58 protein-coding genes (2 of these 58 only partly in view) are annotated in these 55499 nt (G+C 64.5%); 20 read left to right on the forward strand and 38 right to left on the reverse strand.

Going from position 1 to position 55499, the window contains the following annotated elements; translation table 11 throughout:
* The 5 genes from JKG68_RS06190 to mnmE all read right to left on the reverse strand — a co-directional run.
* Window positions 1–546, reverse strand: partial view of a ParB/RepB/Spo0J family partition protein gene (locus JKG68_RS06190; protein WP_202057011.1) — the 5' portion only. It extends 336 nt beyond the left edge of the window; 546 of the gene's 882 nt are visible here — the first part of the coding sequence; the start codon lies at window positions 544–546; the stop codon falls past the left edge of the window.
* 18 nt (window positions 547–564) lie between these two features.
* Entirely contained in the window at window positions 565–1404 is an 840-nt protein-coding gene (locus JKG68_RS06195; protein WP_202057013.1) for a ParA family protein, read from the reverse strand.
* Entirely contained in the window at window positions 1401–2027 is a 627-nt protein-coding gene (gene rsmG / locus JKG68_RS06200) for a 16S rRNA (guanine(527)-N(7))-methyltransferase RsmG (protein ID WP_202057015.1), read from the reverse strand. The genes JKG68_RS06195 and rsmG overlap by 4 nt, the downstream gene beginning before the upstream one ends.
* On the reverse strand, window positions 2027–3910 hold the full coding sequence (gene mnmG / locus JKG68_RS06205) for a tRNA uridine-5-carboxymethylaminomethyl(34) synthesis enzyme MnmG (protein ID WP_202057017.1): 1884 nt from the start codon (window positions 3908–3910) through the stop codon (window positions 2027–2029). Before mnmG ends, rsmG begins: the two co-directional genes overlap by 1 nt.
* Before the next feature lie 200 nt (window positions 3911–4110).
* Window positions 4111–5421, reverse strand: coding sequence for a tRNA uridine-5-carboxymethylaminomethyl(34) synthesis GTPase MnmE (gene mnmE, locus JKG68_RS06210; RefSeq protein ID WP_202057018.1), 1311 nt, complete (start codon window positions 5419–5421; stop codon window positions 4111–4113).
* A gap of 132 nt (window positions 5422–5553) precedes the next feature.
* Here mnmE and JKG68_RS06215 point away from each other — a divergent pair, with 132 nt between their 5' ends.
* Entirely contained in the window at window positions 5554–7560 is a 2007-nt protein-coding gene (locus tag JKG68_RS06215; RefSeq protein ID WP_202057019.1) for a thioredoxin domain-containing protein, read from the forward strand.
* Window positions 7561–7663: 103 nt separating this feature from the next.
* Window positions 7664–8725, forward strand: a complete 1062-nt coding sequence (locus JKG68_RS06220; protein WP_202057020.1) for an NAD-dependent epimerase/dehydratase family protein — start codon at window positions 7664–7666, stop codon at window positions 8723–8725.
* Between the two features lie 24 nt (window positions 8726–8749).
* Here JKG68_RS06220 and JKG68_RS06225 read toward each other — a convergent pair whose 3' ends face one another.
* A complete protein-coding gene (locus JKG68_RS06225) occupies window positions 8750–9259 on the reverse strand; it encodes an Lrp/AsnC family transcriptional regulator (RefSeq protein ID WP_202057021.1) in 510 nt (169 codons plus the stop codon).
* 418 nt (window positions 9260–9677) lie between these two features.
* Here JKG68_RS06225 and JKG68_RS06230 point away from each other — a divergent pair, with 418 nt between their 5' ends.
* Window positions 9678–10328 (forward strand): DMT family transporter, encoded by a 651-nt coding sequence (locus tag JKG68_RS06230; RefSeq protein WP_202057023.1) that lies wholly within the window; start codon window positions 9678–9680, stop codon window positions 10326–10328.
* A 295-nt stretch (window positions 10329–10623) separates the two neighbouring features.
* Here the strand turns inward: JKG68_RS06230 and rho are convergent, their stop codons facing one another.
* The 3 genes from rho to hemE form a co-directional block, all read right to left on the reverse strand.
* Complete coding sequence (gene rho / locus JKG68_RS06235; protein ID WP_202057025.1) at window positions 10624–11889, reverse strand: transcription termination factor Rho; 1266 nt, start codon at window positions 11887–11889, stop codon at window positions 10624–10626.
* 452 nt (window positions 11890–12341) lie between these two features.
* The gene (hemJ, locus tag JKG68_RS06240; protein ID WP_202057027.1) at window positions 12342–12767 is read right to left on the reverse strand and encodes a protoporphyrinogen oxidase HemJ; all 426 of its coding nucleotides are present in this window, start codon (window positions 12765–12767) and stop codon (window positions 12342–12344) included.
* A 4-nt stretch (window positions 12768–12771) separates the two neighbouring features.
* Window positions 12772–13809 carry a uroporphyrinogen decarboxylase gene (gene hemE, locus JKG68_RS06245; protein WP_202057034.1) on the reverse strand — a complete coding sequence of 346 codons (1038 nt, stop codon included), beginning with the start codon at window positions 13807–13809 and terminating at the stop codon, window positions 12772–12774.
* A gap of 490 nt (window positions 13810–14299) precedes the next feature.
* On the opposite strand from hemE, the gene JKG68_RS06250 reads away from it, so the two are divergent.
* The 5 genes from JKG68_RS06250 to dnaQ all read left to right on the forward strand — a co-directional run bounded on the left by JKG68_RS06250 (window position 14300) and on the right by dnaQ (window position 18095).
* Complete coding sequence (locus tag JKG68_RS06250; protein WP_202057036.1) at window positions 14300–15130, forward strand: pyruvate, water dikinase regulatory protein; 831 nt, start codon at window positions 14300–14302, stop codon at window positions 15128–15130.
* 4 nt (window positions 15131–15134) lie between these two features.
* On the forward strand, window positions 15135–15752 hold the full coding sequence (locus tag JKG68_RS06255; RefSeq protein WP_202057040.1) for a Maf family protein: 618 nt from the start codon (window positions 15135–15137) through the stop codon (window positions 15750–15752).
* 148 nt (window positions 15753–15900) lie between these two features.
* Window positions 15901–16749: a shikimate dehydrogenase gene (locus JKG68_RS06260; RefSeq protein WP_202057042.1), complete on the forward strand. Its 849-nt coding sequence runs from the start codon at window positions 15901–15903 to the stop codon at window positions 16747–16749.
* The gene (gene coaE / locus JKG68_RS06265) at window positions 16746–17351 is read left to right on the forward strand and encodes a dephospho-CoA kinase (protein ID WP_202057044.1); all 606 of its coding nucleotides are present in this window, start codon (window positions 16746–16748) and stop codon (window positions 17349–17351) included. Before JKG68_RS06260 ends, coaE begins: the two co-directional genes overlap by 4 nt.
* Before the next feature lie 18 nt (window positions 17352–17369).
* Window positions 17370–18095: a DNA polymerase III subunit epsilon gene (dnaQ, locus tag JKG68_RS06270; protein WP_202057046.1), complete on the forward strand. Its 726-nt coding sequence runs from the start codon at window positions 17370–17372 to the stop codon at window positions 18093–18095.
* 83 nt (window positions 18096–18178) lie between these two features.
* On the opposite strand, the gene secB is transcribed toward dnaQ, so the two are convergent.
* Window positions 18179–18655: a protein-export chaperone SecB gene (gene secB / locus JKG68_RS06275; RefSeq protein ID WP_202057048.1), complete on the reverse strand. Its 477-nt coding sequence runs from the start codon at window positions 18653–18655 to the stop codon at window positions 18179–18181.
* Between the two features lie 261 nt (window positions 18656–18916).
* Between secB and JKG68_RS06280 the strand changes: the two genes are divergently transcribed.
* From JKG68_RS06280 to JKG68_RS06300, 5 genes are all read left to right on the forward strand, one after another.
* Window positions 18917–19639, forward strand: a complete 723-nt coding sequence (locus JKG68_RS06280) for a Tim44/TimA family putative adaptor protein (protein WP_202057177.1) — start codon at window positions 18917–18919, stop codon at window positions 19637–19639.
* A gap of 50 nt (window positions 19640–19689) precedes the next feature.
* Window positions 19690–20805, forward strand: coding sequence for a murein transglycosylase A (gene mltA / locus JKG68_RS06285; protein WP_312890738.1), 1116 nt, complete (start codon window positions 19690–19692; stop codon window positions 20803–20805).
* Window positions 20802–21368: a Smr/MutS family protein gene (locus JKG68_RS06290; RefSeq protein WP_202057056.1), complete on the forward strand. Its 567-nt coding sequence runs from the start codon at window positions 20802–20804 to the stop codon at window positions 21366–21368. The genes mltA and JKG68_RS06290 overlap by 4 nt, the downstream gene beginning before the upstream one ends.
* 4 nt (window positions 21369–21372) lie before the next feature.
* Window positions 21373–21792: a helix-turn-helix domain-containing protein gene (locus tag JKG68_RS06295; protein WP_202057057.1), complete on the forward strand. Its 420-nt coding sequence runs from the start codon at window positions 21373–21375 to the stop codon at window positions 21790–21792.
* A 61-nt stretch (window positions 21793–21853) separates the two neighbouring features.
* Window positions 21854–22855: an adenosine kinase gene (locus tag JKG68_RS06300; protein ID WP_202057059.1), complete on the forward strand. Its 1002-nt coding sequence runs from the start codon at window positions 21854–21856 to the stop codon at window positions 22853–22855.
* 153 nt (window positions 22856–23008) lie between these two features.
* On the opposite strand, the gene JKG68_RS06305 is transcribed toward JKG68_RS06300, so the two are convergent.
* The 11 genes from JKG68_RS06305 to hisB all read right to left on the reverse strand — a co-directional run bounded on the left by JKG68_RS06305 (window position 23009) and on the right by hisB (window position 30096).
* A complete protein-coding gene (locus JKG68_RS06305) occupies window positions 23009–23551 on the reverse strand; it encodes a DUF202 domain-containing protein (RefSeq protein ID WP_202057061.1) in 543 nt (180 codons plus the stop codon).
* Window positions 23552–23604: 53 nt separating this feature from the next.
* Entirely contained in the window at window positions 23605–23952 is a 348-nt protein-coding gene (locus JKG68_RS06310; protein ID WP_202057063.1) for a hypothetical protein, read from the reverse strand.
* Between the two features lie 7 nt (window positions 23953–23959).
* Window positions 23960–24937, reverse strand: a complete 978-nt coding sequence (gene coaA / locus JKG68_RS06315) for a type I pantothenate kinase (protein ID WP_202057064.1) — start codon at window positions 24935–24937, stop codon at window positions 23960–23962.
* A 19-nt stretch (window positions 24938–24956) separates the two neighbouring features.
* The gene (locus JKG68_RS06320; RefSeq protein WP_202057066.1) at window positions 24957–25277 is read right to left on the reverse strand and encodes a phosphoribosyl-ATP diphosphatase; all 321 of its coding nucleotides are present in this window, start codon (window positions 25275–25277) and stop codon (window positions 24957–24959) included.
* An 8-nt stretch (window positions 25278–25285) separates the two neighbouring features.
* Window positions 25286–26035, reverse strand: coding sequence for a type I methionyl aminopeptidase (gene map, locus JKG68_RS06325; protein WP_202057068.1), 750 nt, complete (start codon window positions 26033–26035; stop codon window positions 25286–25288).
* Window positions 26036–26106: 71 nt separating this feature from the next.
* Complete coding sequence (locus JKG68_RS06330; RefSeq protein WP_202057070.1) at window positions 26107–26763, reverse strand: aspartate/glutamate racemase family protein; 657 nt, start codon at window positions 26761–26763, stop codon at window positions 26107–26109.
* 12 nt (window positions 26764–26775) lie between these two features.
* Window positions 26776–27564: an imidazole glycerol phosphate synthase subunit HisF gene (gene hisF / locus JKG68_RS06335; protein WP_202057072.1), complete on the reverse strand. Its 789-nt coding sequence runs from the start codon at window positions 27562–27564 to the stop codon at window positions 26776–26778.
* The gene (gene hisA / locus JKG68_RS06340) at window positions 27564–28316 is read right to left on the reverse strand and encodes a 1-(5-phosphoribosyl)-5-[(5-phosphoribosylamino)methylideneamino]imidazole-4-carboxamide isomerase (protein ID WP_202057073.1); all 753 of its coding nucleotides are present in this window, start codon (window positions 28314–28316) and stop codon (window positions 27564–27566) included. The genes hisF and hisA overlap by 1 nt, the downstream gene beginning before the upstream one ends.
* Entirely contained in the window at window positions 28304–28954 is a 651-nt protein-coding gene (gene hisH / locus JKG68_RS06345; RefSeq protein ID WP_202057074.1) for an imidazole glycerol phosphate synthase subunit HisH, read from the reverse strand. Before hisH ends, hisA begins: the two co-directional genes overlap by 13 nt.
* Window positions 28951–29439, reverse strand: a complete 489-nt coding sequence (locus JKG68_RS06350; RefSeq protein WP_202057075.1) for a DUF2628 domain-containing protein — start codon at window positions 29437–29439, stop codon at window positions 28951–28953. The genes hisH and JKG68_RS06350 overlap by 4 nt, the downstream gene beginning before the upstream one ends.
* Window positions 29440–29508: 69 nt before the next feature.
* Window positions 29509–30096 (reverse strand): imidazoleglycerol-phosphate dehydratase HisB, encoded by a 588-nt coding sequence (gene hisB, locus JKG68_RS06355; protein WP_202057180.1) that lies wholly within the window; start codon window positions 30094–30096, stop codon window positions 29509–29511.
* Between the two features lie 178 nt (window positions 30097–30274).
* Here hisB and hslV point away from each other — a divergent pair, with 178 nt between their 5' ends.
* From hslV to JKG68_RS06380, 5 genes are all read left to right on the forward strand, one after another.
* On the forward strand, window positions 30275–30802 hold the full coding sequence (gene hslV / locus JKG68_RS06360) for an ATP-dependent protease subunit HslV (protein ID WP_202057183.1): 528 nt from the start codon (window positions 30275–30277) through the stop codon (window positions 30800–30802).
* A complete protein-coding gene (locus JKG68_RS06365) occupies window positions 30799–31857 on the forward strand; it encodes a hypothetical protein (RefSeq protein WP_202057076.1) in 1059 nt (352 codons plus the stop codon). The genes hslV and JKG68_RS06365 overlap by 4 nt, the downstream gene beginning before the upstream one ends.
* Entirely contained in the window at window positions 31854–33167 is a 1314-nt protein-coding gene (gene hslU, locus JKG68_RS06370) for an ATP-dependent protease ATPase subunit HslU (RefSeq protein ID WP_202057078.1), read from the forward strand. Before JKG68_RS06365 ends, hslU begins: the two co-directional genes overlap by 4 nt.
* A 128-nt stretch (window positions 33168–33295) precedes the next feature.
* Window positions 33296–34066, forward strand: a complete 771-nt coding sequence (locus JKG68_RS06375) for an endonuclease III domain-containing protein (RefSeq protein WP_202057079.1) — start codon at window positions 33296–33298, stop codon at window positions 34064–34066.
* Between the two features lie 72 nt (window positions 34067–34138).
* The gene (locus JKG68_RS06380) at window positions 34139–34588 is read left to right on the forward strand and encodes a BA14K family protein (protein ID WP_246515135.1); all 450 of its coding nucleotides are present in this window, start codon (window positions 34139–34141) and stop codon (window positions 34586–34588) included.
* A 56-nt stretch (window positions 34589–34644) separates the two neighbouring features.
* On the opposite strand, the gene JKG68_RS06385 is transcribed toward JKG68_RS06380, so the two are convergent.
* Together JKG68_RS06385 and JKG68_RS06390 are read right to left on the reverse strand one after the other, a co-directional pair.
* Window positions 34645–34995: a RidA family protein gene (locus tag JKG68_RS06385; RefSeq protein WP_202057194.1), complete on the reverse strand. Its 351-nt coding sequence runs from the start codon at window positions 34993–34995 to the stop codon at window positions 34645–34647.
* A gap of 118 nt (window positions 34996–35113) precedes the next feature.
* Window positions 35114–35728, reverse strand: coding sequence for a pyridoxamine 5'-phosphate oxidase family protein (locus tag JKG68_RS06390; RefSeq protein WP_202057080.1), 615 nt, complete (start codon window positions 35726–35728; stop codon window positions 35114–35116).
* A 232-nt stretch (window positions 35729–35960) separates the two neighbouring features.
* Here JKG68_RS06390 and JKG68_RS06395 point away from each other — a divergent pair, with 232 nt between their 5' ends.
* Window positions 35961–37553: an adenylate/guanylate cyclase domain-containing protein gene (locus tag JKG68_RS06395; protein WP_246515153.1), complete on the forward strand. Its 1593-nt coding sequence runs from the start codon at window positions 35961–35963 to the stop codon at window positions 37551–37553.
* Between the two features lie 370 nt (window positions 37554–37923).
* Here the strand turns inward: JKG68_RS06395 and pnp are convergent, their stop codons facing one another.
* Complete coding sequence (gene pnp, locus JKG68_RS06400) at window positions 37924–40098, reverse strand: polyribonucleotide nucleotidyltransferase (RefSeq protein ID WP_202057082.1); 2175 nt, start codon at window positions 40096–40098, stop codon at window positions 37924–37926.
* 314 nt (window positions 40099–40412) lie between these two features.
* Window positions 40413–40682, reverse strand: a complete 270-nt coding sequence (gene rpsO, locus JKG68_RS06405) for a 30S ribosomal protein S15 (RefSeq protein WP_202057085.1) — start codon at window positions 40680–40682, stop codon at window positions 40413–40415.
* 295 nt (window positions 40683–40977) lie between these two features.
* Here rpsO and JKG68_RS06410 point away from each other — a divergent pair, with 295 nt between their 5' ends.
* Window positions 40978–41523 (forward strand): ferritin-like domain-containing protein, encoded by a 546-nt coding sequence (locus tag JKG68_RS06410; RefSeq protein ID WP_202057087.1) that lies wholly within the window; start codon window positions 40978–40980, stop codon window positions 41521–41523.
* Window positions 41524–41573: 50 nt separating this feature from the next.
* Here JKG68_RS06410 and truB read toward each other — a convergent pair whose 3' ends face one another.
* From truB to JKG68_RS06475, 13 genes are all read right to left on the reverse strand, one after another.
* Window positions 41574–42494: a tRNA pseudouridine(55) synthase TruB gene (gene truB, locus JKG68_RS06415; RefSeq protein ID WP_202057090.1), complete on the reverse strand. Its 921-nt coding sequence runs from the start codon at window positions 42492–42494 to the stop codon at window positions 41574–41576.
* The gene (rbfA, locus tag JKG68_RS06420) at window positions 42491–42928 is read right to left on the reverse strand and encodes a 30S ribosome-binding factor RbfA (protein WP_202057093.1); all 438 of its coding nucleotides are present in this window, start codon (window positions 42926–42928) and stop codon (window positions 42491–42493) included. Before rbfA ends, truB begins: the two co-directional genes overlap by 4 nt.
* A gap of 109 nt (window positions 42929–43037) precedes the next feature.
* Complete coding sequence (gene infB, locus JKG68_RS06425) at window positions 43038–45953, reverse strand: translation initiation factor IF-2 (RefSeq protein ID WP_202057095.1); 2916 nt, start codon at window positions 45951–45953, stop codon at window positions 43038–43040.
* A complete protein-coding gene (locus JKG68_RS06430; RefSeq protein WP_202057098.1) occupies window positions 45950–46621 on the reverse strand; it encodes an RNA-binding protein in 672 nt (223 codons plus the stop codon). The genes infB and JKG68_RS06430 overlap by 4 nt, the downstream gene beginning before the upstream one ends.
* Before the next feature lie 29 nt (window positions 46622–46650).
* Window positions 46651–48270 (reverse strand): transcription termination factor NusA, encoded by a 1620-nt coding sequence (gene nusA, locus JKG68_RS06435; RefSeq protein ID WP_202057100.1) that lies wholly within the window; start codon window positions 48268–48270, stop codon window positions 46651–46653.
* 12 nt (window positions 48271–48282) lie between these two features.
* On the reverse strand, window positions 48283–48906 hold the full coding sequence (gene rimP, locus JKG68_RS06440) for a ribosome maturation factor RimP (RefSeq protein ID WP_202057102.1): 624 nt from the start codon (window positions 48904–48906) through the stop codon (window positions 48283–48285).
* A gap of 169 nt (window positions 48907–49075) precedes the next feature.
* Window positions 49076–49759, reverse strand: coding sequence for a tRNA (guanine(46)-N(7))-methyltransferase TrmB (gene trmB / locus JKG68_RS06445; protein ID WP_202057103.1), 684 nt, complete (start codon window positions 49757–49759; stop codon window positions 49076–49078).
* A 63-nt stretch (window positions 49760–49822) separates the two neighbouring features.
* Window positions 49823–51001 (reverse strand): methionine adenosyltransferase, encoded by a 1179-nt coding sequence (gene metK, locus JKG68_RS06450; protein WP_202057104.1) that lies wholly within the window; start codon window positions 50999–51001, stop codon window positions 49823–49825.
* Window positions 51002–51105: 104 nt separating this feature from the next.
* The gene (locus JKG68_RS06455; protein ID WP_202057106.1) at window positions 51106–51519 is read right to left on the reverse strand and encodes a helix-turn-helix domain-containing protein; all 414 of its coding nucleotides are present in this window, start codon (window positions 51517–51519) and stop codon (window positions 51106–51108) included.
* Between the two features lie 50 nt (window positions 51520–51569).
* Window positions 51570–53177, reverse strand: coding sequence for an apolipoprotein N-acyltransferase (gene lnt / locus JKG68_RS06460; RefSeq protein ID WP_202057107.1), 1608 nt, complete (start codon window positions 53175–53177; stop codon window positions 51570–51572).
* On the reverse strand, window positions 53174–54205 hold the full coding sequence (locus JKG68_RS06465; RefSeq protein WP_202057108.1) for a hemolysin family protein: 1032 nt from the start codon (window positions 54203–54205) through the stop codon (window positions 53174–53176). The genes lnt and JKG68_RS06465 overlap by 4 nt, the downstream gene beginning before the upstream one ends.
* A 19-nt stretch (window positions 54206–54224) precedes the next feature.
* Window positions 54225–54683, reverse strand: a complete 459-nt coding sequence (gene ybeY, locus JKG68_RS06470) for an rRNA maturation RNase YbeY (RefSeq protein WP_202057200.1) — start codon at window positions 54681–54683, stop codon at window positions 54225–54227.
* Window positions 54684–54697: 14 nt separating this feature from the next.
* Window positions 54698–55499: the 3' portion of a PhoH family protein gene (locus JKG68_RS06475; RefSeq protein ID WP_202057109.1), read on the reverse strand. Its footprint extends 296 nt past the window's final position; only the last 802 of its 1098 coding nucleotides appear in the window; its start codon lies beyond the right edge, outside the window; the stop codon is at window positions 54698–54700.

Raw genomic sequence — 55499 nt, forward strand, 5'->3', positions numbered from 1 at the left:
GAGCTTGCGAACATCGGTGGGCAAATCGGCGAGGCGCAGCATGTTGGCGATATGGCTGCGGCTCTTGCCGATGATCTTCGAGAGGTTCTCCTGCGTATAGGAGAACTCGGCCATCAGGCGGGAATAGCCTTCCGACTCCTCGATGGGATTGAGGTCGGCGCGCTGGACGTTCTCCAGGATGGCATATTCGAGCGAGGTCTTGTCATCGATGCTGACGATAACGACCGGGACCCGGTGCAGACCGGCCTTCTGGGCCGCGCGCCAGCGACGCTCGCCGGCCACGATCTCGAACTCGTCCGTGCTGTTCGAGATCGGCCGAACCACGATAGGCTGGATGATGCCGCGATCCTTGATCGACTGCGTCAATTCCTGCAGGTCGGCATCGTCGAATACCTTGCGGGGGTTGCGCGGGTTTGGGCGCAGGAACTCCACCGGCACGGAGCGTGGCGTGGAGCCCTTGCGCTCAAGGGTGCCGATCTCGTCTCCCACTTCGCCGATCAGCGCGGCCAATCCGCGGCCCAGGCGCGACTTACCTTCTTCTGCCATGGTGTCTCTCAAAAGGTTTTATGCGGCACGCAGGGCGCGTTCGCGCTGGATAACTTCGGATGCGAGGCGCAGATAGGCTTGGGAGCCGGCGCATTTCAAATCGTAAAGCAGAACCGGCTTGCCATGGGATGGCGCTTCCGACACCCGGACGTTGCGCGGAATCATGGTCTCGTAAACTTTGCTGCCCATGAACTGGCGCACATCGGCCACCACCTGGCCCGACAGGTTGTTACGCGGGTCGAACATGGTGAGCACGACCCCGTGGATGGTGAGCTGGGGATTCAGGGCGGAACGCACCTGCTCGACGGTCTTGAGCAACTGACTGAGACCCTCCAAGGCAAAAAATTCGCACTGCAATGGCACCAACACTGCGTCAGCGGCGGTCAAGGCATTGATGGTCAAAAGGTTGAGCGAAGGCGGGCAATCGATCAAAATATAGGTAAAGGGTTCGCTTACTTCCGAGGCTGAAAGGCCCCGAATGGCCGACTGCAGGCGATGCACCCGGTTACGCTCGTTTGCGATCTCCAACTCGACGCCGAGAAGGTCCAGGGTCGAGGGCGCCACCGACAGACCAGGCACGACCGTCTCTGTAATGCTCTCGGCCAGTGACGCCTCACCACTGAGCACATGATAGGTCGAGATTTGCCGGCTCTTGCGATCGATGCCCAAGCCGGTCGACGCATTGCCTTGCGGATCGAGGTCGATGATCAGCACCTTCTCGCCGATGGCGGCGAGCGCCGTTCCCAGATTGATGGCCGTCGTCGTCTTGCCGACACCACCCTTCTGGTTGGCGAGCACGAGAACGCGCGGCTGGAGTCCCCGCGTCCCTGCTTCGGATCCGTTGCGGTCGGTCATCATGAATGGCTCTCGATGGAGGTTATGCGAAGAATCCTGGCCTGGGAATCGGTCAGAGAGGGCAGGACATCCGTGTCGAATGTCCACCTTTTCCGGGCCTCGGTCAATTCAATCTCGGCGTCACGTCCTTTGGGAAACAGGCCGATTGTCCCCGCTTTCAACAAAGGCTCGGTCCATTCCAGGAGCATGGTGAGCGAGGCGAGAGCCCGCGCCGAGACCACATCCGCCTTGCCGATAAAGCTTGGAATGACGGTCTCGAGCCGGGCCTCATGCACTGTGGCACCAGCATCGGTCAGGCGTGAAACATGCCGGAGGAAGGAGCATTTGCGCGAATTGCTCTCGACGAGGTGCACCTTGAGCCCCCTCTCCGCCCCCGCGATGGCGAGCACGAGACCGGGAAATCCGGCACCTGAACCGAGATCTACCCAAGTCTGGGCCTCAGGCGCGAGGCTTAAAAGCTGCAAGGAGTCGACGATGTGTCGCTCCCAGATCTGGTCGAGGGTTGCCGGCCCCACAAGATTCTTGATCGCCTGCCAACGTCGGAGCTCGCGCTCTAGCAGCTCAAGTCTCTCGATTGTTTCACGTGAAACATTCTGTGCGGGTAGGCTGCCAAGAAACGGCTTCATCACTGCACCTGGACCGTAACTCGCGCAGCCTTGCCTGGAGACTTTCGGGCATGAGCCGCCAGCAGAGTGAGAGCGGCAGGCGTAATACCCTCGATCCGCGCCGCCTGTCCGAGGGTCTTTGGGCGCACCAAATCCAGCTTCGCCTTGATCTCGTTCGACAACCCGGGCAGACCTTGGAAGTCGATGGTATCCTCCAGAACAACGCTCTCGTCGCGGCGATAGGCGGCGATGTCGGCCTGCTGACGGTCCAGGTAGACCGCATAGGTAGCATCCGTTTCCAGCCGCTCCTTGACCTGTAGGGACGCGGCGGAGAACTCCGGCCAGAACCGGCAGAGATCATTCCAGCCGATACTCGGATACGACAGAAGCTGGTAACCCGTACGGCGAATACCATCCTGGTTCAGCTCCAGTCCATGACGAGCAGCCTCCTGGGGCGTCAGGGAGAGGGTGTGCAGGCGCTGCCTGATCTCATGGATTTCAGCCTGCGAGGCCTTGAAGTGAGCCTCGCGAACCGCTCCTACGCAGCCGATCTCCAGGCCTTTTCCGGTCAGACGCTCATCGACGTTATCGATACGCAGGCTGAGCCGGTATTCGGAGCGTGAGGTGAACATCCGGTAGGGCTCGCTCACCCCACGGGTGATCAGGTCATCGATCAGCACGCCGATATAAGACTCCGCCCGGTCGAAAACAATCGCGTCCTGCCCTGCCGCCCGGCGCGCCGCATTGAGACCGGCCACAAGCCCCTGGGCTCCAGCCTCCTCATAGCCGGTAGTGCCATTGATCTGGCCTGCCAAGAACAGCCCCTGCACGGCCTTCGTCTCAAGCCCGGCTGTCAGGTTACGCGGGTCGACATAATCGTACTCGATGGCATAGGCCGGCTGCAGCATACGCGCTCGCTCAAGGCCCGGAATATGGGTGAGAAAGGCGAGCTGAATATCCTCCGGCAGAGAGGTCGAGATGCCATTGGGGTAGACAGTGGTGTCGTCGAGACCTTCCGGCTCCAGGAAAATCTGGTGCCCGTCCCGGTCGCCGAAGCGCACGACCTTGTCCTCGATGGAGGGGCAATAGCGCGGCCCCTGCCCTTGGATCTCGCCAGAATACATGGCTGAACGGTGCAGATTATCGCGGATCAGCTCGTGCACCTTGGCCGTGGTACGGGTGACGCCACACTCGATCTGGGGCGTGGTGATGCGGTCTGTCAGAAGCGAGAACGGCACCGGCTCATCATCCGCAGCCTGCTTGTCCACCGATGCCCAATCGATGGTGCGCCCATCAAGCCGTGGCGGTGTGCCGGTCTTCAGGCGTCCAAGGATGAAGCCGAGACGAGCAAACGTCTTCGGTAGACCCAAGGAGGGACGCTCGCCCATGCGGCCAGCCGGGATCTTTTTCTCGCCGATATGGATCAGGCCGGACAGGAAGGTTCCGGTGGTGATGACCACCGCTCCGCTGGTGAGAACCTGCCCGTCCGCGAGCAGAAGGCCGGCCACGCGGCCATCCCGGACGATCAGGTCATCGGCCTCGCCTTCAACGATGGTCAGGTTTTCCGTATGCGATAGTTCCGCCTGCATGGCGCGGGCGTAGAGCTTACGGTCGGCCTGGGTCCGCGGGCCACGCACCGCAGGGCCTTTGCGGCGGTTGAGGAGGCGAAACTGGATGCCGGCCCGGTCGGCCATGCGGCCCATTACACCGTCGAGGGCATCGATCTCACGCACCAGATGGCCTTTGCCCAGGCCACCGATAGCCGGATTGCAGGACATGGCGCCAATAGTCGATAGCTTGTGCGTGACGAGGGCCGTGCGCGCACCCAGGCGCGCGGAAGCGGCAGCGGCTTCCGCCCCCGCATGGCCACCGCCGACAACGATCACGTCAAACAGCTGAGTCATGAATTTCTCCGTGCCAGGGGTCTAGGCCCTCGCGAGGCAGAGGTCAAAAGGGCAAAATGTTTCACGTGAAACATTTTGACTGAGTCCCGCCTGTGCATCTCCGTGCACAGGTCATACAAAGCCGAATTGGCTTCCATAACCGAATCCCAATCAGCCCATGGAGGGAGGCGCACGGACGCACCTCAGGGCCCTTCCTGAGTTCACTTTCCGATGCAGAAGCTGGAGAACAGACGGTCGAGCACATCCTCCACATCGACCCTGCCGGTGATCTCACCTATAGCGCGCGCTGCAAGCCGCGCCTCCTCGGCGGCCAGTTCCAGCGGCCCACGGCCAGCCAGCATCGCATGCGCGCGCTCAAGGGAGCTCTGCGCCCTCTCAAGAGCGCGTCGATGGCGTTCCCGGGTCACGATGGCATCCCCCTGCCCCATGAGCGTGCCGGCTTCCACCTCCAAACGCCCGATCAGCTCCCGCAGCCCCTCTCCGGACGCGGCCGAGATCATCAGATCGCAATCGCGCCGGTTCTGGTTCAAATCGGCTTTGGTTCCGATCCGCAAAACGCGGCGGGCCGAGGGCGCCTGCGTCTCTTCGCCCTCCGGCGGAACGAGCCACAGGACGAGGTCGGCATCTTGAGCGCGGGCGCGGGCGCGGGAGACACCCTCCTGCTCGATCAGGTCACCGCTCTCCCTCAAGCCGGCCGTATCCACGATGATCACAGGCAAGCCGCCAAGATCGCAATGAACCTCGATCAGGTCGCGGGTCGTGCCCGCTACCGGCGACACGATGGCCACATCCCGCTGGGCCAAGGCGTTCAAGAGGGTCGATTTGCCCGCATTGGGGGGTCCTGCCAGCACAACGGTCAGGCCCTCGCGCAACCGCTCGCCGCTGCGATTAGCCAAAGCCTTCCGGATCTCTTCATGGACGCTTGCGATCGCCTTCAGGATGTCGGCTTCCAGACCCTCCGGCACATCGCCCTCGTCCGAGAAGTCGAGGCTTGCCTCCAGAAGGGCCAAAACCTGGAGAATGCGCTCGCGCCATCCCTCGCTTGCATCTCCCAGCCTGCCTCCAAGCTGCAACATGGCCTGACGGCGCTGGGCCTCGGTTTCCGCATCGATGATGTCGGCTAAGCCTTCGACTTGGCTCAGGTCCATGCGTCCATTGAGGAAGGCGCGGCGGGTGAACTCGCCTGCTTCTGCCGGGCGGCAGTTCTCCAGGGAGCCGAGCACGCGGAGCACGGCCGCCCGGGTCGCCAGGCCGCCGTGGATGTGGAGTTCCGCCTGATCCTCGCCCGTAAAGCTTTGAGGTCCCGGCATCCAGAGGACGAGAGCCTGATCGAGGGGGTCCCCCGTTGCCGGCTCCCTTAGTGTGCGCACGACCGCACGGCGCGGGTCGGGCACCTTTCCCGCCATCATCTCCAGGATGGAGCGGCTCTCCGTGCCGCTGATCCGGATCAGGCACACGGCGGACCGACCTTGACCGGAGGCGATGGCAAAGATGGTGTCGTCCGAACGCATGAGCCTGAACCTCTCGGGGCAAAGGAGATTTAACCTTGATGAAGCGTTGAACCGCATGTGCAGCAAGGATCGTTTCAGATCCGAATCGATCGATCCAGCAGACGCACAGCCCGGAGCCTTGGAGCAGGACCAATGAATCGTCTCAAGGACGCCAGTTCCCCTTACCTCCTGCAGCACAGGGACAACCCTGTCCATTGGTGGGAATGGGGACCCGAGGCGCTGGCCGAGGCCCAGCGGCTCGACAAGCCCATCCTGATCTCCATCGGGTATGCGGCCTGCCACTGGTGCCACGTGATGGCACATGAGAGCTTCGAGGACCCTGCCGTTGCCGAGGTCATGAACGAGCTCTTCGTCAATATCAAGGTGGATCGGGAGGAGCGCCCGGATGTGGACCACGTCTATATGAGCGCCTTGCACCTTCTCGGCGAGCCCGGTGGATGGCCGTTGACCATGTTCCTGACCCCTGAAGGGGCGCCGTTCTGGGGCGGCACCTATTTCCCGAAGGAGCCGCGGTTCGGCCGGCCGGGCTTCGCCCAGGTCCTGCGGGAGATCTCACGCCTTTACCGCACCGAGCCGGAGCGGATCCTCAAGAACCGGGACGCCATCAAGCACAACCTGTCCCAAACCACCTCCGGCGATGGCGGCGGCCTGGATCTGGCGGATCTCGACCGCATGGCGTTGCGGCTGACGGAGCTGTTCGACACTGAGAATGGCGGCCTGGAAGGAGCGCCGAAATTCCCCAACCCGCCGATCCTCGAATACCTCCTGCGCTATGCAAGGCGCACCAGCAATGCCGAGGCTCGGCAGCGTTTTCTCTTCACCCTGGAGCGCATGGCGCTGGGCGGCATCCACGATCATCTCGGCGGAGGCTTTGCCCGCTACTCCGTCGACGAGCGCTGGCTCGTGCCGCATTTCGAGAAGATGCTCTACGACAATGCCCAGCTCCTGGAGCTTTATGCCCTGGGCTTTGCGGAAACCGGCAGGGCGATCTTTCACGATGCGGCTGACGGGAGCGTCGCCTGGCTCGAACGGGAAATGACCACAGCCGAGGGCGCCTTCGCGTCCAGCCTCGATGCGGATTCGGAAAGTGAGGAAGGCCGCTTCTATGTGTGGCGCTTGAGCGAGATCCAGGAGGTTCTGGGCCAGGACGACGCCGGGTTCTTCGCACGTGTCTACGACATCTCTGAGGAGGGGAACTGGGAGGGGACGAACATCCCGAACCGTCTCCTCACCGGCGAGGCCCCTCCCCCTGTGGAGGAGCGGCTGTCCCGCATGAGAGCCAAGCTCCTGGAGCGCCGCGCCGGGCGGGTACGACCCGGCCTCGACGACAAGGTTCTGGCGGACTGGAACGGGCTCATGATCTCAGCCCTCGTGCGGGCCTCCACGCTCCTCGACCGGTCGGAGTGGATCCGCGTGGCGCAGCGAGCTTATAGTTTCATTCGCGAGGCCATGGGCCGCGACGGTCGTCTCGGCCATTCCTGGCGCGGGGGCGCGCTGATCTTTCCAGGCTTCGCCCTCGATCATGCAGCCATGATGCGGGCGGCCCTGGCGCTTTACGAGGCAACCTCCGAGCCCTCTTGTCTGCAGGATGCCCGGGCTTGGCGCGATGTTCTGCTCGAGGAGTTCATGGTGACGGAAACCGGCTGCCTTGCCATGACGGCGAAGGGAGCCGATCCGCTGGTTGTCCGGCCGCAGCCGACCCATGACGAAGCCGTGCCCAATGCCAACGGCGTCTTCGCCGAGGCGCTCGTGCGGCTGGCGCAGATCACGGAAGCAGAGGAGGACCTCCAGCAGGCCTCCGGTATCTTGAGCAGGCTCGTGGGCGTCGCCCGGTCGTCGCCGCTGAGCCATACATCGATCCTTAATGCGCTCGATCTCCACCTGCGGGGCCTGAGCATCCTGGTCACGGGAAACAATGCGGAGACCTTGTTCGAGGTCGCTCTGAAAACCCCTTATCCCGACCGCAGCGTGCGGCGCTTAATCGAGGGAGAAACTCTGGACGACAACCACCCTGCAAAGGCCCTCGCCTCCCCGGTGGAAAGCCCGCAGGCGCTCATCTGCGCCGATCAGCGCTGCTCGCTGCCAGTCACGGATGCGGAGGGATTGAAGGCGCGGGTGCGGGAGATGCTGGCGGGCTGAAACGACGAGCATCCGCCATTGTCATCTTTGAACGCAATCACGTAGCATCAACGGACGATTCCGAAGGCTGGGTTTCGAGCCCGGTCCTGGCACAGGGGACTGCATGACACGTCACGCCTTCATCATCGGGGGAACGGGCCAGATCGGACGCTCCACCGCCGAGAATCTGCTGCGGCACGGCTGGAAGGTCACGGTTTCACACCGGGGGCACCGGCCGCCCCCGACGGAGCTAATGGAGCAGGGCCTGAAGATTGTCACCCTGGACCGGGACGAATCCGGCAGCCTCCAGGCCGCCCTGGGTTCGGGCGTCGACGCCCTGATCGACACAGTGGCCTATGACGAAACACACGCCCGGCAGCTTCTCAACATCCAGAGTTCCGTTGGCGCCCTCCTGGTGATCTCATCGGCCAGCGTCTATCGGGACGATGCGGGACGCACCCTCGACGAGGCCCGGCAGAACGGGTTTCCGGAATTTACCCAGCCGATCAAGGAGAGCCAGGCCACGGTCCACCCGGGGCCCGAAACCTACTCGACCCGAAAGGTCGCTCTGGAAAGAGCCCTGCTCGACCGGGCGGCCTGTCCCGTCACGGTGCTGCGCCCCTGCGCCATTCACGGACCCAGCTCCCAGCACCCGCGGGAATGGTGGTTCGTCAAACGCATGCGCGATGGACGGGAGATGATCCCCCTGGCTTTCGAGGGGCGCAGCCGGTTTCACACTACCTCGGTCCGCAACATCACCGAACTCACCCGGGTCAGTCTGGAGGTTCCGGGAACCCGGGTGTTGAACATCGGCGATCCTGATCCCCCCAGCGTTGCCGAGATCGGCCGGTTCATCGCCCGTGCCCTTGATTACCGTGGACGGATCGTCGGCATCAGGAACTCGCCCTATCCGCCTCCTGTGGGAGCATCGCCCTGGTCCGGTCCGCGCTCGTTCCTGATTGACGGACAAGCAGCCCTGGCGATCGGCTACGAGCCGACAGTAGCCTATGCAGAGGCTGTCGTGGAGAGCTGCCGCTGGTTATCGGAGGTAGCCGACCGGGCCCCCTGGCCCGAACTCTTTCCGGTTCTCGCAAGTTATCCGCGCGATCTCTTCGACTACGCGGCCGAGGATGCGTTCTTGGAGAAGCATCCCGATCGGTGGGCGGCTCTGGACCCCTCTCCCTAGCGGTTGCAGCCTTGCTGCCGGTGCTCAGCAATCGGGCTCCTGTCGCGTTCCCTCCCGCTTCAGGTGCGTGAGAGGCAGGGCTGCGTCGGATTTCACGCGGGAGAGGGCGAAGTTCGAGCGGATGTCGCCGATCATAGGGAGCGTCAGGAGCTTTTCCGTGAGGAGGCGCTCATAGGCCTTCAGGTTGGACACCACGATCTCGGCGATGAAATCGGCCGAGCCGGAGACCATGTGGCAGGCCACCACCTCGGGCATGGCCGCAAGAGCCTCCTGAAGGGAGGCTGCATTTTCCCGCGAGTGCTTTTCCACCTTGATGTCCACGAACACGGTCAAGCCGAGCCCGACGGATTCCCGGTCGAGCACGGCGCGGTAGGTGCGGATGAAGCCCTCGCGTTCCAGGCGGCGGACCCGGCGCAGGCAGGGCGACGGCGACAGGCCGACCCGGTCGGCCAGTTCCTGGTTGGTCAGCCGTGCATCCGCCTGCAAGGCGTTCAGAATTCGCAAGTCGATGCCATCAAGGTTGATATAGGGCAAGATCTCACCGTAATATCGTTTACGCGCAATCTTCTGCCAAGAAGGCAGCCTTGGCAAGCCGAACTTCGCAAGGACATGCTCCGACTTGATAGGGCATGCTCAATGGTCTCGAAGGAGCCCATGATGACCGAGATTGCTTGCACCTCCCCTCCTGCATCCACGCGTCCCGCTATCCTGGGATGGCTGGCGGCGCTCTCGTCCGTCTCGATCTGGGCTGTCTGGGCAGTGGCGACGCGTCATGCCGTAACCCACGACCTGCCTCCGGCGGCGATCGGTCTGTTCCGTTTCGGCGTTCCAGCCCTGATCCTCCTCCCCTTCGCCTGGCGCATCGGCCTGTTTCCCATGGGCTTGGGCTTGTTCAAGGGGCTGGCGCTTCTCGGGTCCGGCGCGCCGTTCTTCCTGATCGTCGCTTCTCGGCATGCAATTTGCTCCGGCGGCCGAGATCGGCCCCCTCCTGCCCGGCACCATGCCGTTCTTCGTTGCCTTGATCGGCTGGTTCGTGTTCGGCGAGCGGCTCGCGGCCGTGCGGGTTCTCGGCTTTGCTCTGATCCTGGTCGGGATTGCCGGCATCGGCGGGCATGGCGTGTTCTTCGCCGGCAATGGGGCTTGGCGAGGGCATCTGCTGCTGCTCGCCGGGGCCTTCCTGTGGGGGATCTACACCCATGCCTATCGCCGCAGCGGATTGACCGCTTACCAGGGCGCGGCGCTGATCGGCCTCTGGTCCTTCCTGATCCTCCTGCCCTTCGGGGCTCCGCCCCTCGTTCGGGCGCTCGGCGATGGATTGACCGGGCCCATGCTCCTACAGGCCCTTCTGCAGGGCTTCGTGGCGGGCGTAGCCGGGATCGTGCTCTACGGGATCGCCATCGACCGTCTGGGGGCCTCAAGAGCCGCCGCCCTCGCGCCCCTCGGGATCATTCTCGCTGCTTTGCTCGCCATTCCGGTCCTGGGTGAGATCCCAAGTCCCGCAGCCTGGATCGGGATAATATTGGCGACCTTGGGCGTTGTGCTCGCAAGCGGCATCGTCGGCCAGCCTTTATCGGGCGCAGCAGCGTCGAAGGGTGGAAGATGATCGTTCAGTCTCACAAGGCACGGGAGCAGGCATGTTCTTTTTCTTCTCGAACCGGCTGGGCTGCGGAGGCTCGCTCCTGATCTCCGCCGTGCTCACCCTGATCGTGCTGTTCTTCATGGGCGTGCTGTGAGGATTGCTCCGCTCACAAACCCATATCTTAAGGAGCCCACGTAGTGGGCGTCCCGAAGGAGGGTCCAGTCTGCACCGGAAACTCCCAAAACGAAAACCCCACCCTCTCGCTTGAAAGGATGGGGTCATGTTTCCGCAAGCGGACGGTCCGCCTTAGGTGTTCCAGTTAGGTATTCATGGAGTCGAAGAATTCCTGGTTCGACTTGGTCTGGCGCAGCTTGTCGAGCAGGAACTCGATGGCGTCCACCGTGCCCATCGGATTGAGGATGCGCCGGAGCACATACATCTTCTTGAGGGTGTCGGACGCCACCAGCAGCTCCTCCTTGCGGGTGCCGGAGCGGGTGATGTCGATGGCCGGGAAGGTGCGCTTGTCGGACACCTTGCGGTCGAGGATGATTTCCGAGTTGCCGGTGCCCTTGAACTCCTCGAAGATCACCTCGTCCATGCGCGAGCCGGTGTCGATGAGCGCGGTCGCGATAATGGTGAGCGAGCCGCCCTCCTCGATATTGCGCGCCGCACCGAAGAAGCGCTTCGGGCGCTGCAGGGCGTTGGCGTCCACGCCGCCGGTGAGCACCTTGCCGGATGACGGCACCACCGTGTTGTAGGCGCGGCCCAGGCGGGTGATCGAGTCGAGCAGGATGACCACGTCGCGGCCGTGCTCCACCAGGCGCTTGGCCTTCTCGATCACCATCTCGGCCACCTGCACGTGGCGGGTCGCCGGCTCGTCGAAGGTGGAGGCCACGACCTCGCCCTTCACGGAGCGTTGCATGTCGGTGACTTCCTCCGGGCGCTCGTCGATGAGCAGCACGATGAGGTAGCACTCGGGATGGTTGGTGGTGATCGACTGCGCCACGTTCTGCATCAGCACGGTCTTGCCGGTGCGGGGCGGCGCCACGATGAGGGCGCGCTGGCCCTTGCCGATGGGCGAGACGATGTCGATGATGCGCGGCGAGAAGTCCTTGCGGGTCGGATCGTCGATTTCGAGCTTGAAGCGCTCATGCGGGAAGAGCGGCGTCAGGTTGTCAAAATGAACCTTGTGCCGGATCTTCTCCGGATCCTCGAAATTGATGGTGTTGACCTTGAGCAGGGCGAAGTAGCGCTCCCCCTCCTTCGGTCCCCGGATCGGGCCGTCCACCGTGTCGCCGGTGCGCAGGCCGAACTTGCGGATTTGGCTCGGCGACACGTAGATGTCGTCGGGTCCGGGCAGGTAGTTGGAATCGGCCGAGCGCAGGAAGCCGAAGCCGTCCTGCAGCACCTCGACGACGCCCGCGCCGATGATCTCCACCTCGCGGGCCGCCAGCTGCTTGAGGATGGCGAACATGAGCTCCTGCTTGCGCATGGTGCTCGCGTTCTCGACCTCGAGCTCCTCGGCAAAGGCAATGAGTTCGGTCGGCGTCTTGGATTTCAGGTCTTGAAGCTTGATTTCCCTCATCGGGGAACACTCTCGGGGTAAAGTCGCGGGCAGGTTGGGCTGAACGCGGGAGGAGACAGGGGAAACGTTCGACAGGGCCGCCGGGTTCACGAACAGTGACTTGAAGAGCCCTGAGGGCCCGTGCAGCGCAACCTGTCTTTAGGGAAGAGAATTCTTATTTACCCTCTTTCGCGCCAAGTCTCAAGAGGGTTTGAAAATTTGGCCGGTCACGGCGTCATCCCGGGCGGTGAAGCCGATCCAGAAACGTTGGACGAGTGGAGCGCGGGCTTCCCTCCCCACGAGGGGGAGGAGAGCTGGCGTCGCGTTCGCGTGGTTGCCGCTTAAGCCAGAGGAAAGCAGGTCTCGGGGCAAGCCCGAGGCCTGTGGAGAAGAAGAGCCTTCGCGCCATTCCCGTCCAGAGATCCCGGATCAGCTGTCCCGTCCGGGATGACTTCGTGTCGTAGGCAGAAGGATCAAAACGGCTTCACGATCACCAGGATCACGATGCCGATCATGAGAACCGTCGGAACCTCGTTGATCAGGCGATAGAATTTCGCCGGGCGCACGTTCCCGTCCGCGGCGAAGACCTTGACGGTCTTCGACAGGAACCCGTGGATGCCCGATAGGATCAGCACGAGCAGCAGTTTGGCATGCAGCCAGCCCCAGGTGTACCAGCCGCCATCCCACACGAGGTATAGGCCGAGCACCCAGGTGACGATCATGGCCGGGTTGATGATCGCCTTGAGCAGGCGCCGCTCCATGATCTTGAAGGTGTCGGACTGGATCGAGCCCTTGGGCACCTCGCTGTGGTAGACGAAAAGGCGCGGCAGATAGAGCATGCCGGCCATCCAGGCGATGACGGCGATCACGTGGAAGGCCTTGAGCCAGAGATACAGCATCGTTTCAAGCCCCCCGGACGCGGGCGAGAAGCTGCGTCACGTGCTCGGTCGGCGTCTCCGGCAGGATGCCGTGCCCGAGATTGAAAATGTGCGGCCGCCCGCGCACCGCCTCCAGAATGCGGTCCACGCCCTTCTCCAGCGCCTCCCCTCCGGCGATCAGCGCCAGCGGGTCGAGGTTGCCTTGCGTTGCCACGTGGGCCGGCAGGCCAGGCAGCACGGCGGCGGGATCGAGCGTCCAGTCGAGGGCCAGCCCGTTGCCGATGCCGGCCGAGGCGAAGCGATGAAGGTGCGAACCGCCTCCGCGCACGAACACGATCACCTTGGCCTGCGGCCGCGCTGCCTTCAGTCCCTCCACCATGCGGCGGATCGGATTGAGCGACAGCCGGTCGAACAGCGCCGGCGGCAGGGCCGAGCCGAAGCTCTCGAAGATCTGGACGGCTTCCGCGCCCGCATCGATCTGGCGGATGAGGTAGGCGGTGGAGGCCCGCACCAGCCGGTCGATGAGAGCGTCCATGAAGGCGGGGTCGCGATAGGCGGTCAGCCGGGCCGGAGCCTGGTCCGGTGTGCCCTTGCCGGCGATCATGTAGCTCGCCACGGTCCAGGGCGCGCCGCAGAAGCCGAGTAGGGTGGTCTCCTTCGGAAGCGATTGCCGCAAGCGGTCGAGGGTCTCGAAGACCGGCTCCAACCGCTCCATCGGTAGTTCGTCGGCAAGCCGGGAAAAGTCTTTGGTCTCGGTTACCGGATCGAGCTTCGGCCCCTCGTTCTCGACGAAGCGGACCTCCTGGCCCAGGGCATGGGGAATGACCAGGATGTCGGAAAACAGGATCGAGGCATCGAAGCCGAAGCGACGGATCGGCTGAAGGGTGACTTCCTCCGCAAGCCTCGGGTTGTAGCAGAGATCGAGGAAGGAGCCGGCCTGCTTCCGGGTCTCACGGTATTCCGGCAGATAGCGACCGGCCTGACGCATGATCCAGACTGGCAGGGGCCAGACCGGCTCGCCGTTCAGCACGCGCAAAATCGCTTTGGTGGGACGCTCGCTCACAGGCCCTCTCTTATAAATATAATCTTTGAATCTAAGAATCTGATGTTTCTCTTGGACCGTGAATCACGAAGCCGCAACCTCGTCCACAACCCGTCCACACGGGGCAGGGCCTTAACCCTTCATTAAGGGCTGGGGCAGGCCCGCCACAATCCTTTCCGAATTCTTAAATCTTAACAGCCCGTTAATGGATGTTAACGATGTCTGAATCGGGTCCGGCCGGGTGATTCGTGCCGGATTCTCCCAAATCGGGTACCGGTCGATCCCACATCAGGGAGTCCTGTGCATGGTTTTGGCTGAATCCCACAGGCCCCTGTTCTGGACCTCCCGAACCAGGCGATCTATCCACACTAATCGACTCCTTGAGCATCGGGCCCGGGAGAAGTTGCCTTCCTGGAATCCATCAGTGCTCTTTGTCTCTTAGAAGAGTGCATCGTGCGGAACACCGGATCCACTGTTTAGCCCGACGCGTTAGCCCTGGAGGACCCTTGCCGTGGGACGCAGCTACTTTCACCTCCACCTCGTCTCCGACTCGACGGGCGAAACCCTGATCACCGTCGCCCGCGCGGTGGTCGCCCAGTATGAGGGTGTTGCGGCCATCGAGCATGTCTACCCGCTCGTGCGCTCCAACACCCAGCTGGAACGGGTGATCAGCGAAATCGAAACCGCGCCGGGCATCGTCCTCTACACCCTGGTCGAGCACGACTTGGCAAGCCGCCTCGAGGAGGTGTGCCGCAACACGGGCTCGCCTCACCTGTCGGTGCTCGAGCCCGTTCACTCGCTGCTGTCCTCCTATCTCGGAACCCATTCGACCGCCCGGCCCGGCGCGCAGCACATGCTGAACGCGGAATACTTCAAGCGCATCGATGCCATGAACTTCACCCTGCTCCATGACGACGGTCATCTCCCCCATGACCTGGACGAGGCGGATGTGATCCTCGTGGGCGTCAGCCGGACCTCCAAGACGCCGACGGGGATTTATCTCGCCAATCGCGGGCTGAAGACCACGAACATTCCCCTCGTGCCCGGCGTGCCGCCGCCGCAGGTTCTGGAAACGGCCCGAAGAGCCCTGATCGTCGGCCTCGTGGCGACCCCTGAGCGCATCGTCCAGATCCGGCAGAACCGGCTCCTCAGCCTCAATGCCGACGACGACACCTCTTACGTCGACCGGGAGGCGGTGGCGGAGGAGATCGCGGTTTCGCGGCGGCTCTTTGCCCGCAACGGCTGGCCGGTGATCGACGTGACCCGCCGCTCCATCGAGGAAACGGCGGCGGCCATCATCGATCTCTACCGCGACCACCGTCTGCGCTTCATTGCGGAGTAGCATCATGCCGGCGCTCTGGACCCACCCCGAAAAGCTGCTTCTTGCCTCCACCAGCACGACCCGGCTCATGCTTCTGGTGAGCGCGGGCCTTGCCGTCGAGACCCAGAATTCGGGCATCGACGAGAGAACCGTGGAAGAAGCGGCGGCCCTCGCGAGTCCCGATCCGGCTTCCCTTGCCGGGCGCCTGGCGGCGGAAAAAGCCCTTGCCGTCAGCCGCCGCCACCCGGAGCGGGTGGTGCTCGGAGCCGACCAGGTTCTCGCATGCGAGGGGCAGGTCTTTCACAAGCCGGCAGACCGGGATGCGGCGAAGGCGCAGCTGCAGAAGCTCGCTGGGCGCCGGCATGCTCTGCACTCGGCCGGCGCCCTGGCGATCGGCGGGCAGGTGGTCGAACGCTTCCTGGGCAGCGCGCATCTCGTCATGCGGCCGCTGACCGAGGAAGCGGTCGATCTTTATCTCGACCTTGCCGGACCCGATGTGCTTCGCAGCGTCGGCGTTTATCAGCTGGAAGGACTTGGAATCCATCTGTTCGAGACGGTGGAGGGCGATCATTCCACGATTCTCGGGCTTCCCCTCCTCCCGCTCCTGTCGTGCCTGCGCCGTCTCGGCTGCCTTGCGCTCTAGCGCATCGCGCTTAAAAGGTGGATCCGGCTTTTCCTGACGCGAGCCTTCGGGTCGCGTTCAACGATGCGCTCATCAATGGAAGAGAGCATGGACGGATCCCACAAGTGCACCTCACTTTTAGGGTCCGATGCTTCAAGGACTGAATACAATGGCGAAGGCCTTCATCGTCGGCCATCCGGTCAAGCACTCCCGCTCGCCCCTGATCCATGGCCACTGGCTCGAAGCCCATGGGCTTGAGGGGTCCTATGAGCGCATCGATGTGGCGCCTGTGGATTTCGGGGACTTCCTGAAGAGCTTTCCCGCCCGGGGCTTTGCCGGCGGCAACGTCACGCTCCCCCACAAGGAGGCGGCCTTCACCCTGGTGCAGCGCCGGACGCAGCGCGCCGAGCGGGTGGGGGCCGTCAACACGCTCTGGGTCGAGGACGGTGTGCTTTGGGGCGACAACACGGATGTGCTCGGCTTCATGGCCCATCTCGATGCGAGCCTGGGGACAGGCTGGGAGCAAGATGTGGACACCGCCCTCGTGCTCGGCGCCGGCGGCGCCGCGCGGGCCGTCGTGGCGGGCCTCCAGGACAGGCCCTTGAAGCGCATCTTCGTGGCGAACCGCACCCTGTCGAAAGCGGAGGACCTGGTTCGCGATCTCAGGCGCCATAGCCCCGTCGCTCTGGAGACCTCGGCCTGGGAAGCTCTTGGACGGGTGATCCCCCATGCCCAGCTCATCGTCAACACCACGTCCCTGGGGATGGCGGGCCAGCCTCCCCTCGCCCTCGATCCGTCCCGGGCGCCTCCCCGCGCCGCCGTCGCGGACATCGTCTACGTTCCGCTGCAGACCCCTCTCCTGGCCGCTGCCGCCGCCCAGGGTTTGAGAACCGTCGACGGATTGGGCATGCTGCTGCACCAGGCGGTGTCGGGATTCCAGCGCTGGTTCGGGGTGACGCCCGAGGTCACGGCCGACCTGCGGGCGCTGATCGTGGCCGATATCGAGGGCAAGGCATGACCTTCCTGCTGGGCCTCACGGGCTCCATCGGCATGGGAAAATCGGCTACGGCCGGCATTTTCCGCAAGATGGGCGTTCCCGTGCACGATGCGGATGCCGCCGTGCACGGGCTCTACCGGGGCCGCGCCGCGCCGCTGATCGAAAAGGCCTTTCCGGGCACCGTCACGGATGGGGTCGTCGATCGGGCAAAGCTCGGGGCCGCCGTCCTGAACGATCCGGGCCGGATGAGGGAGCTGGAAGCCATCGTGCATCCGCTGGTGCGGGAGGAGAAACAAAGCTTTCTCGAAAGGGTCTCCGCCCTTGCGCCCGTCGCCGTGCTCGACATCCCCCTCCTGTTCGAGACCGGTGGCGAGGCGGGCTGCGACGCCACCCTTGTGGTGACCGCACCCGCGGCGGTGCAGCGCGAGCGGGTTCTGGCGCGGCCCGGCATGACGGAAGAGAAATTTTATGCCATTCTGGCAAAACAGATGCCGGACGAGAACAAGCGCGCCCGTGCCCATTTTCTCGTCGACACCAGCCGGGGCTTTGCCTCCGCCGAGGCTCAGGTCCGGTCCATCCTGGCCTGTCTCGCCGGCCGGCCGGGGCGACGCGGCCAGCCGTGATGAAAGAAATCCAAAACCATGTTGCGTGAAATCGTACTCGATACCGAAACCACCGGCACCGACCACGCCAAGGGCGACCGGGTGATCGAAATCGGCTGCGTCGAGCTCCTCAACCACATTCCAACCGGTAAGAGCTACCACGTTTATATCAACCCGGAATGCCCGGTCTCGCCGGGTGCCTTCGCGGTCCACGGGCTCTCCGACGCGTTTTTGGCCGACAAGCCGGTGTTTGCAGCAATTGCCGACGAGTTCGTCGATTTTCTCGGCGACGGACGGCTCGTGATCCACAACGCCGCCTTCGATATCGGCTTCCTCAACGCCGAATTCGCCCGCACCGGGCACAAGCAGTTCAACCTGCCCGATGTGGTCGACACCCTCACCATGGCCCGGCGCAAGCATCCGGGTGCGGCGAACAACCTCGATGCTCTCTGCTCCCGCTATGGGATCGATAACTCCAGGCGCACCAAGCACGGGGCGCTCCTCGATGCTGAGATCCTGGCCGAGGTTTATATCGAGCTGATCGGCGGTCGGCAGGTGGGCTTCGATCTCGCCATGCAGCCTTCCGCGCAGGCGGGCTCGAGCCTGCAGACCAGGGAGGTCGCAGCCCGGGAGACTCGGCCGCGGACCATGATCTCGCGCTTGACCGACGCCGAGAGGGCAGCCCACGAGGCCTTTATCGGGTCCCTCGGTCCCAATGCCCTCTGGCGCGAGTATCTCGGCGAGAGCACGCCCGAGGCCTCCTGACAGGCGGCAGCGCCGCATAAAAAAAATCGGGCGAAGCGAAGGCCGCCTCGCCCGATCCGAAATGTTTCGATCCGCCTTAACGCTTACGACAGCGTCTGGCCGTCCTGCTGACCCTGCACCTCGGCCGCGCGCTGGCGGTAGAGGGCCACGAAGTCGATGGGATCGATGTACAGGGGCGGGAAGCCGCCGTTGCGCACCGCATCGGCCACCATCTGGCGGGCGAAGGGGAACAGCAGGCGCGGGCACTCGATCATCACCACCGGATGCAGCTGATCCTGCGGGATGTTCTGGATCCGGAACACGCCCGAATAGGTCAGCTCGAAGGCGAACAGCACGTCCTTGCCGCCGATCTTGGCGTCGCCTTCAAGAGTGAGGTCCACCTCGAAGTCGGCCTCGGCGAGCTGCTTGGCGTTCACGTTGACCTGCAGATTGATCTGCGGGCCTTCCGTCTGCTGCTGCAGGGAGCGGGGCGCATTGGGGTTCTCGAAAGAGAAGTCCTTGCAATATTGTGCAAGGGCGTTGAGCGCGGGCGCTCCGTTGGATGCCGGATTCTCGGCCATGATTTCATGCTCCCTAAAGGGTCTCTTCGGGCCCGGACGGAACACTTCGCCAATCAAAGCGCCGGCGGCTCACGGGCCATGGATCTTCGCGCTACCATGCTTCTCATACGGGAAGCAAGATTTCAGCCAACTCCTTCGCTTGTCGGGGGCAGAGGTGGATGTTACGACCTCAAGACCCCATATGCGAAGGATGACACCTTCGCCTCCTTGACACAACGCCTTGCGGCAGCCGGGTGCGGGCAGGCTCACAACGGATCGACGATGCAGGACTCCTTCGACATCACGACCCTTATTTTTATCGTTCTGGCCGTTTTCGTGGCCTGGCGCCTTCGTTCGGTGCTGGGGCAGAAGACCGGCAGCGAACAGCCGCCCTTCGATCCCCTTTCGCGCCGGGATGCGCCCTTACGCCCGGGCAATGCACCGGCCGAGCCGGATCACAATGTGGTGCGCCTTCCTGGCGCGAACGGTCCCCGTCCGGCCGCCGAGATCCCTCCGGCCGAGCGCTGGAAGGGGATTGCCGAGCCCGGCACGCCCATGGCCCAGGCCCTTGACGGCATTGCCCGCGCAGAGCCCGGGTTCGATGCGGCGGAATTTCTCGAGGGCGCCAAGGCCGCCTATGAGATGATCGTCACCGCCTTTGCCCAGGGCGACCGCAAGCTTCTCAAGGATCTTCTTGCAAAGGAAGTTTACGAGGGCTTCGAGCGGGCGATCACCGAGCGCGAGCGCCGCGGCGAGACGGTGGAGACCACCTTCGTGTCCATCGACAAGGCCGAGATGGCTGGGGCAGAGCTCCAGGGCAAGTCGGCCCAGATCGTGGTGCGCTTCCTGTCGAAGCTGATCACCGCAACCCGCGATGCCTCGGGCACCGTCGTGGACGGAAGCCCCGAGACGGTGGCCGACGTCACCGACGTGTGGACCTTTGCCCGCGCTCTCGGCAGCCGCGATCCCAACTGGCAGCTCGTGGCAACCGAAGCGGGGCAATGAGGCATGCCGGGCGGGCCCTCCTCGCTTGCTTTCTTTGCTGGACATTGATCGTGTCCGCCGAGGCCGGAGCAAGTCTGGCGGATAAGGCGCGCCTCGAGGCCCTGTCCTTCAAGGATCTCGCGGGATGGGAGGCGGACGATCACCAAGCCGCCTTCCAGGCTTTCCTGCGCTCCTGCAAGGCGCTCGACGCCAGCGCTGCCGAGCTGAGGCCGGCGCAGGCGCCGCGGGATGACCTTCTCGCCGTCTGCCGCAAGGCCCTGACGATCACCCAACCGTCAGGAGCCGAGGCAAGGCAGTTCTTCGAAGCCCATTTCCAGCCCTTCGCCGTCATCCCCCATACCGGCAACGGTTTCCTCACCGGCTATTACGAGCCGGAATTCATGGGCTCGCGCACGCCCGATTCGGCCTACACCGTTCCCCTGCTTGCAAGGCCGGAGGATCTCGTCACCATCCCGCAGGGCGAGACCCTGCCCGGCCTGGACAAGGGCCTTCAGGCGGCCCGGCGCACCGGGAACGGCTACGAGCCCTATCCAGACCGCGCCGCCATCGAGGACGGCGCCTTGGGATCGCTCGCCAAACCCATCGTGTACCTCTGTGAGCCGGGCGAAGCTTTCATTCTTCACGTGCAGGGCTCGGCCCGCATCCGCCTCAATGACGGTTCCGTCATGCGGGTGGCCTATGCGGGACGCAACGGCCGGCCCTATACGTCCATCGGCCGCCTGCTTGTGCAGCAGGGCGTCATGGACCTCGAATCCATGACGCTCGAAAAGCTCATGGGCTGGCTCAGGGACCATCCGGGCCCGGCCAAGGCCCTTATGCGGCAGAACCAATCCTACATCTTTTTCCGCGAGGCGACGGAGCTTGCCCCCGAGGACGGTCCCATCGGCGGAGCAGGCATTCCCCTCGTGCCCGGCCGGAGCCTCGCGGTCGACCGCTCGCTCTGGGCCTATGGCCTGCCGGTCTGGCTCGACGGGCAACTGCCCGTAACCCTCGATGAGGCAGAGCCCCTGCGGCGGCTGATGATCGCGCAGGATACGGGCTCGGCCATCGTCGGTCCGGCGCGGGGCGATTTCTTCTTCGGCAGCGGCGCGGAGGCGGGACGCCGCGCAGGCCTCCTGCGCCATGCGGTCCGTTTCGTGGTTCTGCAGCCCAAACCCCGTTCATGACCAAGAGCCGCCGCACCCGCCAGCTCAGCTCCGAGGAGAAGCGGCTCTGGTCCCATGTGGCCCGGCACGTGAAGCCGATGCGCGGCAAGGTCTTGCCGCCCGAGCCGGAGCCGGAGGAGAAGTCCGCCCCCACCCCTGCCCCGCAGCCTGCTTCTCCCGCCCCTGTGCCGCCCCCGCTCCTGCCCCAGAAGCCCACCCTGCCCCCTCTGGCTCCCGTAGAGCGCAAGACGCTGACGGCGCTGCGCCGGGGCCGGAAGGATGTGGACAGCGTGATCGACCTGCACGGCATGCGCCAGGAGGAGGCCCATTTCGCCCTGCTGCGCTTCCTGCATCAGGCGCAGGCCTCCGGCTATGGGCTCGTCCTCATCATCACCGGCAAAGGTGCCGCCGCCGTCGGCAGCGGCCTCTTCGAGGAGCGCGGGGTCTTGAGGCGCATGGTGCCGCACTGGCTGCGCCTGCCCGATTTGCGGTCCCTGGTGATCGGCTTCGAGGAAGCCTCTCCCCAGCACGGCGGATCCGGTGCACTCTATGTCAGGCTCCGCCGCAGGCGGGGCGCGGGATGAGCACATGACCCCCTTCGGAGAACGGGTGCGGCAGCTGCGGCGTGAGCGCGGCCTGATGTTGAAGGACATGGCGTCCCATCTGGGCGTCTCGAGCGCCTACCTGTCGGCCCTCGAGCGCGGCGAGCGCGGCAAGCCGACCTGGACCCTCATCCAGGGCGTCCTGCAATATTTCCGCATCATCTGGGACGAGGCCGACGAACTGACCCGCTTGGCCGACCTTTCCGACCCGCGGGTGAAGATCGACACGGCCAACACCGATCCGCAGGCGACGCTCCTCGCCAACCGCCTCGCCCGTGAAATCCGGGGCCTCTCCCCTGAGGAGCTCGACGAAATGCTCACCGTCCTCGATCGGGCCCAGGAGCGGGAACGCAAGGCCGCCTGTGCCATTCCTGGGGATGCCCAGGCGCCTGTCTCGCCTCGGTAGGCGCTTGACCTCCCCTGCTCCGGATGCGAAAGCGCCCCGTCTTTTCACAACCCGGTGGCTCATGTCCCAGACCCGTATCGACGTCCTCACCCTCGGCAACGCCATCGTTGACGTGCTCGCCCACACGGACGAAGCCTTCCTTCTCCAGAAGAAGGTGCACAAGGGCGCCATGCAGCTCATCGACGAGGCGCGGGCCGAGGAGCTCTACGGCGACATGGGGCCGGCCATCATCGTGTCGGGCGGCTCGGGCGCCAACACGGCGGCGGGCGTGGCCTCCTTCGGGGTCAAGGCCGGCTTCATCGGCAAGGTGAAGAACGACGAGACGGGCCGGCTTTTCGCCCACGATCTCAAGGCCATCGACGTCCATTACGACGTGACGCCCGCCGAGGACGGCCCGGCCACGGCCCGCAGCTTCATCCTGGTGACGCCGGACGGCGAGCGCACCATGAACACCTATCTCGGCGCCTGCCAGAACCTCACCCCCGACGACGTGAACCCGGATACGGTGCGGGCATCGAGCATCGTCTATCTCGAAGGCTATCTCTGGGATCCGCCGGCCGCCAAGGAAGCCTTCCGCAAGGCCGTGGCAATCGCCCACGACGCCGGCAACAAGGTGGCGCTCACCCTGTCGGACGCCTTCTGCGTCGACCGCTACCGCGACGAGTTCCTGGGGCTCATGCGCGACGGCAGCCTCGACATCCTGTTCGCCAACATCCACGAGCTGCAGAGCCTCTACGGCACGTCGGACGCCGACACCGCTCTTGCTGCGCTGCGTGAGGAGAAGGTGCTCGGCGTCATCACCCGCTCGGCCGAGGGCGCTCTGGTGGTAAGCCGGGGCGAGACCAAGGCCGTGCCGGCCTTTCCCGTGGAGCGCGTGGTCGACACCACGGGCGCCGGCGACCTCTTCGCCTCCGGCTTCCTGGCCGGCCTCGTCCGCGATCTCGACCTCACGGACTGCGCTCGCCTCGGAGGCCTCGCCGCAGCGGAGATCATCAGCCATCTCGGCGCCCGGCCGCAGGCAAGCCTGAAGGAACTCGCGCAGCAGCAGGGATTGCTGGGCTAATGCGACTGTCATCCCGGGGCCGCACAGCAGAACCCGGGATGCATCAACGCTGACGCTTCAGAACGAGGCGCAACGCTTATCGCCTCTTCTTGCGACCTCGTGGTTATGGAGTCCCGCCTGCACGGGACCGATGGGAGACCATGGCGTTACGGCTCAATCCCCGCCCGTCCGTCCGAACCAGATGCTGATCAGGGCAGCCAGCGCGACAAGCGCCAGGAATCCGTTGAAGAGCACGAACAGGAACGGCGGGATGCGCTGCACGTCGGGCTGGGGCGGCTGCGCGCCCTGGAACAGCTGACGCCACACGGCGGCCGCAAAGCAGAAGGCGCTGAAGAACACCAGCACCGAGCCGGTGGAGATGATCATCCAGTCCGGCACCACGCCCTCCAGCAGCTTCTTCGCGCCGATGCCGGAGGCAAGCGATGCCAAGCCCGTGCGCACCCAGGCGGCATAGGTGCGCTCGGCGGCGAAGACCGTGCGGTTGGCCGCAAGTTCCGTGCGCCGGTCGGCGGAGTCCTTGAGCTGGACGGTTGCGGTCGCAGTCGTTCGAGCGGCGGCCTGCGTATGCTGCGCCGCCTCCTGCGTGCTCTCCGCAGCCTCTTGTGTGCTTTCGGCAGCTTCTTGAGTCTGCTCAGCCGCTTCCTTGGCGTGTTCGGCGCTGCGCTTGATCTTTTCGTCGACCGGTGGCGTTGCCATGCGACCTCCATCCATGCGGCGTAACAACGCTCAAGGTTGTGAAATGGTTGGCTTCAGCCGCCGAACAGAATCGCCAGTAGCCATGCAATCCCAATCCAGGAGACGCCGCCGAGGACAAAGAGGGCTCCCGTCGAGATGCTGGACGCCTTGTCTCCCCCAAGCGAATCCATGATCCGGCTCGGTTGATCCGCAGCACTGGCGGCCATCCCCGTCGACGCGCTCACTCCGGGCGCCGAGCCAAAGAACATGAGGGCTCCGAGCGCTCCCATCCCTAATCCAACATAGCTTGCGACATCGAATATCGCGGCGGCAGAGCGCAGGTCGAGGATCCAGATGGCCAGCGCCGTGACAACCAGTGCGAGGATGTTGAGAACGGCCAGTCCTTTGGCAAAATGCCTCATGTCGGGATCACAGCCTCCTCAGCGCCACGTTCTCGATCCGGTGGCTCGGGCCCTTCTTCAGGATCAGGCTCGCCCGCTGGCGGGTCGGCACGATGTTTTCCTGCAGGTTCACGAGGTTGATGCGATTCCACAACCCGTCGGCGATCCCCATGGCCTCCGATTCAGGCAGCTCCGCGTAGCGACGGAAATAGGACAGCGGATCCCGGAAAGCCGTGTGACGCAGGCGCAGGAAGCGGTTCACGTACCAGCGGTGCAGGTCCTCCTCGTCCGCATCGATATAAACCGAGAAATCGAAGAAATCAGACACGAAGGGAATGGCTTCGCCGTCTTTTGGCATGCGCGCGGGCTGGAGCACGTTGAGCCCTTCGACGATGAGGATGTCCGGCCGGTCGACCACGGTCTCCTCCCCGGGCACCACATCGTAGACGAGGTGGGAGTAGAGCGGCGCGTGCACGTTGCGCTTGCCGGCCTTGATGTCGGCCAGGAAATGCAGGAGCTTGCCCGTGTCGTAGCTCTCCGGAAAGCCCTTGCGCTCCATGAGGCCCAGGCGCGTCAGCTCGGCATTGGGCAGGAGGAAGCCGTCGGTGGTGATCAGATCCACTTTCGGGGTGTTGGGCCAGCGGGCGAGCAGCGCTTTCAGCACGCGGGCGGTGGTGGATTTGCCCACCGCCACCGAGCCCGCCACGCCGATGATGTAGGGCACCTTGCCGTCGTTCTCGGCCAAGAGGAAGCGCTGGGTTGCCTTGAACAGCCCCTGCGTCGCGGCAACGTAGAGCGAGAGCAGGCGCGACAGGGGCAGGTAGATCGCCGCGACCTCGTCGATGGAGATCGGGTCATTGAGGGACTGCAGTTGCATGACCTCGTCGGCGGTCAGCGTCATCGGCGCATCGGCGCGCAGGCGTGCCCATTCGTCCCGTGAGAAGGTACGATAGGGCGAGAGGCCGTCATCGTTCTCGGAGGCGGAAACCACGTTGGGCTGGTCCATGCGAACCACCTTTTCCGTTTTAGGTCTTGCGCGCGGCCTTCTCCGCAAGACCTGACTGCGCCGTGCGGCGCTCCAATTCGGCCATAACGTCAATTAGCGGAATGTTCGCGCCCTGCAACAGGACCAAAAGATGATAAAGGACATCGGCCGACTCCGCCGTGAGGCTCTGCCGGTCGCCCTGCACGGCCGCAATCGCCGCCTCCACCGCCTCCTCCCCCAGCTTCTTGGCCGCCTTGGCCGGGCCATCGACCAGGAGCTTGGCCGTATAGGATTCGGACGCGGGCGCTGCGGCGCGCTCGGCGACGATGCGGGCGAGGTCTTCGAGGCTGAAGGTGGTCATGGTTTGATCTAGCCCGGCAGGGTTACGACAAGAGGACCGTTTCGCGTGGCGACGACCGTATGCTCATACTGGACTGTCGGAGCGCGCGGGTCGCTGAGCAGCGTCCATTCGTCATCGCCATCCGTTGCCCAGTTCGCCCCAAGCGACAGAAAAGGCTCGACCGTGAAAACAAGGCCATCGTTCATGATCCGGCGCTCGGAACGGTCCGGCCAAGTGGGAATCTCCCCCGGCTCCTCATGAAGGGAATAGCCGATGCCGTGGCTCGCCAGATTGCGAACCAGGGTATAACCGTTCTTCTCGGCAAATTTCCCGATGGCTTGGCCGATGCCCGAAATCGGCTGATCGGCAGCAACTTGGCGCAGTCCAAGCCACATGGCCCGGCGGCCATCCCGGCACAACCGCTTGATGGCATTGGCGGTCGGCGGAACCGCGAAAGAGGCGCCGGTATCCGCATAAACCCCGTTCTTTTCCGCCGAGATGTCGATGTTGACGAGATCGCCCGCCTCGATCCGGCGAGATCCGGGAATGCCATGAGCGATCTGCTCGTTCACGCTGATGCAGGTGGCGCCGGGAAAATCGTAGACGAGCTCCGGGCCGGAACGGGCGCCGGCCTTCTCGAGAAGCCCGCGGCCGATCGTGTCGAGCTCCGCCGTCGTCATGCCCGGCTCGAGCGCCGCAGCCATGGCCTCAAGGGTATTGGCGACGATCCTGCCGATCTCCTGGAGCTTGTTCAGATCGTCCTCGTTGGAGATCGTCATTGCTGATCCTGGTCTAGCGCCTGCGACTCGTTTGAAGACAGGCAAGGGAACTGCATCTATAGCAGTGAAATCTAAGCTGCTCTAATCGTCTTACCTGCCAAGGCAAGCGCTGCTCTCAGTCCAGCCCCCGGGCTCGTCAGCGGGGTGCCAGACCTGCAAAGGACCGCCGCTCCCGTCATAGAGGCCTGGGCCAGCGCCACGGTCTCGACACCTTCCCCAAAGGCGCGGTCCGCCGCCTCGGCGATCAGCGCCAGATAGCGGTCCTTCTGCCCCGCCTTGAACAGGTCCCAGGCGGAGGGAACGAGGCGCACGTCGACGGTTGCTCCCGTTGCTGTCGCGGCGGCCTCGAAAAGGGCGCGGGTCGGCTCAAGCGTCGTTGCTACGGCGCAGAGCGCAACCACCCTGCCCCCGTTTTTCACGGACTCATCGGCCAAGGCCGCATCCACGCGCAGGACCGGGACGGATGCCTCTCCGGCGGCGTTGGCCGCCACAGGCCCAAGGCTGGAGCAGGTGAGGATCACGGCGTCCGCGTCTGCCGCAAGAGCAAGGAGAGCCTGCGCGGTCTCCTCCGCAATGGAGGAGGTCAGGCCCTTGCTCGCCTCAACCTGCGCCAGCAAATCGGCCCGAACGGCATGAGTCAGCCGGACCTGCGCGAAGTCCGCCCCCCGGCATCTTTCTTCGAAAACGGCGATGTTGCTGTCGGCCGTGTGGAGGCAGGCGATGCGCATAGGTTGCTCCGATCAGGGATGCGCCGGCTCGTCGAGGCGCATCCTCAGCCCGGCCTTTGCCATGTAGCCCTTCGCCTCGGAAATCGTATGCGTGCCGAAGTGAAAGATCGAGGCGGCGAGCACGGCGCTGGCATGGCCTTTACTCACGCCGTCGACAAGATGGTCGAGATTGCCGACGCCGCCGGAGGCGATCACCGGCACGGAAACGGCATCGGCTATGGCGCGCACGAGGGCGAGGTCATAGCCACCCTTGGTGCCGTCCCGGTCCATGGAGGTGACGAGCAACTCCCCTGCTCCCAGCTCCGTCACCTGCCGGGCGAACGCGATGGCGTCGATGCCGGTGGGGTTACGTCCACCATGGGTGAAGATCTCCCAGCGCGGCCCCTCGCCCTCGCCTGAGACTTTCTTGGCATCGATGGCGACGACGATGCACTGGTTGCCGAATTTTTCCGACGCCTCGCGCACGAAATCCGGATTCTTCACAGCGGCGGTGTTGATCGAGACCTTATCGGCGCCCGCAAGCAGCAGGTTGCGGATGTCCTCCACCGTGCGTACGCCGCCGCCTACGGTGAGGGGCATGAAGCAGGCCTCCGCCGTGCGCCTCACCACGTCGAGCAGGATCCCCCTCGCCTCATGGCTTGCGGTGATGTCGAGGAAGCAGAGCTCGTCCGCGCCTGCCGCATCGTAGGCTTTTGCGGCTTCCACCGGATCGCCCGCATCCACGAGGTCGAGGAACTGGACACCCTTCACGACGCGTCCGTCCTTCACGTCCAGGCAGGGAATGAGACGCACTTTCAGCATCAGGCAGGTTCCTTGCGCACGGAGCGCAGCAGCGCCAGTGCCTGGTCCGGGTCGATGCGCCCGTCATAGAGGGCACGGCCGGAGATGGCGCCGTCGAGCACGGCGCAGTCGGGTTGGGTGAGGCGCTCGATATCGGCCATGGAGGCAAGGCCGCCGGAAGCGATGACGGGGATTGAGACGGCGCGGGCAAGCCCTAGGGTCATCGGGAAGTTGAGACCCTTCAGGATGCCGTCGCGGGCGATGTCCGTGTAGATGATCGCGGCGACCCCCGCATCCTCGAACCGGCGGCCGAGCTCTTCCGCCGACAGGGTCGAAGTCTGGGCCCAGCCCTCCACGGCGACAAGCCCGTCCTTGGCATCGATGCCGACCGCGATCTTGCCCGGATGGAGGCGGGCCGCTTCGCGCACGAAGGCGGGATCGCGCACGGCCGCCGTGCCGATGATCACCCTGGACACGCCCTTGGCGAGCCAGCCCTCGACCGTCTTCATGTCGCGGATGCCGCCGCCGAGCTGCACCGGGATCGTCACGCGGCGCAGGATGTCCTCGACGGCATTGGCGTTCATCGGCTTGCCGGCAAAGGCACCGTCGAGATCGACCACGTGCAGCCACTCGAAGCCTTGCGCCTCGAAGGTGGCAGCCTGGTCCACGGGCGAGTCGTTGAACACGGTGGCCTGGTCCATGTCGCCCTGGATCAGGCGAACGCAGCGGCCCTCTTTGAGATCGATGGCAGGGTACAGGATCACGGGCGCCACCTTAAAAAATTGGCGATGAGCTTGAGGCCGAGGGCCTGGCTCTTTTCAGGATGAAATTGAGCACCGACGAGGTTGTCCCGCCCGACGATGGCGGTGACTGGCCCACCGTAATCGGTGGTGGCGATCACATCGCCCGGATCGGTTGGCGCGAGGGCATAGGAATGCACGAAATAGGCGTGTAGCCCGTCAGGTCCGGTCGGAATGCCGTCGAGCAGCGGATGCGGTTTTGCAAGGCTCAAGGTGTTCCAGCCCATGTGCGGGATCTTCAAGGCGGGATCTTGCGGCTCGATGGCCTTCACGTCGCCATGGATCCAATCGAGCCCATAGCTTGTGGTGTGCTCAAGACCGCGGGTGGCCATGAGCTGCATGCCCACGCAGATGCCCATGAAAGGGCGGCCGTCCTCATGCACGCGCTTCTGCAGCGCCTCTACCATGCCGGCCACGGAGTCGAGGCCGCGGCGGCAATCGGCGTAAGCGCCGACGCCCGGCAGCACGATTCTCTCCGCCTTGGCCACAACGGCCGGATCGGACGAGACGATGACGGGACAATCGAGCTCCGCCTCCCTGGCCGCCCGCTCGAAAGCCTTGGCGGCGGAATGCAGATTGCCGGACCCGTAATCGATGATGACGACGCTCACCGGGGACGCTCCGCATCGGGAAAGAGGCCGATCACCGGCTCGGACCGCCTCGGGGTGGACAGGGCAGGGGCGGGCGCCGGGCGCGGGAGAGGCGCCGGCTTGGCGTCGAGCCAGCGGGCGAAGGCCTTGGACTCCGCCTCGTCCCGGTCGGCTGCCGTGACCGCATCGACGGCCGGGCGGCCGTGGCGCGCAAGCGTCCAGCGTCTGAGGCTGTTGGCCTCAAGTCCGATCAGGCTCTGCAGCAGGAGCTGGGCGAGGGTGCCGGCGAGCGGATGCACGTTCAGGAGGGCCATGATGCCGCCGAAGGCGAAAACGAGCAGCAGCACACCGAGGCCGGCGAGCCACAGCCGATGAAAGAAGAACCACAGGAAGGTGAAGAAGAAGGCTCCCCAGGAGAAAGCATCCTTCACGAGCTCGGACTCGTCCAAAGCTGTCGCGTCACCCGGCCGCGCATCGCGCGGGAGGTGCAAGGTAAAGGTGGTCATGGCGACGTTTCCTCGAGCGCTGCCCGGTGAGGTGAACCTCGGTTCGCCGGACAGGGCGTCTCTTGATATTTAGAGCGTACCCTTGGTGGAGGGAACGCGGCCCTCTTCCCTTGGGTCCATGGCCACGGCCTGACGCAAGGCGCGTGCCAGACCCTTGAAGCAGCTCTCCGCAATGTGGTGGCTGTTCTCGCCGTAGAGGGTCTCCACATGAAGCGTCAGCCCCGCCTGGATGGCAAATGCCTGATAGAACTCGCGCACCAGCTCGGTATCGAACACCCCAATCTTCTCGGTGGGGAAGGTGGTGCGGAACACCAGGAAAGGGCGGCCCGAGATGTCGATGGCGACCCGCGTCAGGGTCTCGTCCATCGGCAGATGGATATCGGCGTAGCGCGTGATGCCCTTTTTATCGCCAAGCGCCTTCAGGATAGCCTGACCCAGCGCGATTCCAGTGTCCTCGGTGGTATGATGCTGGTCCACATGCAGGTCGCCCGTCACCTTCACGGAGAGGTCGAAGAGACCGTGCCGGGCAAACAGTTCGAGCATATGGTCGAGAAAGCCGACCCCCGTGGAGATCTCGGCCTTGCCAGTGCCGTCGAGGGCAATCGACACGGCGACATCGGTCTCGGCGGTGCGACGGCTGACGCTCGCGGAGCGCATCATCAAAATCCTTTGCGGAACAGGAGACAGGCGCCTTCTAGCAAGCCGCGCGGAGAAACGCCACCCGCGTTGCTTTTGGCCGATCAATGATTAAGTCAGCCTCTGAACGGCCTTGGCCGTACCTGTCCGTCCCGCCTGCCGGAGTTTGACCCTCGTGTCCGAAGACGCCACCCCTCACATGCACGCCACCACCATCCTCATGGTTCGCAAAGGCGACCGCGTCGTTATCGGCGGCGACGGTCAGGTGAGCCTGGGGCAAACGGTCGTGAAAGGCAATGCCAAGAAGGTGCGCCGTCTCGCCAAGGGCGGCGTGATCGGCGGCTTTGCCGGCTCGACCGCGGACGCCTTCACCCTGTTCGAGCGCCTCGAGGCCAAGCTCGAGCAGTATCCCGGCCAGCTCACCCGCGCCTGCGTCGAGCTCACCAAGGACTGGCGCACCGACCGCTACCTGCGCCGCCTGGAGGCGATGATGCTGGTGGCCGACAAGGATGTGGGCCTGCTGCTCTCAGGCTCGGGCGATGTTCTGGAGCCGGAAAACGGCATCATGGCCATCGGGTCGGGCGGCAACTTCGCGCTCGCGGCCGCCCGGGCGCTTGCCGACTCGGACATGGATGCGGAGGCCATCGTGCGCCGTTCCCTGGGCATCGCGGCCGAAATATGCGTCTATACCAATAGCAATATTGTTATAGAAAGCCTTGAACTATGATCAGCGAAAGCGTCCTCGTCCAGGCGGTGACGAGGGGGATTCTGACGGATCAGCAGGCTACCGACCTGCGGTCCTTGGCGCGGCAGATGAATGCCGCGGCGATCCCCGAGCCGGAAGATGACGAAAAGCTGCGCCTCGTCTCGGGCTTCAGTGATATCTTCGTGACCCTCGGGCTCGCGCTCTTCACCGGGGCGTTGGCCTACCTGACGGAACGGCTCGGCTTGACCACCATGTGGGCCGTGCTCGCGGTAACCGCATGGCTTCTGGCTGAATTCTTCACCCTCCGGCGACGCATGGCGCTGCCGAGCATCGCGCTGCTGGTGCTGTTCGCCGTGGCCGTGTTTTCATGCGCCACCTACCTCCTGGGCGCGGTGCTGGGCGTCGCGGTCGAGCCCGATGTGTCGGAAATCCTCGGTTCCGGCGACAGCCTTATCTTCGTGGGCGCGGCCCTCCTTACCCTGGCGCTGACGGCTCTGCACTATTTTCGGTTCCGGGTGCCGATCACGATCGCGGCCGGAACGGCTGCTCTGGCCGTTGCGGTCATCGGCTTGATCTCCGCAGTCGCGCCCGGCTTCGTCGAGGTCTACCTCAAGCCGCTCGTCCTTCTCACGGGGCTTGGCGTCTTCGCGCTCGCCATGCGTTTCGATCTTGCCGATCCGCAGCGCGCGACCCGCCGCACGGACATCGCCTTCTGGCTGCATCTGCTTGCCGCGCCCATGATCGTCCATCCGCTGATTGCTCAGTTGTCGGAAGGCGCCGACATGAGCACGGTCGCGCCCGCGGTCCTCGCCGTCTTCCTGGCGCTCGGGATCGTGGCAGTGGTGATCGACCGGCGCGCCATGCTGGTCTCGGGGCTGGTCTATGCCGGTTATGCCCTGGGAAGCCTCTTCCAGCGGGTTGGATTTGCCGACACCACCACGCCCCTGACCGCCCTGGCGCTCGGCGCCTTCGTCCTCCTGCTCAGTGCAGGCTGGCGTCCCGTGCGCACGGGCCTTCTGAAACTGCTTCCGTCCCATCTTGCACACCGGCTGCCACACCCCATCCTTTCATCATGACCACGTTCTCCCCCCGCGAAATCGTTTCCGAACTCGACCGCTATATCGTTGGCCAGCATGACGCCAAGCGCGCCGTTGCCATTGCGCTGCGCAACCGCTGGCGCCGGCAGCAGCTGGAAGGCAGCTTGCGCGAAGAGGTCGCCCCGAAGAACATCCTCATGATCGGCCCCACCGGCTGCGGCAAGACCGAGATCTCCCGCCGCCTCGCCAAGCTTGCGGGCGCACCCTTCATCAAGATCGAGGCCACCAAGTTCACGGAAGTGGGCTATGTGGGCCGCGACGTGGAGCAGATCGTGCGCGATCTCGTGGAGATCGGCATCGGCCTCGTGAAGGAGGAGCGCCGCCGACAGGTTCAGGCCAAGGCTCATATTGCGGCGGAGGAGCGCGTGCTCGACGCCCTCGTCGGTGCGACCTCGAGTGTCGCCACCCGCGACTCGTTCCGCCGCAAGCTGCGCGCCAACGAGCTCGACGACAAGGAGATCGAGGTCGAGCTGCAGTCAGGCGGAGGGCAGGGGATGCCCATGTTCGAGATCCCCGGCCTGCCCGGCGCATCGGTGGGTGCGATCAACCTGTCCGACATGTTCGGCAAGGCATTCGGCGGCGGCCGCCCCAAGACCCGCCGCACCACCGTGCGCGAGGCCTACGAGCCGCTCGTCACGGAGGAAGCCGACAAGCTTATCGACCAGGACGCCATCGTCCAGGAAGCCCTGCGCCAAGTGGAAAACAACGGCATCGTGTTCCTCGACGAGATCGACAAGATCGCCGGCCGCGAGGGTCGCACGGGGGCGGATGTGTCCCGCGAGGGCGTGCAGCGCGATCTGCTGCCCCTGATCGAGGGCACCACAGTCACGACGAAGTACGGTCCGGTGAAGACGGACCACATTCTCTTCATCGCATCCGGCGCCTTCCATGTGTCCAAGCCCTCGGACCTGCTGCCCGAATTGCAGGGCCGCCTGCCGATCCGCGTGGAGCTGTCGCCGCTCACCGTGGAGGATTTCCGCCGCATTCTCACGGAGACGGAGGCAAGCCTCATCAAGCAATCCGTCGCGCTCATGCAGACGGAGGGCGTGGAGCTCGTCTTCACGGACGACGCCATCGACGCGCTGGCGCAGGTCGCCGTCGACGTGAACAACTCCGTCGAGAACATTGGCGCGCGCCGCCTGCAGACCGTCCTGGAGCGGGTGCTCGACGACGTGTCCTACACGGCGCCCGACCGCTCCGGTGAAACGGTGACGATCAATGCCTCCTATGTGCGCGGCGAGGTGGAGACCCTGGCGAAGAACACGGATCTGAGCCGGTTCATTCTCTGATCATTCGTTTCGCCTCCACTGCTATCCCCGGCGAGGGTTAGCGAGGGAAGGGATCCAGAGGCTGTCGCCCGGAAAAATCCGGGTGACGAAAATGGGAACCACCTAGCCGATTCGCGACTTGCCTCGGGATGAATCCGGACCTGCAGGATCTGAAGGAAAAGGCGCTCCTCATCCACGAGCGCCTCTGCAAGGCCTATGGCTGTCCAATTCCCTATTTCCACTCCCTCGATCCCTTGAGCGAGCTGATCTCCTCGCTCCTGTCCCACCGCACCCGCAACGCGGACTCAGGGCGCGCCTTCAAGTCCCTGCGGGCCCGCTATGCCGAGTGGCGTGCCTTGATGAATGCACCGACGGAAGAAGTCGAGGCGACGATCCAGGGCGTCACCTGGCCCGAGCAGAAGGCGCCGCGGCTGCAAGCGGTGCTACACGCCATCGAGGAGCGGCATGGTACGCTGTCGCTGGATTTCCTCAAGGACATGCCCGTGGAAGAGGCGAGGGCGTGGCTCGAGAGCATTCCTGGCGTAGGTCCGAAGACCAGCGCGGCGGTGCTGTCGTTCTCGGTATTGAGGAAGGCTGCTCTTCCCGTGGACAGCCACCACCACCGAGTGGCTCAGCGCACCGGCCTCATTTCCCAATCCACCGCCGTCGGCCCCTCCCATGCGGCGCTGGCTGCTCTGCTTCCCGAGGCTTGGGACGCGCAAGAGGTCTATGACAACCACGAGGTCATGATGCTGCACGGGCAGCGCTGCTGCTTCTTCAAGAGCCCGGCCTGCGGGCGCTGCGTGATCCTGGACCTGTGCCCGACCGGGCAGGGGCGAACAGAGGGGAGGCGGGTTTCTCCGGCAAGGTCGGAGGATGCAGCCCCTGATCTGCGGTCCTCACGTTCCCGCGAGAGCTAGCCCAAAATCCCCGCGAAACGGAACGACCTTTCCTCCAGAGCGTTCGCCTCCCAACATTGGAGGAGTTATCCCATGCGTAAATTCTTCATGGCTGTTGCGGCCACCGCCGCTCTCGGCGCCTTTGGTCTTTCCGCTCCGGCCTCTGCCGCCGAGTCTCAGACGACCCCGGTCAACGAACTCGTGGCCGCCCTTCAGAACGGCGATGTGAAGTCGGACTACGTCCAGTACCGCCGGTATTACCGCGGCAACCCGCGCTATGTGGAGCGGCGCTATTACGGCGACCGCCGGTATTATGGCGATCGTCGCTACTATCGCCGTGACCGCGGCAACGCGCTCGCAGCTGGCGCTCTCGGTCTCGCGACCGGCGCCATCATCGGTGGCGCTCTCGCCCAGCAGCAGGCCCAGGCCGCTCCGGTCTATGGCAGCAACACGGCCGCCTACTGCGCCCAGCGCTACCGGTCTTACGATCCGGCATCCGGCACTTATCTGGGCTACGACGGCCTGCGCCATCCCTGCCCGTAAGCTTACGGCAGCTTGGACAAAGGAAGCGGGCCTCAAAGGGCCCGCTTCTTTTTTGCTTATTTTGCCGCGATGACGGCGATCTCGACCTTGAAAGCCGGAGTTGCGAGCTTCGCCTCGACCGTGGCGCGAGCCGGGGTATTGCCCGGGGACACCCAAGCGTCCCACACGGCGTTCATCTCCTGGAACGTGCCCATATCGGTGATCCAGATGTTGGCCATCAGGATCTTCGACTTGTCGGTGCCGGCCTCAGCCAGCAGGCTGTCGATGATCGCGAGAATTTCCTTCGTCTGTTCGGTGACGCTCTGGCCGGCACTCTGGCTGGCGACCTGGCCTGCGAGATAGACTGTGTTGCCGTGAACGACGGCGCCGCTCATGCGCGGGCCGGGCTTGATGCGCTGGATCGTCATGGATTGTCCTTGAGCCTCACTGGTGAAAACAAGACCTGCCTTTTCGGGGGCAGGGGGCGCGAGGTCAAGCGCATCGTACGCAAAAGTGGCTCCGGTTTCGCGCTCGATCAAGAGAACATCAATAAAGCGTGGTGCGCTGTCTCTCGGGCAGCGCCTTGTCATAGGTCTCGCCGCCCACCTCGTTGTTCGTGAGCGCCGCGAGGATTTGCCCAGCGCTCGGCAGGCTCTCGCGCGGCACGTGACGCGCCGGGTTCCACAGCTCCGAGCGCAGGATCGCGCGGGCGCACTGGAAAAACACCGTATCGACGGTGATCGCGACAACCGATCGCGGCGCCTTGCCGTCAACGGAAAAGCTCTCCAGCAGGCTCGGCTCGATGGAAATCACCGCACGCCCGTTCACCCGCAGGGTCTCGCCTATGCCAGGGATCAGAAACAGCAGGGCAACTGCCGGGTCCTGCACGATGTTGCGCAGCGAATCGATGCGGTTATTGCCGCGCCGGTCGGGCATGAGCAGGGTCTTGTCGTCATGGATGCGAATGAAGCCCGGCCCGTCGCCGCGGGGCGAGCAGTCGAGCCCCTCCGGCCCGCGTGTGGCAAGCGCCGCGAAGGGGGAAGCCTCGATCATGGCGCGGTATTCCGGCACGAGCCGGTCAGCCTCCTTGAGGAGCGAGGCCTTGTTGATCTCGCCATAAATGTCTTCGAGTTCGGACAGGCTGGTGATGATATGGGCCATGATTCGGATTCTGCTTGTGAGGCGCTTAGGAATATACGGTTCGGCGCCTCGGTCCAGCGACTGTGATTTGACATTGGCGCGTGCGGCTGCACCTGCATAGCGCAAGCCAAGCCCCTGAAGCAGGATCGAGACCGGTCATTCGCCCATGAAGCAAACCGAGACAAGACCTGCCGCCGAGGCGGCTTTGCTGAGGCGTCGCATCCCCTGGCGGGAAATCCGCCTCGCCTCGGGCATGGTGCTCGCGGCCTTTCTCCTCACCCATTTCAGCAATCATGCCCTGGGGCTCGTTTCCATCGAGGCGATGGAAGCCGGTCGCGCCTGGTTCAACCGCCTGTGGCGCAACCCGGTGGGCACGGTTCTCCTCTACGGCTCTCTTCTCCTCCACTTCCTGCTGGCGCTGCAGGCCATCTACCGCCGCCGCACCCTGCGTATGCCTGTCCGCGAGGCGGCGCAGCTGATCTTGGGCCTGAGCCTGCCCTTTCTCCTGATCGGGCATGTGACCGGAACGCGGATCGAATGGGCCTTGACCGGCCACGATTCGGGATACCCCGAGGTGGTCAGAAATCTTTGGTTGCTGAGCCCGGAGATCGGCGCGCGCCAAGCGATTGCGCTCATCATCGCGTGGCTGCACGGATGCCTCGGCGTTTACTTTTGGCTGCGCCCGAAACCCTTGTTTCCAGCCTACGCGCTGCTGCTTTACACGGGGGCCTTGCTTGTTCCCGTCCTGGCGCTGCTCGGCTTTGCGGAAGCCGGTCGGCAGCTTGGCGAAGCGCCGGAGCGGTTTCCCGTGAGCGCCGCGCCCGCGTCCAATCTCCTGCCTCTGATCGGACCAGGCCTCTATGCCTTTTTCGGCGGCCTTTTGGCTCTGACCATCGCCGGCCGCATCGTGCGCAGCGCCAATCTGTGGTCGCGCCGGGTCCGCATCCGCTACCCCAACGATCAGGTCGTGACCGTGCCGGCGGGATTCAGCGTGCTGGAGGCCAGCCGCACGGCCGGGATTCCGCACATCTCGGTCTGCGGCGGGCGTGGCCGCTGTTCCACCTGCCGGGTGCGGGTGCTCGACGGCCTGCAGGACCAGCCGCCGCCCACGGCTCAGGAGCGGGGCACCCTCGCGCGCATCAAGGCTGGTCCCAATGTGAGGCTCGCCTGCCAGTTCAGGCCAATCGGCGAGATCGCCGTCGTGCCGATCCTGTCCACCGGGCGCAACGGCATGACGGCCCTGGTGCGCGCTGGACGGGCCCAGGGGCAGGAGCGGGAGGTCGCGGTGCTGTTCTGCGACCTGCGCGGCTTCACGGGCCTCACGGAGAAGCGGCTGCCCTTCGACACGGTGTTCATCCTCAACCGCTACTTCGAAGCGGTGGACGAGGCGGTGGAGGATGCGGGCGGCTATATCGACAAGTTCATCGGCGACGGGGTTTTGGCCCTGTTCGGCCTGAGCACAACCCCGCAGGAGGCAGCCCGCCAAGCCCTCGACGCCGCACTCCGGATCAAGGCGGGGCTCGCCCGCCTCAACGAGGATTACGCCAGCGAGTTCGAGCATCCCTTACGCATCGCCATGAGCCTCCATGCGGGACCGGCCATCGTCGGCCAGATGGGCTACGGCCAGGCCACCAGCCTCACGGCGGTGGGCGACACCATCAACGCGGCGAGCCGCCTGGAGGGGCTCGCCAAGGAACTCGACGTGGAGCTGGTGATCTCCGAAGACCTCGCCGCCCGCGCCGGCCTCGACCTCTTCGGCCGCGATCGGCAGATCGTCTCTATTCGGGGCAGGGCCGCGCCTTTGGGGAGCTGGATCATTCCGCGGGTGGAGAACCTGGGGCGGTAGAAGCTCAAGTCCTCAAGTAAAATCAACCTTATAGACGTTGGCGAAAAGAGACGGCGCCGCTCAGGATCGCCAGATCCTCCATTGAAATCGTTGCCTTGAAACAATCAGCAGCTTCAGCTGCTATTGCCCAAGCATGTTGAAATAGGGTTCTAAGCTGAACTTCTACCGTGGTTACTCTATAGAACAGTAGTCTGCCGCAGGTAGCGAACCTGAGCAATTCCCTTCCAACACTGAACTAAATTGGGAGAGAAAGCCTATCCATAATACTGATGTCGTCTCTCGCTAACGCCAAAAAAGAGAAGCGCGCACTAGACAACAAAAAAGCGCGGCCGAAGCCGCGCTTTCTCTGTTTCAATCAGGCTTGATGCAATTACTCCCCAGCAGCCTTCTGCTGGTCGCGCTGGGCGCGCTCGGCATCGCGCTCGGCCTTGAGCTGCTCGGTGATGTCTTCACCCGTTTCCTGGTTGACCACCTTCATGGAGAGACGGACCTTGCCGCGCTCGTCCATGCCGAGGAACTTCACCTTCACCTTGTCGCCTTCCTTGACCACATCGGTGACCTTGCCGACGCGGTTCTTGGCGAGCTCCGAGATGTGCACGAGGCCATCGCGGGAACCGAAGAAGTTCACGAAGGCGCCGAACTCCATCACCTTCACGACCGTGCCCTCGTAGATCGTGTTGATCTCGGGCTCGGCCACGATGGAGCGGATCCAGTTGTAGGCCGCCTTGATCGACTTGCCGTCGGCGGACGCGATCTTGATGAGGCCGTCGTCGTTGATGTCGATCTTGGCGCCGGTCTTCTCCACGATCTCGCGGATGACCTTGCCGCCCGAACCGATGACCTCGCGGATTTTGTCGACCGGGATCTGCATGGTCTCGATGCGCGGGGCATGCTCGCCGAGCTCGGCGCGCGGAGCGGTGAGCGCCCGGTTCATCTCGGCGAGGATGTGCGTGCGGCCGGCCTGAGCCTGGTCGAGCGCGACGCGCATGATCTCTTCCGTGATGCCGGCGATCTTGATGTCCATCTGGAGCGAGGTGATGCCCTGCTCGGTTCCGGCCACCTTGAAGTCCATGTCGCCGAGGTGATCCTCGTCGCCGAGAATGTCGGACAGGACCGCGAAGCGCTCACCCTCGAGGATGAGGCCCATGGCGATGCCCGCCACCGGACGGCGCAACGGCACGCCTGCATCCATCAGCGCCAGCGAAGCGCCGCACACGGAGGCCATGGACGAGGAGCCGTTCGACTCGGTGATCTCCGACACGACGCGGATCGTGTAGGGGAACTCGTGAGAGGCCGGCAGCATCGGATGGATGGCGCGCCAGGCGAGCTTGCCGTGGCCGATTTCGCGGCGGCCGGGCGAGCCCATGCGGCCCGTCTCACCAACGGAGTAGGGCGGGAAGTTGTAGTGCAGCAGGAAGGTTTCCTTGCGGGTGCCTTCCAGCTCGTCGATGAACTGCTCGTCCTCGCCGGTGCCGAGCGTGGTCACGACCAGCGCCTGGGTCTCGCCGCGGGTGAACACCGCCGAACCGTGGGTGCGGGGCAGGACGCCCACTTCCGACTGGATCGGACGGACCGTCTTAAGATCGCGGCCGTCGATGCGCGAGCCGGTGTCGAGGATGTTCCAGCGCACCACCTTGGCCTGGACTTCCTTGAAGGCAGCCTTGACCTTCTCGGGCTCGAACTTCGGCTCGCCGTCGGCGGGAAGCAACTCGGCCATCACCTTCGCCTTCACGGCGTCGACGGCGGCATAGCGGTCCTGCTTCTTGGTGATCTTGTAAGCTTCGCGCAGCTCGGTCTCGGCAATGGCGAGAACGGCCTGCTCGACCTCGGAGGAATCCGCAGGCTGGTAGTCGCGCGGCTCCTTGGCGGCCTTCTCGGCAAGCCGAATGATCGCCTCGATCACCGGCTGGAAGTGCTTGTGGCCGAACATTACGGCGCCGAGCATCACGTCCTCGGGCAGCTCCTTCGCCTCGGATTCGACCATGAGCACGGCGTCGGCCGTGCCGGCGACCACGAGGTCGAGCGAGGTCTGGTCCATCTCCTGCAGCGGCGGGTTCAGCTTGTACTGACCCCCGATATAGCCGACGCGGGCCGCGCCCACGGGACCCATGAAGGGCACGCCGGAGACGGTCAGGGCCGCGGAGGCGGCAACGAGGCCCACGATGTCGGGATCGTTCTCAAGGTCGTGCGAGAGCACGGTCACGACAACCTGCGTGTCGTTCTTGTAGCCTTGGACGAAGAGGGGGCGGATTGGACGGTCGATGAGGCGGGAGACCAGGGTCTCCTTCTCGGTCGGACGGCCTTCGCGCTTGAAATAGCCGCCCGGGATGCGGCCGGCGGCATAGGTGCGCTCCTGGTAGTTCACCGTGAGCGGGAAGAAATCGAAACCGGCCTTCGGCTCCTTGGCCGAGACGACGGTGGCGAGAACGGTGGTTTCACCGTAGGTGGCGACGACGGCGCCGTCAGCCTGGCGGGCCATCTTGCCCGTCTCGAGCACGAGCTTGCGGCCGGCCCAGATCAGTTCTTCGCGTTGAATATCGAACATGCTTTTTCGTCTTTCATGACAGCAGGAGCGGGGGCTCGATGCCATGAGCAAGACGGCAAGAGGCTCCGCTGCGGATAACGCCCGCCTGCATAAGCCTCTTGCGATCCTGCCATGGTCATCGCGTCAACCGCCTCCTCAGAGGACACCGGGACCTCGTGGTCTTAACCGGTGCGAGCGAAGCGCTCAGACCTTGTCTGAGCATCCGCTCTGTTCTTGTTTGGGCATGATCTGGTCGAAAAACCGGGAACCACTTTTTCGGATCATGCCCGAAAGCCGTCCGGAGCCGGGCTCCGGACGGAAGTCCTTTGAAAAGCTTAGCGGCGGATGCCGAGCTTCTCGATCAGCGTGCGGTAGCGGCTCTCGTCCTTCTTCTTCAGATAGTCGAGAAGCGAACGGCGCGACGACACGAGCTTCAGGAGGCCACGACGGGAATGGTTATCCTTGTTGTGGGTCTTGAAGTGACCGGTCAGGTTGTTGATCCGCTCGGTCAAAATGGCGACCTGCACCTCAGGGGAGCCGGTATCGCCAGCCTTCTGGGCGAATTCACTCACGAGCGCGTTCTTGCGCTCAGCCGTAATCGACATCGTCAGTCCTTTCAGGTTGGTTTTGTCAGGAGACCTTGAGCGTTTAAGGCTTCAGGCCGGTTCGTCCGGAAGGGCCGGGCCGGGATGTCGTCCAGCGCGGTCCGAACCCGGACGCGTCTTTCGGGGTCTTGAGCGTCCGAAAAGATGGCGCACCATACACGAAATGCGCATAAGTGCCAGAGGAAACATTTTGCCAAGCGGAGCAATAAGATAGGCCCGTCCGGCAAGGTTGGCCGGAACAAGTTTTCGCGGCCGCTGTTGGTGTCGGAGACCCCCAATATAGGAAGCTGACATCATGACTGCCACCACTACAGGTATGGCCGACCTTACGTCCTCGGAAGACATCCGAAACATCTTCATCACCGGCCTGGAAAACGCCCATGCCCTGGAGAAGCAGGCCATTCAGCTCATGGAGCGGCAGGTCGAGCGGTTCGAGAACTATCCGGAAATGTCGGATCTGCTGCGCAGGCACATCACGGAGACGGAAGGCCAGATCCGCCGCCTCGACGAGGCCCTGCACTCCTTCGGTGCGGATCGCTCGATCCTGAAGGACATGGCCACCCAGTTCATGGCCAACCTGGCCGCGGTCGGCCATATGCCGATGGCCGACGAGGTGCTGAAGAACACCTTTGCCAACCACGCCTTCGAGAATTTCGAGATCGCGTCCTACAAGTCGCTGATCGCCATGGCTGAGGCGTCCGGGAACCAGAAGTTCATCCCGGCTCTCCAGGAGAGCTTGCGCGAAGAGGAGAGAACCGCTCAGGCGGTTTACGACATGATCGAGCCGATCACCCACAAGTTCCTGACGCGCTCGGCGCAGGGGCTGAAGGCCGACCGGTAAAGCCCAAAAGCGTCATCCCGGACGGCCAAGCCGATCCGGGATGACGCAGTTCAGGCACCCAGATTAAAAACCCGGTGCGGCACCAGCTCGCCGCGCTCCACATCGCCCACGGCCACAAGCACGCCGTTGCAGGTGGCGTAAACCTTGCCGGAGAGCGGAGCTTCGCGCCCGCGCAGGATGATAGACTGGCCGCGCATCAGGCGGCCCGCCATGTCGCGGCTCACCATAATCGACGGGATCTCGCTCAAGGCGATCTCCACGGGCCGCAGGGCTGCCGGATCGGTGGCGAGATCGTCAACCGTCACCGCATCGTGCTCAGTGAACGGCCCGACACGGGTGCGTCTCAGCGCCGCAATGTGGCCGAGGCAACCGAGCGCCCGCCCGAGGTCGCGGGCAATGGCCCGAACATAGGTGCCCTTGCCGCAATCGGCCTCGATCACCGAACGGTTGCCGTCATGGTGCACGAGGGCAAGACGGTCGATCTCGACCGTGCGCGGCTGCAGTTCCACCACCTCGCCGTCACGGGCAAGATCATAGGCGCGCTCGCCGGCGATCTTGATGGCGGAAAAGCGGGGCGGTACCTGCTGAACCGAGCCTGTGAAGCGGGGCAGGAGGGCCTCGATCTCCGAGGGCTGGGGAAGCTTGTCGGTCCGCTCGACCACCTCGCCTTCGGTGTCGTCCGTCGTCGTCTCCGCACCCCACGCTACGGTGAACACGTAGGATTTACGCCCGTCCATGACGAAGGGAACAGTCTTTGTCGCCTCACCCAACGCGATGGGCAATATGCCGGATGCGAGCGGGTCGAGGGTGCCGGCGTGACCCGCTTTCTTGGCCGAGAGGCCGCGCTTCACCACCGCGACCGCGTGGGTCGAGGTCATGCCGACGCCCTTGTCGAGGATGATCCATCCGTTGACGTCGCGCTTCTTCGGCCGGTCGCCTTGCGGGCGCCGTACGGGGCGTTCTTCGCTCATGAATCCTGCTCGTCGTTGTCGTCCTGGGACACGGCGGGGCCGGGTCTGCCCGTATCTCGGGCCACCCGCTCCGTGCGCAGCAGCGCGTCGATGCGCGCAGCCTCATCGAAGCTTTCGTCGCGCAGGAAGCGCAGGTCGGGAGCGAATTTCAGGTTCACCCGGCGGGCGACCTCCTGGCGCAGGATCTTCTTGTTCTTGTCGAGCGCCTTGAGCACCGCCTGTTCGTCCCGCCCGCCGAGGGGCATGACATAGGCTGTGGCGAGCTTCAGGTCCGGCGACATCCGCACCTCGGGGATGGTGATGACGTTCTTCGTCAGCACGTCGTCCTGAATATCGCCGCGGGAGAGAACCTCGGCCAAGGCATGGCGGATGAGTTCTGCGACGCGTTGCTGGCGCTGGGAGGGTCCTGTGGTTTGTTCGAAACGTTTAGCCATGATCATCCTCCGGGATTGGACCGGATCCTGCAAAAGGGTCATGGCCGGGAAAAGGTCCCGGCCATGACGATTGAGTTTAGGTTTATTGGAAAAAGGGCTGGAAGCGGGCTTAGAGCGACCGCTTCACCTCTTCCACGCGGTAGCATTCGATGAGGTCGCCGACGCGCATGTCCTGGTAGCTCTCGAAGGACATACCGCACTCCTGCCCGGACGTGACCTCGCGGGCGTCGTCCTTGAAGCGCTTGAGCTGGCTCAGGCGTCCCTCGTGGATCACCACGTTGTCGCGGATCAGGCGAACATGGGCGCCGCGCTGGACCACTCCGTCGAGGACGCGGCAGCCGGCGATCTTGCCGACCTTCGACACGTTGAACACCTCGAGGATCTGCGCCTCGCCAAGCCGCTCTTCGCGCAGCGTCGGAGCGAGCAGTCCGGACATCGCCGCCTTCACGTCATCCACGAGATCGTAGATGATGTTGTAGTAGCGGATCTCGATGCCGGCACGCTCGGCCGCCTCGCGCGCTTCCTTATGGGCACGCACGTTGAAGGCCAGGATGATGGCGCCCGAGGCTTCCGCCAGGGTGACGTCGGACTCCGAGATGCCGCCGACGCCCGCCTGAACGATCCGGGCCGCAACCTCCTCGTTGCCCACCTTCTCGAGGGAGCCGATGATAGCTTCCGCCGAGCCCTGCACGTCGGCACGAACCACGAGCGGGAACTCCTTGCGGCCGGCTCCGGCCTTGAGGTCGCGCATCATGTCGGCGAGCGTCCGTCCGGCGGAGCCCATGCGGGCCGCCTGACGCTCGCGCTTCTGGCGGGTGCGGTACTCGGTGACCTCGCGGGCGCGGGCCTCGGATTCGACCACCGCAACGCGGTCGCCGGCCTCCGGGGTGCCGTTGAAGCCCAGGACCTCGACCGGTACGGAGGGGCCTGCCTCCTTCACGTTGGCGCCGAGATCGTTGATGAGGGCGCGCACGCGGCCCCACTCGGCGCCGGCCACCACGATGTCGCCGGTGCGCAGCGTGCCGCGCTGGACCAGCACGGTTGCCACAGGACCACGGCCGCGGTCGAGCTTCGCTTCGATGACGGTGCCTTCCGCCGAGCGCTCGGCATTGGCCTTGAGCTCCAGGATTTCCGCCTGCAGCTGGAGACCTTCGAGAAGGGTCTCAAGGCCGTCTCTGGTCTTGGCGGAGACCTCGAATTCGAGGGTTTCGCCGCCCATCGACTCGACGACGATGGAGTGCTGCAGCAGTTCGGTGCGAACCCGCTGCGGGTTGGCGTCGGGCTTGTCCACCTTGTTGATGGCCACGATCAGCGGCACGCCGGCCGCCTGGGCATGGTTGATCGCCTCGATGGTCTGCGGCATGACGCCGTCATCGGCCGCCACCACCAGCACGACGATATCCGTCACCTTGGCGCCGCGGGCGCGCATGGCCGTGAAGGCCGCGTGACCGGGCGTGTCGATGAAGGTGATCTTGCCGCCCAGCGGCGAGGTCACCTGATAGGCGCCGATATGCTGGGTGATGCCGCCGGCTTCGCCGGAGACCACGTTGGTCTTGCGGATCGCGTCGAGCAGCGAGGTCTTGCCGTGATCGACGTGGCCCATGATGGTCACCACCGGCGGACGGGTGACGAGGTTCTCGTCCACGTCCGGCGTGTCGAACAGGCCTTCCTCGACGTCCGACTCCGCGACGCGCTTCACCGTGTGGCCGAGCTCTTCCGCAACGATCTGCGCGGTGTCGGCGTCGATCACGTCGGTGATCTTGTGCATCTGTCCCTGCTTCATCAGGAACTTGATCACGTCCACGGCGCGCTCCGACATGCGGTTGGCGAGCTCCTGGATCGTGATCGTCTCCGGAATCGTCACCTCGCGGGCGATCTTTTCCTTCTGCTCCACCTGGCGATGGCCCATGAGACGCTGGTTGCGGCGCCGGAAGGCGGCGAGCGAGCGGGTGCGCTCCTCTTCGCCCGAGGTCGCATTGGCCAGGGTCAGGCGGCCGCGGCGCTTTTCCTCGCCAGGGGCAGCCTTGGGAGTCTTCGGCACGGCCACGGGCTTCGCGGCAACGCCGGGACGACGGATCGTGCGGGCGCCCTCCTCGTCATCCACCTCGACTGCGCGGGCGGCTACGGGCGGAATTGTGCGAACGTTCGGCTTTGCCGTTTCCGGATCGGGAACGACCGGCGCGGCAGGGCGCGCCATATGGTTCAGGCTCGGCGGACGGCCGCCCATAGTGCCGCCGGTGCTCCGGGGGCCTCCAAAGCCGCCCGGACGCGGACCGTCCTGGCGGGGTCCACCCGGACGCGGGCCGTCGGAACGGCCGGCGGGGCGGGGTCCGTCCGAACGGGGACGGTCTGAGCGGGGTCCGTCGAAACGGGCGCCGTCCTGGCGCGGGCCAGGGCCGGTGCGGCCCGCCGGAGCAGGCGCTTGAGCCTGACGCGGGGGAGCAGCCTCTTCGCCAAGCCGTCGGCGAGCCTCGTCCTCGGCGCGGCGCTTGCGCTCCTCGTCCTGACGGCGGCGCTCGTCTTCCTCGCGCTTGCGGGCCTCGGCCGCTTCACGCTCCTGGGCTTCGGCCGCTTCGCGCTCGGCGCGGCGTGTAGCTTCTTCCGCCTGTCTCTTGCGATCTTCCTCATCGCGGCGACGGGCATCGACGAGCGCGTTCATGCGCGCATCGCGCTCCTGCTCGGAGAGCGTCTGCAGCACCATGCCGCCGGAGCGGGGCGTGTTCGGTGTTCCGCCGGACCGTTGCGGGCGACCGCCCTGTGCCGGAGCGGCAGGCTTCGGAGCGGGAGCAGCAGGCTTGGGCGCGCTGACAGGGGCCGCAGCCTGTTGGGGCGCGGGCCTTTCGTCCTTGACCCCGCTACCGGGGCCAACAGCAGGACGACGCTTCACAGTCTCCACCACGACCGACTTGGAACGGCCATGGGAGAAGCTTTGGCGCACCACGCCCTGTTCGACGGGTCGCTTCAGAGAAAGCGTCTTGGACGACACATGGAGAGTCTTGTCGCCCTGGTTTTTCGTATCGGTCATTCCGCCTCAGTTCCTGCGGTTTTCATAATCGTGGGTTCGCCGGTCTCGTTGCCGAGGCCAGTTTGATCGGCTTCGATGCCGCAATAAGAGCGGTATCGATGCCATCGGTTCAGAAAGCCGTCGCTCCCAGCGCCCGCGACGAGGGCAGCATGTATCACATGTGACCGGCCTAATGCCAAATCCAATTCGTCATTTGACAGTTCTTGGATGACCGGAAAGCCTGATATTGCCTCGCCGAGGCGTTTTCGCAACTGGTTTGCTAATTTTCTTCGCCCATCATCGGCCGCTTCTGCGGCATGAATAAGGGCAACAATGGGCTTATCCGTGATCGCCGACTCAACTTTGTGGAAGCCGGTGATCACCGCGCCTGCCTTGTTGGCCAGCGACAGACCCTGCCGCAGGTCGTCCCGAAGCAGGCGCTCGATGTCTCTGGCCAGGGTCTCGGGAGCCCTGGCTTCGGTCTTGAAGGCACGGGAGAAGAGGCGGCGTTTGGCCGCTTCCTCCACCACGTCGAGGCGAGCCGTAACCCAGGCCCCGCGGCCCGGCAGCTTGTGCTTGAGATCGGGCACGACCTGGTTGTCGGGCCCGAGGACAAAGCGGATCAGTCCCGCGGGGCTGTTTGCCTCGCGGGTGACGATGCAGGTGCGCTCCGGTTCATGCCGCGGCACGGATGCTGACCTCGCTTTGCCATCGCCGGTTAAGAAGGCTGAGCCTCGGTCTCGGCTTCTTCAGCCGATCCCTCGGTCTCCACGATCTCTTCCGGCTGCTCGATCCAGCCCGCCTTCACGCGGGCTGCCATGATCATGTTCTCCGCATCCGCGCGGGAAACGTCGAAACCATCCAGCGCGCCCTTGTAGCGGGTTGCCTCCTGGCCTCGGCCTTCCGTCCAGCCGACGAGATCGTCGGTGGCGCAGCCGGCCAGATCCTCGACGTTCTTGATGTCGTTCTCACCGAAGGCCACCAGCATGGCGGTGGTGACGCCGTCGATCTCCTTCAGATCGTCGGCAACGCCCAGCTCCTTGCGGCGGGCCTCGTTCTCGGCCTCGATGCGGCCGAGGTACTCCTGCGCACGGCTCTGGATCTCGGCGGCCGTGTCCTCGTCGAAGCCCTCGATGGAGGCCACTTCGGCGGAGTCCACATAGGCGATTTCCTCGACCGAGCGGAAGCCTTCCGAGGCGAGCAGCTGGCCCACGACCTCGTCCACGTCCAACGCGTTCATGAAGAGCTCGGTGCGCTCGGCGAATTCCTTCTGGCGGCGCTCCGATTCCTCAGCCTCCGTCAGGATGTCGATGTCCCAGCCGGTGAGCTGCGAGGCGAGGCGCACGTTCTGGCCGCGGCGGCCGATGGCCAGCGAGAGCTGGTCGTCAGGCACCACCACCTCGATCCGGTCGGCCTCCTCGTCGAGCACCACCTTGACCACCTCGGCGGGCTGGAGCGCGTTGACGATGAAGGTCGCCTGATCGGGGGACCAGGGGATGATGTCGATCTTCTCGCCCTGGAGCTCGCCCACCACGGCCTGGACGCGGGAGCCACGCATGCCGACGCAGGCGCCGACCGGATCGATGGAGGAATCGCGCGAGATCACGGCGATCTTGGCACGCGACCCCGGATCGCGGGCAACCGCCTGCACCGTGACGATGCCGTCATAGATCTCCGGCACTTCGGAGGCGAAGAGCTTGGCCATGAACTGCGGATGGGTGCGGGATAGGAAGATCTGCGGGCCGCGGGCTTCGCGGCGCACGTCGAACAGATAGGCGCGGATGCGGTCGCCGGGACGGAAGGTCTCGCGGGGAATGAGCTCGTCGCGGCGGATGATCGCCTCGCCGCGGCCGAGATCCACAATCACGTTGCCGTACTCGACGCGCTTGACCGCGCCGTTCACGACGTCGCCAATGCGATCCTTGAATTCCTGGTACTGGCGGTCGCGCTCGGCGTCGCGCACCTTCTGCACGATCACCTGCTTGGCGGACTGCGCCGCGATGCGCCCGAAATCGAAGGGCGGCAGAGTGTCGGCGATCACGTCGCCCACCTGGGCCGCCGGGTTGTGGCGGGTGCGGGCCTCGGCGAGGGAAATCTCGCGGGAGTCGTTCTCGATCGCGCCGTCCTCAACCACGAGGAGGTGCCGCGACAGGCGCAGCTCGCCGGTCTTCGGGTTGATCTCCGCATGGATGTCTGTTTCCGCCCCATAGCGGGACCGGGCAGCCTTGGCGATGGCGTCCGCCATGGCGTCAAGCACGATCTGCTTGTCGATCACCTTCTCGCGTGCGACCGCATCGGCGATCTGCAAGAGTTCAAGCCTGTTGGCGCTAATAGCCATCGAGGTCGCTCCTTAATTCGGTTTCGTCTCGGACGGGTCGCGCGGCTCGGGCGCCTCCACCACATCCGTATCTTCATCAAGATCGTCCGTGGTCGGCGCCGTTCCCCGGCGCAGCGATTCACGGATCAGGTCGTCGGTCATCACGAGGTGGGCTTCGCCCAGATCGGTCAGGGGCAGGCGCGCGATGGGATCGAGGCCCTCCTTCACGTCCGGCAACTCGACCACGAGCATTCCATTCTCGATGCCCCGGAGAAAACCCCGGAATCGCTTGCGGCCCGCCAGAGGCACGGCCATCTCGATCTTGGCGTCATAACCGGTCCAGCGCTCGAAATCGCTGACGCGCACGAGCGGACGGTCGATGCCCGGCGAGGAGATTTCCAGGTAATAGGCCTGGGGAATCGGATCCTCGAGGTCCAGAACCGGCGAGATCGCCCGGCTCACGGTCTCGCAATCGGAAACCGACATGGTGCCGTCCGGCCGCTCGGCCATGATCTGCACGGTGCATCCATTCGTGGCGGTGACCCGCACACGCACGAGGTTGAAGCCCAGATCCTCGATCACGGGCTCGACGATTGCCGCCACCCGGGCGGCCACGCCGTTTTCGGTAATCAGCCGCTTGTCGCGTTCGTTCGTCATGGCTCTCCGCACGCCCCGGCCTTCAAACAATAAAAAAGAGCGGACCCGGCGGGGCCCACTCCTGAACAGCAGCTTTACACTGCAACCAGAGCTGACAAGAGCAATATACTGATTCCAAGCTCAAAATGCAAGGATGGGATCCGTCAGGCTGTCGAAGCGCCGGAGGGTCCTAGACCCGGACGAAGGTGAGGTAGCTCGGCACCCGTCCTTCACGGATCGCCTTGGCCTCGTAGCGGGTGCCCGGCCAGCCCTCGTAGGGCTTGCGCCAATCGTCGGCGCGGGTTGCGGTCCAGCGGAAATTGGCTGAGCGCAGCATCCGGGCGAGCACCCAGCCGATATAGTCGTCGATGTCGCTGGCAAAGCGCAGCTCGGCTCCGGGCTTCATGACGCGGGCCAGCATCGCGAGGGTTTCCTCGGAAACAAGGCGGCGCTTGCGCTGCCGGCGCTTCGGCCAGGGATCGGGGTAGAGAATGTAGACCCGGTCGAACGAGGCATCGGGCAGGGTCGGCAGGAGGTCGGTGACGTCGTCGTCCCAGACCCGGACATTGTCGAGACGCTCACCCTCGATCACGGCAAGGAGCTTTGCCATGCCGTTCACGAAAGGCTCGCAGCCGATGAAATTGACGTCCCGGTGGGCACGGGCTTGCGCGGCGAGATGCTCGCCGCCGCCGAACCCGATCTCGAGCCAGGTCTCCCGCGCCTGACGGTCGGGGAAGAGGCTGGCTGGAGCGCTGCCCGGGCTCACACGGATCGCGGGCAGCAGATTATGGACGAGATCGTCCTGTCCGGCGCGAAGCTTCTTGCCTTTCCGGCGCCCGAAGAAGGCGCCGGCCCGTTCTGTCGCTTCGCTCATGAGGTTGTTTCTTTGCGCAGGATCTAGCCGGAAAACCGTTATCCACTTTTCCGGATCATGCTTTTAGCGGAACGCAGCCTTGAGGCTGTCGGCGAAGTCCGTGCGCTCCCAAGAGAAGCCGCCATCCTCTTGAGGCTTGCGGCCGAAATGGCCATAGGCCGAGGTGCGGGCATAGATCGGCTTGTTGAGGCCGAGATGCGTGCGGATGCCGCGGGGGGAGAGGTCCATGACGTCCATGAGCACGGCCTCGAGCTTGCCCTCGTCAACCTTGCCGGTGCCGTGCAGGTCCACATAGATCGACAGGGGCTTGGCCACGCCGATCGCGTAGGAGAGCTGCAGGGTGCAGTTGTCCGCAAGACCTGCGGCCACCACGTTCTTGGCCAGATAACGGGCCGCATAGGCTGCCGAACGGTCCACCTTCGTCGGGTCCTTGCCGGAGAAGGCGCCGCCGCCGTGGGGAGCAGCACCACCATAGGTGTCGACGATGATCTTGCGGCCGGTGAGGCCGCAATCGCCGTCGGGGCCGCCGATCACGAACTTGCCGGTGGGGTTCACGTGCCAGATCGTCTGGGCCGAGATCCAGCCCTCGGGCAGGGTCTCGCGGATATAGGGCTCGACGATGGCGCGCACGTCATCGGAGGACAGGTTCTCGTCCAGATGCTGGGTGGAGAGAACGATCTGCGTGGCAGCGACAGGCTTGCCGTTCTCGTAGCGAAGGGTGACCTGACTCTTGGCGTCAGGGCCGAGAACGGCCGCGCCATTGGCCTTGGCCTTGCGGGCCGCAGTCAGGTTCTCGAGGATCTTGTGGGCGTAATAGATCGGCGCCGGCATGAGCTCGGGGGTCTCGTTGCAGGCATAGCCGAACATGATGCCCTGATCGCCCGCACCCTCATCCTTGTTGCCGGAGGCATCGACACCCTGGGCAATGTGAGCGGACTGGGCATGGAGGTAGACGTCAACCTCGGCGTTCTTCCAGTGGAAGCCTTCCTGCTCGTAGCCGATATCCTTGATCGCCTCACGGGCAAGCTCGACCACGGTGTCCTTTGTGATGGAAGCAGGGCCGCGCACCTCGCCGGCGATGACAACCCGGTTGGTGGTGGCAAGCGTCTCGCAAGCCACGCGGGCTTCCGGCTCGGCAGCCAGATAGGCGTCGACCACCGCATCCGAGATGCGGTCGCAGACCTTATCCGGATGTCCTTCGGAAACCGATTCGCTCGTGAAAAGATAGCTTGACCGCCGCACGACAGAATTCCTTCAGGCAATAAAAGAAAGCGCCCGGGCTCAACCACGGACTTCGGGGCATGCTCATGCCGCAGGCTGAAAGAAAGGTCAAGCGAACGCGTTCGTTATGACGAACGTTCTTCGTCCTCTTGAGAGCCAAGGGCGGCCACAAGCTGCACGATGCTTTTGCGCACTTTAGGGCTCTTGATGCTCGTGAAGGTTCGGACGAGCTGCAACCCCTCGGGGGTCGACATCATATCGGACACGTAAGGAGGCGCGCCCTCCTCGGCAAAACCCGGCTCCGACTTGGCGCTCTTGATGCCGTTGAAGAAGAAATGGATGTCGACGCTGAGGATCTTGGCGATCTCGACAAGACGCGCCACGCTGATCCGGTTCATGCCCTTTTCGTATTTCTGAACCTGCTGGAATGTCAGGCCAAGCATATCGCCAAGTTTTTCTTGACTCATGCCAATAGAAACACGGCGCATACGCACTCTGCTTCCGACTTCCTTATCGATAGAACCGGTCGACTTCTTCATAATCGCCTGTTTCCTTGCCAGAACTCACGCAACGTCAAGGCATGGTTTACTTAAGGAGAGGTTGATTGGTGCCTGCGACGTACAATCAAGATCATTAAGCAGAACACAAGCGTGGCCGTCAAAGAAAACCTACCGCCACTGCTGTAAACAGTCGCAGGTGCCGCAACTGGTAGGTTTGTGTCGATAATACCTTCAACTCCTAATGGAAGTTTATCCACCGTGCGACCATAGGAATCGACAACTGCGGAGATTCCGGTATTGGCGGCCCTCACGAGCGGAAGGCCTTCCTCTACGGCGCGCAGGCGCGCTTGCGCAAAATGCTGATGAGGCCCCGTCGTCAGGCCGAACCAGCCATCGTTGGTAACATTCAGGATGAGATCCGGGCGCGGACCGTCCGCTAGGATCTCGCCCGGAAAGATCGCCTCGTAGCAGATGGTTGCTGCCACCGGCGGCAACCCGGGAATCGCAAGGGTCGAGCGGGCGGCACCCGGCTCGAACCCGCCCGGGATATGCACGAATTCGCGAAGGCCCACAGCCCGGATCAAGGCATCGAGAAACTTCGGCACATATTCTCCGAAGGGCACCAGATGAACCTTGTCGTAGGAGCCAAGGATCGTGCCTTTCTCGTCGATCACCTGGACGGCGTTGAAGAACCGGCCTGCCTCCTCGCCGGGAAGCGGCTCGTCCATGCGGGCGGCTCCGGTGATCAGCACCGAACCCGGCTCCAAGAGTGTGGCGATCTGCGCAAGGGATGCGGGGTCGCGATGAAGCAGGAACGGAAAGGCCGATTCCGGCCAGACGATATGGGTGGCGGCCGCGCCGGTCCTTCCGTCCGGTCCCGGGCCTGCGCTCAAGGCCAGGTAGTGCCGCATGATGGCGTCGCGGTTGCGGGGGTTGAACTTGGCATCCTGCTGCAAGTTGGGCTGCATGATCCGCAGGCGCACGTTCTCGACCGTGGGCGAGGCCTCCCCTGGGACGCGCCAGAGCCCGAATGCTCCCATCAGAACGAGCAAGGCTGCCGCCAGCCCGGGCGCCATGCAGCGTGCTGCGCCCGTCCTGCCCGTGAACAGAACGGCAGGCGCTGCACCGATGCCGATGGCCAAGAAAGTCAGGCCATAGAGGCCGACGAGAGAAGCGGTCTGCATCAGCCAGAGGTTCTGGCCGAGCGCCATGCCGGGACTGTTCCAGGGAAAACCGGTGAAGAGATGGCCGCGCAGCCACTCGCTGGTCGTCAGACCGAAGGCGAGGGCGAGAATTCGCCAGGCATCCGGCGTCCAGAAAAGACGGGCGAGGGCAAAGCCAGAGGCGGGAAAAAAGGCGAGCAAGGCCGGCAGGCCCAGAACCCCGAAAGGCATGGCCCAGGCGAACTGGTCCGCCTCCACGAGAAAGGCCGCGCCGAGCCACCAGAGCCCGGCCACGAAATAACCGAAGCCCCAGAACCAGCCGATGAGGGCTGCGGCCTTGAGAGGGACCCACCGGGAAGGACCAGCCTTGGCAGTGCCGTCCAGAAGCCACACCGCCGGCGCCAGGGAGAGGGCGAGAGCCGGCAGGAAACCGAAGGGCGGCATGGCAAGGGCGCCCGCAGCCCCCGCCGCGAAGCCGATCAGCCAGCGGCGCCATCCTCGGGCGAGGATGGCCCGGTCAGCCAGGGGCATCATTCGGCGGCGGCGCTTTCAGGGCGCGGGGCAAGCGGCTGACCTTCTCCGGCCTCGGAGTCGGACGCGGGCATACGGCGGTGAATGCGAAGCCGCTTCACGCGGCGGGGGTCGGCATCCAGAACCTCGAATTCCAGCCCGGACGGTCCCTCGATCACCTCGCTGCGCGAGGGCACGCGCCCGGCGAGCGTCACGATGAAGCCGCCGATCGTGTCGATATCCTCGGCGCCCTCCTCCTCGGTCAGATCGAGGCCGAGGGCCTCCTTGACCTCGTCCAGGCTGGCGCGGGCATCGGCCACGAAGGTGCCGTCGGCGGCCTGCACGATGGTGAGCGTGGCGTCCTCGTCGTGCTCGTCCTCGATGTCGCCCACCACCATCTCGACTAGGTCCTCGATCGAGACGAGTCCGTCCGTGCCCCCGTATTCGTCGATGACGAGAGCCATGTGGGTGCGGGTTGCCTGCATGCGCACCAGAAGGTCGATGGCCGGCATGGAGCGGGGCACGAACAGAACGGGACGCAGGATGTTGGCGGATGACAGCGCCATTGACAGGTCGATCTGGCCGAGGCTCGGCAGGGGAGCCTCGTCGCCCGAGCCTGCTTCCGAGGCGCCGCCGTCGGCCCGCATGGCGATGAAGTCGAGGAAGTCCCGGATGTGGACCATGCCCTTCGGATCGTCGAGGGTCTCGCCATAAACCGGCAGGCGCGAATGACCCGCCGTCCTGAACAGATTAAGCAGCTCGCCCAGATTCGTGTCCGCGGCCACGGCCACGATGTCGGCGCGGGGCACCATCACGTCCTCCACCCGGATCCGGTGGAAGGAGAGCACGTTCTTCAGCATCGCCCGTTCCTGGGGCGAGAAGTCCGTGTCCTCGACAGCTTCGTCGAGAGCGTCCTCAAGGTCGTGGCGGATGGAATCGCGGGGTTTCAGGCCGAGGCGGGTCAGAACCCGGTCGTACCAGTGGTCGCGTGTGTCGTCGCTATCCGGGAGAGTGCGGACAGGGCGGTCGTTACGACTTCGATCTTCGTTCATTGCGGTTGGGTGTCAGCCGTCATGCTGCCATGTTGCGATAAGGATCGGCGATGCCCAGAGAGGCGAGCGCCTTGACCTCGAGAGCTTCCATGATCTCCGCCTCCGCCTCGACCTCGTGGTCGTAGCCGAGAAGGTGCAGAACTCCATGAATGATCAAATGGGCAAAATGATGCGCAAGCTCCTTGGATTCCTCTTCGGATTCGCGCACCAGGGTCTCGTAGGCTAAAGCAATATCGCCCAAATGGCGAGGGCCTGTTGCACCCGGCTGCTCCGGCGCCGGAAAGGACAAAACGTTGGTGGGCTTGTCCTTGGCCCTCCAGGTTCGGTTCAGCTCACGGATCCGGGCATCGTCGGTGAGCATGACGCTCGCCTCGAAATCCTCGTTCGCCTCATAGGTGACGGCAAGAGCCGCCTCGGCCGCCCTTTGCGCCAGGGCCTCCGCGTCGTCGAGGCGGCTCCAGTCGCCCGCCTCGATCATGGTGTCGAGGGTGATCACGGCCTGCGATCCCGATCGTAGCGCGGCTGCTCGGACTGCGGCGCCGCATCGCGGGCCGCCTTGTCGTAGGCGGTCACGATGCGGCGCACCAGGTCGTGACGCACCACGTCCTGCTCCTTGAAGGTGACGCGGGCGATGCCCTCGACACCATTCAGGATGCGCGCGGCCTCGACCAGCCCCGATTTCTGGCCGGGCGGAAGGTCGATCTGCGTCGGGTCGCCGGTGATGATCATCCGCGATCCCTCGCCGAGGCGGGTGAGAAACATCTTCATCTGCATGGACGTGGTGTTCTGGGCCTCGTCCAGCAGCACCAGGGCGTTGGTCAGCGTGCGCCCGCGCATGAAGGCCAGCGGCGCGATCTCGATCATGCCGGTCTGGAGCCCCCGATCCACGTGCCGGGCCTCCATGAAGTCGTAGAGCGCGTCGTAGATCGGGCGAAGATACGGATCGACCTTCTCGCGCATGTCGCCGGGCAGGAAGCCGAGGCGCTCGCCTGCCTCGACGGCGGGGCGCGAGATGATCAGGCGGTCGACCTGCCCCGCTTCGAGCAGGGAGACGGCGTAACCCACCGCAAGCCAGGTCTTGCCGGTACCGGCAGGGCCTTCGGCGAAAACCAGTTCGTTTGTTTTGAGCGCCTTGATGTAGGTGTTCTGCGAGGCATTGCGGGCGCGGACCGCTCCACGCTTGCGGGTGGCGATCTGGTCGAAGGCGGTCAGGCCCGGAACCGGCTCTTCGGCCGCCGGAAACAAGCTGCCCTGAAGGGTGCTTTCCTCAATGGCGCCGTCCACGTCCCCGGGG

It is taken from the genome of Microvirga aerilata, assembly GCF_016743775.1.
GTDB lineage: Bacteria > Pseudomonadota > Alphaproteobacteria > Rhizobiales > Beijerinckiaceae > Microvirga > Microvirga aerilata.

Excerpts from the sequence above, each read along its gene's own strand:
- JKG68_RS06195 (WP_202057013.1), bottom strand. The coding sequence starts at position 1,404 with ATGATGACCGACCGCAACGGATCCGAAGCAGGGACGCGGGGACTCCAG.
- rsmG (WP_202057015.1), bottom strand. The coding sequence starts at position 2,027 with ATGAAGCCGTTTCTTGGCAGCCTACCCGCACAGAATGTTTCACGTGAA.
- mnmG (WP_202057017.1), bottom strand. The coding sequence starts at position 3,910 with ATGACTCAGCTGTTTGACGTGATCGTTGTCGGCGGTGGCCATGCGGGG.
- mnmE (WP_202057018.1), bottom strand. The coding sequence starts at position 5,421 with ATGCGTTCGGACGACACCATCTTTGCCATCGCCTCCGGTCAAGGTCGG.
- JKG68_RS06215 (WP_202057019.1), top strand. The coding sequence starts at position 5,554 with ATGAATCGTCTCAAGGACGCCAGTTCCCCTTACCTCCTGCAGCACAGG.
- JKG68_RS06220 (WP_202057020.1), top strand. The coding sequence starts at position 7,664 with ATGACACGTCACGCCTTCATCATCGGGGGAACGGGCCAGATCGGACGC.
- JKG68_RS06230 (WP_202057023.1), top strand. The coding sequence starts at position 9,678 with ATGCAATTTGCTCCGGCGGCCGAGATCGGCCCCCTCCTGCCCGGCACC.
- rho (WP_202057025.1), bottom strand. The coding sequence starts at position 11,889 with ATGAGGGAAATCAAGCTTCAAGACCTGAAATCCAAGACGCCGACCGAA.
- hemJ (WP_202057027.1), bottom strand. The coding sequence starts at position 12,767 with ATGCTGTATCTCTGGCTCAAGGCCTTCCACGTGATCGCCGTCATCGCC.
- JKG68_RS06255 (WP_202057040.1), top strand. The coding sequence starts at position 15,135 with ATGCCGGCGCTCTGGACCCACCCCGAAAAGCTGCTTCTTGCCTCCACC.
- JKG68_RS06260 (WP_202057042.1), top strand. The coding sequence starts at position 15,901 with ATGGCGAAGGCCTTCATCGTCGGCCATCCGGTCAAGCACTCCCGCTCG.
- coaE (WP_202057044.1), top strand. The coding sequence starts at position 16,746 with ATGACCTTCCTGCTGGGCCTCACGGGCTCCATCGGCATGGGAAAATCG.
- dnaQ (WP_202057046.1), top strand. The coding sequence starts at position 17,370 with ATGTTGCGTGAAATCGTACTCGATACCGAAACCACCGGCACCGACCAC.
- secB (WP_202057048.1), bottom strand. The coding sequence starts at position 18,655 with ATGGCCGAGAATCCGGCATCCAACGGAGCGCCCGCGCTCAACGCCCTT.
- JKG68_RS06280 (WP_202057177.1), top strand. The coding sequence starts at position 18,917 with ATGCAGGACTCCTTCGACATCACGACCCTTATTTTTATCGTTCTGGCC.
- JKG68_RS06290 (WP_202057056.1), top strand. The coding sequence starts at position 20,802 with ATGACCAAGAGCCGCCGCACCCGCCAGCTCAGCTCCGAGGAGAAGCGG.
- JKG68_RS06295 (WP_202057057.1), top strand. The coding sequence starts at position 21,373 with ATGACCCCCTTCGGAGAACGGGTGCGGCAGCTGCGGCGTGAGCGCGGC.
- JKG68_RS06300 (WP_202057059.1), top strand. The coding sequence starts at position 21,854 with ATGTCCCAGACCCGTATCGACGTCCTCACCCTCGGCAACGCCATCGTT.
- JKG68_RS06305 (WP_202057061.1), bottom strand. The coding sequence starts at position 23,551 with ATGGCAACGCCACCGGTCGACGAAAAGATCAAGCGCAGCGCCGAACAC.
- JKG68_RS06310 (WP_202057063.1), bottom strand. The coding sequence starts at position 23,952 with ATGAGGCATTTTGCCAAAGGACTGGCCGTTCTCAACATCCTCGCACTG.
- coaA (WP_202057064.1), bottom strand. The coding sequence starts at position 24,937 with ATGGACCAGCCCAACGTGGTTTCCGCCTCCGAGAACGATGACGGCCTC.
- JKG68_RS06320 (WP_202057066.1), bottom strand. The coding sequence starts at position 25,277 with ATGACCACCTTCAGCCTCGAAGACCTCGCCCGCATCGTCGCCGAGCGC.
- map (WP_202057068.1), bottom strand. The coding sequence starts at position 26,035 with ATGACGATCTCCAACGAGGACGATCTGAACAAGCTCCAGGAGATCGGC.
- JKG68_RS06330 (WP_202057070.1), bottom strand. The coding sequence starts at position 26,763 with ATGCGCATCGCCTGCCTCCACACGGCCGACAGCAACATCGCCGTTTTC.
- hisF (WP_202057072.1), bottom strand. The coding sequence starts at position 27,564 with ATGCTGAAAGTGCGTCTCATTCCCTGCCTGGACGTGAAGGACGGACGC.
- JKG68_RS06350 (WP_202057075.1), bottom strand. The coding sequence starts at position 29,439 with ATGACCACCTTTACCTTGCACCTCCCGCGCGATGCGCGGCCGGGTGAC.
- hisB (WP_202057180.1), bottom strand. The coding sequence starts at position 30,096 with ATGCGCTCCGCGAGCGTCAGCCGTCGCACCGCCGAGACCGATGTCGCC.
- hslV (WP_202057183.1), top strand. The coding sequence starts at position 30,275 with ATGCACGCCACCACCATCCTCATGGTTCGCAAAGGCGACCGCGTCGTT.
- JKG68_RS06365 (WP_202057076.1), top strand. The coding sequence starts at position 30,799 with ATGATCAGCGAAAGCGTCCTCGTCCAGGCGGTGACGAGGGGGATTCTG.
- hslU (WP_202057078.1), top strand. The coding sequence starts at position 31,854 with ATGACCACGTTCTCCCCCCGCGAAATCGTTTCCGAACTCGACCGCTAT.
- JKG68_RS06375 (WP_202057079.1), top strand. The coding sequence starts at position 33,296 with ATGAATCCGGACCTGCAGGATCTGAAGGAAAAGGCGCTCCTCATCCAC.
- JKG68_RS06380 (WP_246515135.1), top strand. The coding sequence starts at position 34,139 with ATGCGTAAATTCTTCATGGCTGTTGCGGCCACCGCCGCTCTCGGCGCC.
- JKG68_RS06385 (WP_202057194.1), bottom strand. The coding sequence starts at position 34,995 with ATGACGATCCAGCGCATCAAGCCCGGCCCGCGCATGAGCGGCGCCGTC.
- JKG68_RS06390 (WP_202057080.1), bottom strand. The coding sequence starts at position 35,728 with ATGGCCCATATCATCACCAGCCTGTCCGAACTCGAAGACATTTATGGC.
- JKG68_RS06395 (WP_246515153.1), top strand. The coding sequence starts at position 35,961 with ATGGTGCTCGCGGCCTTTCTCCTCACCCATTTCAGCAATCATGCCCTG.
- pnp (WP_202057082.1), bottom strand. The coding sequence starts at position 40,098 with ATGTTCGATATTCAACGCGAAGAACTGATCTGGGCCGGCCGCAAGCTC.
- rpsO (WP_202057085.1), bottom strand. The coding sequence starts at position 40,682 with ATGTCGATTACGGCTGAGCGCAAGAACGCGCTCGTGAGTGAATTCGCC.
- JKG68_RS06410 (WP_202057087.1), top strand. The coding sequence starts at position 40,978 with ATGACTGCCACCACTACAGGTATGGCCGACCTTACGTCCTCGGAAGAC.
- truB (WP_202057090.1), bottom strand. The coding sequence starts at position 42,494 with ATGAGCGAAGAACGCCCCGTACGGCGCCCGCAAGGCGACCGGCCGAAG.
- rbfA (WP_202057093.1), bottom strand. The coding sequence starts at position 42,928 with ATGGCTAAACGTTTCGAACAAACCACAGGACCCTCCCAGCGCCAGCAA.
- infB (WP_202057095.1), bottom strand. The coding sequence starts at position 45,953 with ATGACCGATACGAAAAACCAGGGCGACAAGACTCTCCATGTGTCGTCC.
- nusA (WP_202057100.1), bottom strand. The coding sequence starts at position 48,270 with ATGGCTATTAGCGCCAACAGGCTTGAACTCTTGCAGATCGCCGATGCG.
- rimP (WP_202057102.1), bottom strand. The coding sequence starts at position 48,906 with ATGACGAACGAACGCGACAAGCGGCTGATTACCGAAAACGGCGTGGCC.
- trmB (WP_202057103.1), bottom strand. The coding sequence starts at position 49,759 with ATGAGCGAAGCGACAGAACGGGCCGGCGCCTTCTTCGGGCGCCGGAAA.
- JKG68_RS06455 (WP_202057106.1), bottom strand. The coding sequence starts at position 51,519 with ATGAAGAAGTCGACCGGTTCTATCGATAAGGAAGTCGGAAGCAGAGTG.
- lnt (WP_202057107.1), bottom strand. The coding sequence starts at position 53,177 with ATGATGCCCCTGGCTGACCGGGCCATCCTCGCCCGAGGATGGCGCCGC.
- JKG68_RS06465 (WP_202057108.1), bottom strand. The coding sequence starts at position 54,205 with ATGAACGAAGATCGAAGTCGTAACGACCGCCCTGTCCGCACTCTCCCG.
- ybeY (WP_202057200.1), bottom strand. The coding sequence starts at position 54,683 with ATGATCGAGGCGGGCGACTGGAGCCGCCTCGACGACGCGGAGGCCCTG.